Raw genomic sequence first — 42,113 nt, forward strand, 5'->3', positions numbered from 1 at the left:
GCTCCCTCATCCCCCACTGCCCACTCCCCACTCCTTCAATTTTCTAGCGTTAATAGTTGCGATCGCACCCTTCCTTTCGCTACGATCTGTAAGCTTTAGGGTATAGGTAAAGAAGCTTGGAATACAGCATTGACATTGTGAGCTATCCTACCCAAACCCAAATTAATCAGATTTTACAGGAAAAACGAAAAACGATGGCGAAACGTGTGCAGTTAGTTTTAAATCAAGATATCAGCAAGCTAGGAAAATCTGGTGACTTAGTGGAAGTAGCTCCTGGCTACGCTCGTAATTATCTGATTCCCCAGAAATTGGCAACCAATGCCACTCCTGGTATTCTCAAGCAAGTAGAACGCCGTCGTGAGCAAGAGCGTCAACGGCAATTAGAACTCAGACAACAAGCTCTTGAGCAAAAAGAATCTTTAGAAAAAGTTGGCAGCTTGACAATTGCCAAGCAAGTTGGGGAAAACGAAGCAATTTTCGGTACTATCACCACCCAAGATGTTGCAGATGCCATTAAGGCAGCCACTGGTCAAGAAGTTGATCGGCGGGGAATTACCATCCCTGATATTAACCACCTTGGTACTTATCAAGCTGAAATCAAGCTGTATTTGGAAGTAGCAGCACAACTCGATATTCAAGTCGTCGCTAGCTAAAAGACAGCAAAAGGAGCAGAGGGAGGACAAGCAGGGGTAGCAGGGTTAAATAACAACTCCTAACTCTTATACAGACGCGATTAATCGCGTCTCTCTACTCCTAACTAGCTTTCATCTCAAAACTAAAATCGTTTATGGCTGAAGAACTGAGTTTTCAAGGTGATGGTAGCGATGCCTACGGCGGTAAACTACGCGTACCACCCCAAAATATCGAGGCAGAAGAAGCGATTTTGGGGGGTATTTTACTAGATCCAGAAGCGATTAGTCGAGTTAGCGATCGCCTCCTTCCAGAAGCTTTTTACATTAGCGCTCACAAAGATATTTATCAAGCAGCTGTGAGGCTCCACGCCCAAGGTAAACCCACAGACTTGCTCTCTGTCACCAGTTGGCTGACTGACCATGAGATCCTTGCCCGTATTGGTGGCAGAAATAAGTTAGCAACTTTGGTAGACCGCACAGTGTCAGCTGTGAACATCGACGCCTTAGCAGGGTTAGTGATGGAAAAATACCTGCGGCGACAGTTAATTAAAGCTGGCAATGAAATTGTACATCTTGGTTATGAGACAGAAACCGAGTTACCAACTGTTTTAGATCAGGCAGAACAGAAGGTCTTCGGTGTTACTCAAGAACGTCCCCAATCGGGTTTAGTTCATATTTCTGATACTCTAATTAATAATTTCCAGGATATTGAGGATCGAAATCAAGGCATCGCCTTACCTGGAATTCCCTGCGGATTTTACGATTTAGATGCCATGACCAGCGGCTTTCAGCGATCTGATTTGATTATTGTCGCGGGCCGCCCATCAATGGGAAAAACGGCCTTCTGCTTGAACCTAGCTCATAACATCGCCGCTTCTTATAAATTACCAGTTGCTGTTTTCAGCTTGGAAATGTCAAAAGAGCAACTGACACAACGGCTATTAGCTAGTGAGGCGCAAATTGAAAGTACTTATCTGCGGACTGGACGTCTCAGCCAAACACAGTGGGAACCTTTAAGCCGTGCTATTGGTATCCTCTCAGAGATGCCAATTTATATTGACGACACGCCGAATATTACAGTTACACAAATGCGTAGTCAGGCAAGAAGACTGCAAGCTGAACTTGGAACTGAATTAGGATTAATCGTAATAGATTACTTACAATTGATGGAAGGAGCAGGCGATAATCGAGTTCAAGAATTATCAAAAATTACGCGTCAACTTAAAGGTTTAGCACGCGAATTATCTGTACCAGTTATTGCTTTATCTCAGTTGAGTCGAGGGGTGGAAGCGCGTACTAATAAGCGTCCGATGTTGTCAGATTTGCGTGAAAGTGGCTCGATTGAACAGGACGCAGATTTGGTAATAATGTTGTATCGCGATGAATATTACTCTCCAGATACTCCTGATCGCGGCATTGCAGAAGTAATTATAGCTAAACATCGCAATGGACCTACAGGGACTGCGAAACTTTTGTTCAATCCACAGTTTACAAAGTTTCAAAATTTAAAAATTTAGCCAGATAAAATAATTATTTAAATCAATACGTTCGCCAAAAATAGAGTTAGTCTATCTTTTACCGAAATAGCCCAACACAAGAGCGTGCAATATTTTTAGGCAAATATCCTAGTGTAGATTATTCAGAATATTTAATCGAGGGCTTGTTGATTAAACCATCAGGCTGGATAGAATGGGAAATAACTGCGGCAGAATTTTATATTTATGATTTAAAAGATTAAACCGTAAGAAAATTTTTATTTGAGCAATGAACGAGCCTGATTTACTCATTAATGATGAATTTTTGCCGAATAGTCATTCCCTATTTGATAGTCTTGTATCCATAATTAATTGGGATGAGCGTATACGGGCACGAAAAACAGCCAGCTTTGGTTCCCCATATAACTACTCAAACATTTCTTACGAATCATGTTCGATGCTGGATGAGTTACTTCCTATTATTGATAGGCTTGAAAAACACTTTGGGTTTCGACCTAACAATTGTTTAGTCAATTATTATATAAATGGTAACTCAACAATGGGATTTCACTCCGACTCAATTGATGGACTCATGGAGAATACTGGTATCTCTATTATTTCGTTAGGGGCTGAAAGAATAATTACATTTCAGAATAAACAAGACGAAAGCATTAAATATAGTTACTTACTCAAAAGTGGTTCTCTACTTTTTATGCCTCAGAAGACGCAGCAACACTGGAAACATGGAATTCTCAAGCAACCAGAAACATTCGGGCGTATCAGTCTCACGTTTAGATTGTTGGTATAGTCACGGCAGTCTGATCAAAGTTACAGATACTTTATCTCATGTTTTCTAACTGTACTTCTGCCCCATTTGTACTCTGAAATACCTAATTTATTTGATAGGGCATTGAGAACAGAGAAAATAGAAACTTCTTTTAATAATTCCCTCTTGTCCCCATTCCCCATGCCCCATACTTCTCTACGAGAGGCTGCGCCCTAAGCGTAGCTATGGCGTAGGCTTTACGACGCCGCTCAGTACAAGTGCCCCAGTCCCTATTTAACTCCCAGCAATTCCACATCAAAATGCAGGGTAGCGTTAGGCGGAATCACACCACCAGCACCACGAGAGCCATAACCTAACTCTGGGGGGATGATTAACTGACGACGACCGCCTACTTTCATAGTGCTAAGTCCTTCATCCCAACCTTTGATTACTTGTCCGACGCCAATTTTAAAGCTGAAGGGTTGACCGCGATCGCGTGAACTATCAAACTTAGTACCATCTTCTAAAGTGCCGACATAGTGAACTTCAACCGTTTGTCCAGGTTGAGGAGTCGCCCCAGTCCCCTCTTTTAACTCGACATACTTTAATCCAGAGGGGGTAGTTACGGCATTAGCATCAGACATAGTATTACTCGCAATTAAGATATTGTTTTCAGTTACAGTTGTGGGCGCTGGCGGCGTTTGGGTTAACTGGGCAGCAATGGCAGTATTCTGTTTACTGCCTACTTGCCCCACAATCAACAGCACAACACACACCAGCATGAACGCCACGCTGAGGAAAATTGGTTTCAAAATCAGTTCTCCTTACTTAGGTATCCTGGCAAAAACATTACCAACAGGACACATTTAGTTTAAATCAGAAAGGACATCCTAACGCCAAAGCTTATTTTCCAAATCGCGCAATTGACGCTCTAAACGGTCAATTCTACCCCGCAGTTCATCCACTTCCGACTGGCGAGCTACCCCCAAATCCTGCATCATATTTCGCATTTGCCGTTGCATTTGGACATCAAAGTTTCCCTGTTCTGACTTTAACTGCTGGGCAATATCATCTATTACCGCCTTGGCTTGCTCAGGATTGAGCTTACCGTCTTTAACTAAATCATCGCTGACTTGGCGCAGTTTTTCTGCCACTAAAGACGTTGTGCCAAGACCCACCATCATTAGCTGTTGCAACCAGTTGTTGTTGTCCATACTCCCCTTCCTCTTACTTATTTCAAACCAGCCGACCCTTGCTCCTGAGTGTAGGCAATCAAGCTATGCTAAAAGCGTAGTTATTCTAGCCTACAGCTCTATTTTGGCAAATTAGTAAACACAGGGTTGAAAGGGCGTGGTTATAAAACTCCTCAAGTTTAAGGTTGTCCAAGATTTACGGGAAGATTTTATCCAGAAGGACGCACAAATTTGGACAACAGGGCTGGCTAAATATGCTAGATTTCTCGGTAAACAGGTTTGGATCAGCCCCAATCACCACACAGAAGTTATCGTGATCATTCGTTGGGCAATGCGGTAACAGTGGAAAGCCTTTCCCCAAGCAGATTTGCAGACTATTGAAGACAAATTCATCCAAGCACTGGGAGAGTCTTATCCAATAGTGAAATCAGCAGAGTATCAAGTACGGAAATTTCCCCATTTGTAGGTGAAAAATTACTCCCAACTCGTAGGGCTGCATAGCTGTGCGTTGGTGTCTCCATTTTTCAAAGTAGGGAAAAGTTAAATTTATGCACGCCATTTCCGAAAGGCTATCTCGTAATCCTCTGTTTTAGTCTGATAAACACTCCACCAATGAAAAAATAGTCCTAACCCCCATCCTAATACTGGGAAGATAGCCCAAAAATAACTAGGACTAGTTATTAAATTCAATATAATGAGGAATAAATTCACCGCTAAGAAGGAAACAAAGTGTGCCCAAAAGCCTCTGCGTCGGAAAGTATTAAATGTGCGTAGCGAACGTTCCTCTTCTTGTTGAGCTAACCACTTTTGTTCTGTTGTTTCCAAAATATTAGAAGAAATACCTAACTCAGATGCCATTTCTACAAGCTGTTCTCGTGAAAATTCACTTTCCTGTTTACGAGTGAGTGCTATTTCAAGGATTTGTTGCACATCTTCGGAATCGTAAGTCATTTTAATTACCTTATAAGTTTGTGTGTAAATGTGTTTTTGATTTCACGAAGTTTTCGATAGACTTCGTTCAATTCAGTTAGCGAATGCCTCCAGCACGCTACGCAAACGCTTCCACATTTTGCACCCAATATTTAGTTAAATTCACAACCTTATTATTTTCTCACAATCGATTTAGGACTACTGTATTTGTCAATACCTCTATATTGCTTTTCTGACATTAAGCCAAACATTATCTGAAACTTGAATGCTAGTAGTGTCAGAAAATATTGACAATTGTAGAGGTAAAATTCTCGCTTTTGAAAGGTTTTTTGATGTTAACTAAAAACCACGGTATTTGCATCGGATTTGGATGCAATAGACACATCAATTTTAGATAAATAGTTCCAAAAGCTTGTCTCGTCTAGATTTTAGTTTGTGTAATCTGACTCTCTCGATTTACAGAATTGGACACTCAAGTGCAATTCCCACTTATTCATGTGTGTATGTGGTTTTTTGAGCCAATTCATGCATCTCACAGCTTCAAACATGCGTAACATTTCAGTTTATTCGCCGTAAATTAATGAGTGGAAAGCAGCAAGTGCAACTCACACGTCCTATGAACAACAATATTTTTAACCTAACCGTCTCTCCAGTTGCGATCGCCATCATTGGTGGTGGCTTTAGCGGTTCTCTGGTTGCAGCCAATCTTTACTGCGCCACGCCCTTACCCAAGGACACCCCAGTTCCTACACCCGGGGGAACCCCGGCAACGGACTGGCTGAAGATTGGCGGGCAGTAATCGATGCCATCCGCCCAATTATTTCAGAACTTTGGCAAGCACTGCCATTGCCGGAACAGAAGCGATTTCTGCGCCATGTCAAAGCTTACTGGGAAGTTCACCGTCATCGGATTGCTGAAGAAATTGCTGAAGTACTGGATGCTGCAATGGAGTCTGGTCAACTGATCCATTACGCAGGTCGGATTCAAAGTTGTCAGGAGTTTGAGAATGGAGTGAATGTGAAAATCTGTGAACGGGGGACGCACAAAGATATCGTTTTACAAGTCAAGCGGATTGTCAACTGCACCGACGCAAATTGTGATTACCTCAAATTGCAGCACCCATTGGTCGCTAGCCTCCAAGAACAACGCCTGCTCCGTCCTAACACCTTATCAATGGGAATCGACACTGCCCCAAATGGTGCGCTGATTGATGCAGATGGAAATGTATCTCAAATGCTGTACACCTTGGGGACACCGCGCAAGGGCAATCTTTGGGAAACCACCGCTGTTCCTGAAATTCGGGTTCAGGCAGCAAATTTGGCACAGGAGTTACTGAAATCTCTCAATCCAAAACCCGATGCTACTACTTTCGTGTTGAAGAAACCTGCTATGTTATTTCGTCAACTATTCGATAAAGAATCTTGTACTTATACTTACCTAATTGCCGACCCAGAAACCAAAACAGCTATCTTAGTTGATCCTGTATTAGAGCAGGTTGAACGTGATCTTCAGATATTGGGACAATTGGGGCTGACCTTGGGCTACTGTCTGGAAACCCACATCCATGCTGACCACATCACTGGGACAGACAGATTAAGGTCACTAACGGGTTGTTTAGGGATTGTGCCTGAGAATGCTGCGGCTACTTGTGCAGACCAGTGCATTGCCGATGGAAATATGTTGGAATTGGGGAATGTGCAGATTCGGGCGATCGCTACCCCTGGTCACACTGACAGCCACATGACATACTTAGTCAACGATACTCATCTATTAACTGGAGATGCCCTGTTCATCCGGGGTTGTGGTCGTACCGACTTCCAAAGCGGCGACGCTGGATCACTGTATGATGCCGTTACTCAGAAGCTATTCACATTACCGGATGACACCTTGGTATATCCTGGTCACGACTACCAGGGACAGACAGTATCCACCATTGGCGAAGAAAAGTGCTGGAATCCTCGGTTTGCAGGACGCAGCCGCAACCAGTTCATCGAATTAATGAAAAACCTCAACTTACCCAAACCTAAAAAGATGCTGGAAGCTGTACCTGCAAATCAGCATTGTGGCAAAGTCCTAGTTGCATTGGACTATCAAATTTGAAAATTTAGCTATGGAATGGGTAAGCCGATGTCTACAACAGGCTGTGACGCTCCTGCGGACGCTCGTTCCGACGCTCCTACGTCGCTAACGCTTTGCTATCGCTACCGCTTCGCTAACGCTACGCTATCGGTGATGCACTTTTTCTATTGAGATTGTATGGCGATGTCTAACGACAAGCCGCTGCGCGTCTACGCTCTGTTGTTTTCCCAAAGTGACAAAAAAGGGCTATTATTTCTAGCTAATTGCCTTCTTTTTCTTCAGCCATACTCCCAACAATCCAGCAATTGCTATTCCTCCAATAGTTGATGGCTCAGGCACAGGTTTTACACTCACATTATCCAAGTATAAGAATCCATATTTATCCCAATTCCCAAATTTTAACTCTGTGGATGATGCGTCTGCCGTGAAATTGAACTTATATGGCGTGTATGGTTGAAAAGAAATGTCTTTTTGGTCAAAAATCTTATTTCCACCTACAAATGTCTGAAATTGATTATCAAGGTCAGGGGCCTCATCTATAGATGCTAAATGGTAACTAAGTTCGTATTGCTGACCAGGTTGTGTAGAAAGCGTCTGTGATATGTAGCTGAGGTCTATAAATCCACTAAGTGATAAGCCCTGATTACCACTATCATGCTGAGGAAAATTGCTTATTCTTATCCCTGATATATCCATCGGATCACCAGACTTAGTCCAGTCTGTAATATTAGGATTTGTAACATTGGGATTATTAGGATCTACGAGCGGATCGAGTTCAAAGCTTCCATTTTTAACAAGTTCTGCCGCTTGTGTGGCTGTATTAGAAGTATTGGTAATTACAGCAGTGCTAATTAAGGTAGTAGTAACACTAAAAGCAATAATTGAGAGTTTTTTAGTTAACTTCATAAAACTTGACTCCAAATAATTCCAAATTCCGACAATTAAAACAAGTTAATAGTTAGAGCCATGCTGGCTCTAAGTAGTGTCAATCAAACTGAGCATTTTATTCTGGTTTCTGAGAGTTAGCTATTGATATGGATAATGATTCATCCACTTAAGGCATCTCTCTATAAACCCATAATGGAGTTTTTTAACCAGATTAATTTCAGTGGTATTCTCGACACTATGGAGCCAGACATTGCTTAGGCTTCTAAGACAATAAGGTTAGCTTGTCATCTGTGGTTTATTTATCCCCATTGTTTTCTCCTTGATTGTTAAGGTGTAGCTTTGACACTCACATCATCCAAATATAAAAACGCATACTTTGCTAGGGAACCAAACTTTATCTCTGTAGATCTTCTTTTTGCTCTAAAATCTAAGGTGTACTGCTTATAAGGTTGGAAAGGAGTATCCTTTTTAACAGAAACCTTCTTTCCACCTATAAAAACCTGAAATTTATTCTCAAGGTCAGGTGGCTCCTCTATGGATGCAAAATAGTAAGTAAGTTGGTAGTGTCGACCAACAACTGTAGGGATAGTCTGTGATATGTAGTTAATGCCTGAAAATGCACCAAGCGATAAACCTTGGTTACCAGTGTGAGGAAAGTTGCTAATTGTAGTACCTGGAGCGCCAGATTTAAGCCATCCAGTAACATTAGGATTTACACCGTTAGGATTATTAGGATCTGCCAGAGGGTCGATTTCAAATCCCCCGTTATAAATCAGCTCTTTTCCTTCTGCTTGTGCTGCTGATTTATAAGTATTGGTAATCACAGCAGTATGAAGCAACGCAGTGCTCAGACTACAAACAATAATTGAGAGTTTTTTAGTCAACTTCACGAGACATTACTCCAAATAGTTCAAAATTCACGACAACGAGTACTTAATTGATTTAGTTTGCAGTCATTAAGGCAGGACAAAGCCATAATTATTTTTGAAGATATTCTTGGCAGTACTACCACTTAAGTAGTTAGAAAAACTTTGTGCCGTGGATAAAACTTTAGTTCTGGTGAGTATACCCAGTGGATAGACAATCGTATCACTCTCTGCTACTTTCGCACTGTCTACGACTCTTACCTTCTTAGAAATGGCAGCATCGGTTTTGTAAACGGCACCTGCGTTGATAGTTTTAGTTACACCTCCAACTACAAGAGTTTTATTTTCAACAGCAGTTAAAACGTTACGCACATTGCTGGCAAGGTATAATTTAGGACTTAGAGTAGTGAAAATACCTCGCTTAGTCAGAACTTGTTTGGCATAATTTCCGGCTGGCACAACTGGGGGAGTACCTGTGTAATCACCTATAGCAATGCCAGTAATGTTGGCGTTGGTCAACCCATTGAAGCTAGTGAGACCTGCACTACCAGCACTAATCGGAAATGTCGTAGGAACTATCAAAACTAGACTGTTTTTGACGACGTTTTTACGACTACCTGCCACCAATTTACTTGGAGTTGAATTCTGCAAAACATTTATTTGGTCGTTGGCAGCAGAAATGAAAATATCTGCTGGTGCTCCTGCTTGTATTTGCTTGAGCAAGGTACCAGAAGCACCAAATGTATAAACAACGTTGACACCTGGGTTAGCATTTTGGTACTGAGTCTTAATAGCATTCAGCGCGTTTGTTAAGCTGACAGCCGCATACACGTTAAGTGTGGTTGCGGAGCTTGCTGGTGAAAAATTGACAAACTGTAAGCCTATTACCAGCATCATGCTGGTAACTGCCGTAGCAATCCAAGTAATAAGTCTTCTTCTGTTCATGAAAGTCATAGTTTAGGGAAAATATTACCTAAGGATCTTATTGCTCACATACATCATTTACGTACAGGCAACGAAAAAACCAACCATACACAAGGAAGGCAGAGGATACGGATAAATGAGAGTTTGAGAGGGTTTTTGCCTAAGTCCTACGTATAATCACTTCTGGAAATAAACGACCAATCACAATTGCTAAAAGCATTAATGTGATGGAAATTTATTATTGTCCAGGTAGGATTACAGAAACGGTGAGTGAAATGTATTTAGTGATGAAATATTATCAGTTAAATACGCTTATTACCAATATTTTTGGTTAGCAAACCCTGACAACAGGGCAAACGCATCTATGCTAAATATTATAAAAAAAGCTACTTTGCTTGTATAGCAAGGCTTTTGTCATTAATTTATCAGCTAAATCCTAAATAATTAAAATTCTTGTAATACCAATATTTTAAAAATAAGCCGCGTCTACCAATCTATATACTGATTTCTTTGGTAATTAAATTGCTGCGTTGACACTACTCAACAGGCATCGCCCCTACATCTGTGTTGAAAAAGGAGCGCTCACATCCAAAAGTGCTTATAACTCATCCGCCTGGATCAATTACATATAATTCTCTGTTTAGATAAAAATATTTACAATCTTTCATCATATCAATAAACAATTTTACTTGAGATACCTCTAACGATAGATAGATTTTATGAAATAAATAGTTTAGATTTGTAACAGATTACACAGAACTAGGTAAAGCACATGGCCAACATAATTGACACTGCCACTAATAATGGTTCTTTCACGACACTAGTTGCAGCAATCCAAGCTGCTGGTTTGGTAGATACACTGAAAGGTCCTGGTCCATTCACTGTCTTCGCACCCACTGATGAAGCGTTTAAGAAGCTTCCAGCAGGTACAGTAGACGCATTACTTCAAGACATTCCAAAGCTCAAGAAAATCTTGACCTATCATGTAGTCTCAGGCAAGGTACTAGCTGCTGATGTAGTTAAACTGAAGACAGCTACAACAGTTGAAGGTTCAGATGTAAAAATTGACGCTTCTAATGGCGTTAAGATAAATGATGCAAAAGTTGCAACACCAGATGTTGCTGCTGATAACGGTGTCATCCACGTTATTGATACAGTTTTGATTCCTGCATAAGCAAACCTCAGAATAGCGAATGCTATTTGTGGGGCGGCGACTACCTATAGTCGTTTGTTGATTACAGTCTGGTTGAATGTTTTTTAATAAACACCAACTACCAATAAGTCCATCTAGATATTGTCTAGATGGATTTATTGTTTCATGCGTTTAGAGACGTTGGATTGCAACGTCTCTAGTGTTTGATTAGATGTAATCAAATTTTTAGTTTTGCCAAACCCAAATAACGGATACCTTCGGGGGAAATGTCAAAACGGCAAGGTAAGACTTCTAAACCAAGTGCGATCGCATCCCGTAATAATTTACCATATACAGGATCTGTGCGATCGCCAGGGGAAAACTCAGTACAATCACTACGATTGATAAAGTAAAGCATCACCGCACGAGTTAGAGGTAGTAGCGCCATTAGTTCTCGCAAGTGCTTTTGTCCTCTTGTAGTCTCCGTATCAGGAAATAGGGCTAATCTTCCCTCAGACAAAGTTGTATTTTTCACTTCTAAATAAATCGGGCGTTCCTGATCACTCCCAGTCAAGAAAAAATCCACTCGACTTTTTTTATCTAGCCCGTAAACCACTTCGCCCTTGATTTGACTATAGTCGCCCAATTCTGGGAAAAGGTGTTTCGCCAAAGCTAGCTTTACCACCCGATTGGGCAAAAAAGTATTTATACCTACCCAAGTCGGCTCGTTATCATCTACCTGAATTAGTTCTAAAGTGTAAGCCAATTTGCGGTTAAGATTATCGCTTTTGGAAAGCTGTACTGCACTTTGGGGAGTCGATACTCCAGTCATTGGCCCTGTATTTGGACAGTGTGCTGTCACTATTTCGCCAGAAGTAAGTTGAACGTCAGCAAAAAACCGCTTGTAGCGTTTTAGCAGAATACCCGGATACAAAGGTGGGTAACGGTAAAGCCAATCAATCATTATGGAACCTTGTTGCTGCTAGTAAATATACGTCGATTTCTTCCCCACCGAACCCCCATCAGCAAATCTTTTCAGCAGCTACTTATAAACCCATGAGTATTACTCCACTCTGTGACAGAATTTGAGTAACTTTCAATATCATAAAGGGTCAATTTTTGTAATTAAATTGACAACATCTTAATAAAAAGTAGCATATAATAGGTATTATAAGCCTTCCATGAAGAAAAATCTGGGAGAATTTCAACGTGCAAGGAGGTAAATCCTATGCAAAAAGTGGGGACAGCAACGGAATTAGAATATGCTTTTCTGTTTACTCTCAGAAAGGTAAATTCGATCAATCCAGAAGGCTTCAAGCCATTTTTTAGTAATATGCCTATTGACCCTTATATCAAAGGCAATTATCGTTCGAGAAGATTATCTCGGTTCACAGTCTCTGGAAATGAGTTAATCAAATTACCTCATGGCTACTTTTTTCAAAGTAAAGAGCATAATCGATTAGTGGGTGATGTAAAAAGAGAGTTTGCAGAATTAGATGATGCACTCATAGAACTTGATATTTTCAGAAATCTTGTCTTAGCATTTAGTGATTCTTGTAAACTTCATCCTGAAGCTGAAATCGGAGTTCATCAAATTAGAATTATTTGTTCACCAGATAATTCAGGTAATCCAGCGCCTGAAGGTATCCATCAAGATGGTACTGATTTTATTGGCATCTTCTCAGTAGATAGAAATAATATTGAAGGTGGAGAAACACATTTGTATACTGCCAAAAAAGAAAAGCCTGTGTTTAGCAAAGTTCTAAATCCAGGGGAACTCTTATTGGTTAATGACCATGATTTTTTCCACTTCGCTAATCCCATAAAACCACAAACTAATGCTCAAGGAAGTTGGGATGTTTTTGTACTAACTTCTCCTAGCTTGCTTTCAGAATAATTCTAGTTAACTGTAAATATTTTACAATCTACGAGATATGGGGAATTGAATGTAGTCATTTCCCCAGCTTTTTTATTTAGAATTGGAACTAATCGGGCTGATAGTACCTTATCTAACTTGATAGCTAAAGTTGCCATATCAATTAATAAAGCTACAATTGCTTTGACTTTCTTGGGAAATACGTTTAATAGCTTTGGCAGATTCCCTGATATTCTCAAAGTTTATGCCAGTTTCCCTGTCGCCAATTTTGCTTGAGCAATAAATAATCGATGTATTTTTGTTGATATCTGGAATTACCTCTATGGTTTCAGGTTTGCTGGCATAACCAATATTGAAAAAGCTGATATTTAAAGTTTGGCAAAGTTGTTGGAGAGTTTTAATTTAATTAATAACTTTAATTTTCGACAAGCCTTGCAGATATTCTTCCCAGATATTAGTGGCTATTCTAGTTGTTTGTACTTCATATCCTTGTTTTTCAAACACAATCTAAGCTTGCTGATTAAACTCAGCAGCTTGCTTAATTTTTTCCCTCTCTTGTAAAGATTGCATTGATATACCTGTTGTGATTGTTATAATTTTCATTCGGATAACTTATTATTGATTAGGAGTAATTAAAGTTTTAGTCTGGATTTGCACTAAATCTAACTCCAAAATCTGGACGTGTACAAGATTCCATTGGGTGAATTATATTTATAACAACTTAGGGCAGTGTGTTCGTTTGAATTCACTGAAAATATGAAATGATGCAAAGCCACGTTGAATACTTAGAATATTAAAGGTAAGTGGATAGGTTAGGCTACGAAACAAGCCTGCTGGAATTCAACTAACTGAATCAACTAAACAAATGCCATGAATGACGAATTCTACAATAGAGGATTGGAAAAGGCTAGGCGAAAAGACTACGCTGGAGCAATTGAGGAATTTAACCATGCTTTAGAATTAACAGCTTACTTTCCCGAAGCATACTTGCAACGGGGTTTGGCACATTATGATTCAGGAGCAATCTTGAATGCTGTTTCAGATTATACCGAAGCCTTGAGGCTTAATCCTGAGAGTGTAGAGGCATATTATTGTCGTGGATTAGCAAGGGTGGCGCTGAAAAATCTGCCAGGGGCGCTGGAGGATGTTGAACGCGCTATTCGTCTCAATCTCAATTATGCTGCTGCTTATAATCTGCGGGGAATAGTGCGGCGCAAACAGGGTTATATTCAAGATGCGATCGCTAACTTTAAAAAAGCTGCACAATTATATTTAGAACAACAGGATAAAGAGAATTGTCGTCTGTGTCTGGAACAAATTAAACAGCTACAACCCAAAGAATTACCTGTTGTACAGCAATCGCGTTCTACCAATGCGCCAATTTTATCCACGAATGATTATTTTACGCAATTATTAGAAAAGGCTGAAAAGGGAGATACACAAGAGGCACTCGCCGATTTAAATTGGGTATTAAAAGCTGATCCGCAAGATGCCCAAGCTTACTGCTGTCGTGGGGTTGTGCGTTATAAAATGGGGAATTATCGAGAAGCGATCGCAGATTTTAATCAAGCATTGCGACTAAATTTTCAAGATGCGATTGTCTATCGCAACCGAGGTAAAGCCCGTTCTGTGTTGGGAGATCATCAAGGTGCGATCGCGGATCTTAACCAAGCACTCCAGCTGCAACCCGAAGATCCCTTAGTCTATATTGCCAGAGGTAATGCCTATCGGACAACGGGCAATTATCTCGGTGCAATTCAAGATTACACCCAAGCGCTGCAAATTAATCCCGATGATGCTCAAGCTTACTACAATCGCGGCATTGCCTATACTTGCTTAGAAGAAATGCAAAATGCTCTGGAAGATTATCAACGGGCGGCGAGTATTTTTTGTGAACAAGAAGACTGGGGAAATTATCAACAAGTTTTAAGTAGCCTTGAAAAAATCCAAAAATTTAGTCCAGAGTCAAAAAAGCAAAAATATAACCTGCAACGTCAGCGACTTTTGCGAATGGTTGGGGGATATTGGGAAATTGCCGAACGATTAATTCAGCAGAAGCAGGATTACCATCCTGGGATGTCAGACGAGTGGTATTTGCAAAAAGTGATTGATGATTTAGAACGCGATCGCGGTAGATAGAATATAAATGCCACTACACACGTAAATTCACCCGTACACTTATCCGGGTGAAAATGCGATTAATCACTTGTTACTTTCTAATGAAACTAGATACACCTTATATTAACAAGGTTTCAAAGTTTAGTTAAAATTGCGAGTTTGAGGGCGACAGTGCGGGATTGGAAAAGCAAAATAGCTAATATAAGTAAACATAAAGAAACATAAGTATAATTTTGAATAATAATTAGAAAAAAGAGGATAGCATATTAGTTTTAAGAAACAGTATGCAAGAGCAAGACTTTTATCGCGGTGATCCTGTAGCCCGTTGGTTAATTGACAAATGCCAATTGACACCTGTCAGTTTAGGAATGCTCTCAATCGTTATTACATCTGGACTTTATTTAATTGCTGCTACGGCAACTAAGACGTTAATATTGCATGAAAAACACTTAGGATTGCTACAGGATTGGTTTGCCTGGGTGTGGATCTGCTTGCTCAATCCAGTCATCTTTGGCTACTACCTGTGGTCATTTAAGGCAATTTATCGACTAATTCAGTACCTTGAACAATCAGATATTGTTGACACTGCCGAAGCTGAAATTAACTTGGTATTATTGCCCTACCAAAAGTCATGGCGTCAATTTTTGGGGTTAGGAACAGCGATCGCTTTTGGAATCTGGTATTTCTCCGTACAGCAAAATGTTTATAACTGGACAGGATCTGATGGAGGAATTCCTGCCCTGACGGGTGCGATTAACGCTGTTGCAATATTTTACGCAGGAAGTATAGTGGTATTAAACCTAACAACTAATGTTTGGTTACTGCATGAACTTTTGGGTAAGGATAATAAGCAACTTAAAATTAATCCACTTCATCCTGATCACTGTGGCGGTTTGAGTCCGTTGAGCCGATATTCATTGAATACAGCTTACCTAGCTGCTATATTTGGTACAATGATAACACTGAGTAAGTATCAATTTATTAGTCAAGGAATAGCGCAGGAGTACTGGTATTTTAATTTAACAATTCTGCTCTATATTCCCATATCATTAGTATGCTTTTTTGGCCCTCTCCTTGCCGCCCGCAGAGGCATGAAAAAAGCTAAAGAAGAATTACTAGGCGATATTGCCAAGCAGTTTCAAGCAGATTATAAGCGTATTCACACAAGCTTGAGTAGCGATGGAGAAATTTTGAAGAAAGAAGCTGTTAAACTTCAAGAGTTGCGTTCTCTCTACACATTGACTAATGAATTTCCCGTGTGGCCTTTTGATGTTACAACCTTCCGTCAATACTTGCTTTCTGTAGTTACACCACTTCTTCCCGTGCTACTCAAGTTAGGAGAGTACTATTTTAAGCGCATGGTTGTAAAGTAAGTTAAACTCACAGATGGCATTCATATACTTTTAATAGAGAACGGGTAATAAGTAATTTATTATTACCCATTACCACCCTTAGAGGATGTTGTAAAAGTATTATTGCTTACACCAAAAGCTCGCAAACCCTACCCCATAGCCCTTCTTCCCTACGTTTGCGTAGCGGCACGAAGTGTGAGAATGGGGTTTTGTTGGGTTTCATTACGTACCCCTACGGGGAAGCAAGCTACAACCCAACCTACAATTATCCTTAACCCAAGCGTATTGGTTTATAGTATACTTTGCGACTTTTCAAATATCCTCTTAACTGACTACCGCTTTAGCTTTTTCCTCTACTTTTTCCTTAACTAGTACATATGGCTTTTCTGCACCTTGTGCTAGATATTCTGCTAGCTGACTTTCAATTTGATCGCGCACAATTTGGCGATACTCAAGAAAATGTTCGTTGTGGGCGCAAGCCGCAATGTAATGTTCAACCACTCCTGGGTTACGCTTGAGAATGCTAAACAAATGATGCCAGAACTTCCAGCGAGTTTCCCGTTTGATGCCTTGTCGCCAAATTACAATTAGCAACGCTTTCACAACCACCCACTCTGGCATTTTCCCTGGGGCTTTCCAACTCGGCAAACCCATCATCAAGAAACAGCGGTAGGTGCGATCCAAGTATTGCACTGGGTCGTATAAAGTACAAAATGCCTCAATATATTCTCTGGCAAGTTCTTCCAGGGGACGGGTGGGGAGGAAGTTCATCAATGTTGTCTGGTTGATGTTGCCATCTTGATTTTCCCGTAGTCGTCCTTCTTTTTTCAGGCGATGCCAAAGCGCGGTGTTAGGTAACGCTTGCAACATGGCAAAGGTTGTAGAAGGAATTGCTGCTTGTTCTGCAAAGCGGACAATGCGATCGCCTGCGCCTGCTTTTTCGCCATCAAACCCGATAATAAACCCAGCCATAGGGCGCAATCCGGCTTTGGTGATGGTTTGCACTGCCTCAGTTAAGGAACTGCGAGTATTTTGAAACTTCTTGGTCATTTGCAAACTATCCTCATCCGGCGTTTCGATTCCCAAAAACACCGCCGAGAAACCACACTCAACCATCAACTCCAACATTTCTGAATCTTGTGCTAAGTCAACTGAAGCTTCAGTGTCAAATCGGAAGGGATACTTGTGTTCTGCCATCCAGACTTTTAACTCTTTCAGCAACAATTTCACATTTCGCTTGTTGCCAATAAAGTTATCATCCACCATGAACACACCCCGTCGCCAACCCAATTTGTAGAGGTAATCTAACTCTGCTAACAGTTGTGCTGGGGCTTTGGTGCGCGGTTTGCGCCCGTAAAGAACAATAATGTCGCAAAATTCGCACTGGAAAGGACACCCGCGCGAAAATTGCACCGACATCATGTCATAGGCATCCAATTCTAATAAATCGAAGCGGGGTATTGGTGTGCTTGTGACATCAGGTTTTTCTGTGGCGCGGAAAGTGCCAGATGTGTCACCCCGTTGAATTGCCTCAATAAACATGGGCAGCGTGATTTCCCCTTCATCCAGAATCAGAAAATCTGCGCCAACATTTTCAACTTCGTGAGGTACAGAGGTGGGGTAAGGGCCGCCGACTGCGACTAGCTTGCCACGTTTTTTTGCTTCCTGAATTTGGTCAAGCAAATCTTGTTTCTGAACAATCATTGCAGAGAGGATTACTACATCTGCCCATGCCCATTCTGCTTCTGTTGCTGGGCGGATGTTGCGATCGACCAGCTTGAATTCCCATTCTTGGGGCAGAATCGCGGCTACTGTTACTAAACCCAGAGGTGGTAATAAAACTTTGCGATCGACTAACTCTAAGATTTTTTCATATGACCAAAAGGTTTTGGGAAATATCGGATACACTAACAAAATTCGCATGTAGTATCAATCCTCACACTTTGATTGTTATTCCACTTTAACGAAAATTAAGAGTTATTGACTTTTTATTAAAGTTGTTCTGGTTTAGCACTAATATTTTTCTCTGAAATTGGAACAAATTAAGAGAATACAGCCGTCAAAAGTAAGTGTTTCGCTATGATAACTACACTCAGTAATCACAAGGCTTATCTCAATAATTAGTGTAATTTATTGCATAAACTACTTAGCAGCTTTAACACCGCTAATTTTTAAAACATCACTCATGGTTGCACAATAATTTGGCAAGCCAAAACTATGGGGATTAATTGCTTTTTCATAAGTGAAGTGCCGATAGTTCATGCAAAACCTATCCCAAGCGGCCATCTGAATGTGGAACAGAACAATAATCAAATTAGCCAATGCTAAAGATACGGGAATGCGAAAGTAAATCTTTTTGCCTAAATAAGCACAAACTTCTTCCACTGCTTGAGTAGCAGTTAACTGTGCCTGACCTAAAACCAACCGACGTGGTTGATCATTTTCGACAGGATGAGCAATTAAATATCGCACGACAGTGGCAATGTCTCGTCCGTGGATAAAGTGAAAACTGCCATCTGCTTCCAAAAAGCGAATCAAATTAATATATTTCGTAACTTCTGGAATGCCAGATGTGAGGTGAGAATAGGGTTTCTTGGCATCACCGCCCAACACTAAAGTGGGAAAGACTGTGGTAATTTTGGGTGCGATCGCTAATTTCGATATCTTATGTAAGCAGTCATATTTGGAACGAATGTAATCTGTCCCAATTTCCCCGGCTTCTTTTAATGGTTGATTGTAGCGATCCAAAACGCTAGCTGTCGAAAAATAAATCACCTGCTGGCAACGTTCTGGGTCTAGCAGTTCGAGCAACTCTATAGTTTTGACGACATTAATATCAAATGTCTGATCACCACCCCAAGCTGTGGCTGTGAGTACAGCCGTATCAATTGTGGATAGTAAATCGGCAAACTGGCGAATATTTTGCATATCACCTTGCAAAACGTTGATGCCTGAACGTGCCTTGGTATCAACTTGCAGTTTACTTGGGTTCCTAACTAACAGATATAGTTCGTGATCTGTTTCCTTAATTAAGGCTTCTGTTAAATAATGACCTATACAACCACTTGCACCAGTCACTAAAATCCGTTTCTGGCTCATAGAGAATTTATCAAAAGTAAGGAGTTAAAAGTGAAGAGTTAACAATGGAGTTAAAAGTTCCGAATCATAAGTTAAAAATAAAGTTAGGAGTTAGAAGTGAGGAGTTCAAATAACTCTGCACCCCATAACTGATAACTTCATAGCTTATAACTCATAACTCTTAACTCTTAACTCGTAACTCATAACTCCTAACTCATAACTCCTGCAAGATTAAGTTCCTTTGCGGTTTCAAAGAAGAAAGCGACATTTTCTTCTGGAGTTTCTGGTAATACACCATGACCGAGATTGAGAATGTGACCCCAATTGCCAGCTTTGCGAACGGTATCGAGGATGCGATCGCGGATAAACTGTTTAGAGCCAAATAGCACGCCTGGGTCAAGATTTCCTTGAACTTTGACTTGCTTGCCCAATCTTGCCCGTGCATCTGCCATATCCACTGCCCAGTCTACACTGACAATATCAGCGCCAGATTGTCCCATTCTTTCCAACACACCCGCACTACCGCTAACTAGCAGAATCAAAGGTGTATCGGGGTGGGTTTGCTTGACTTGCTGGAAAACTCTCTGTTGATAAGGGAGAGCAAAGGTGTCATAATCTTGAGGACTCAATTGACCCGCCCAAGAATCGAACATTTGCACAACTTGAGCACCAGAGTCAATTTGGTAGCGGGCATAGATGGCGATCGCATCTGCTAATTTAGCTAACAATTGATGCAGTATTATCGGCTCGGAAAATGCCATGTTTTTGATGATGGAATAGGTTTTAGAACCTTTTCCTTCTACTGCATAAGCTGCTAACGTCCACGGCGCACCCACAAAGCCCAACACCGTTGATTTATCGCCTACTTCAGAGCGCAGCGTCTGCAAAATTGTTTTGATAAATGGTAGAGCTGCTTCTGGATCTATTGGACGCAGACGATCAATTTGTTCTTGAGTCCGCAGGGGCGAGTGAATAATTGGCCCTTTACCTTCGGCAATATCCATGTCAATACCCAAACCAGGTAATGGGGTGACAATATCAGAAAATAAAATTACTCCATCTGGTTGGAAGGCTCTCCACGGTTGCAAGGAAACCTCAATTGCTACATCTGGAATTTCCGAGCGATCGCGAAACGAAGGATACTGCTCTCTTAAGTCTCGATATGCTTTCATATATCGTCCCGCTTGTCGCATCATCCATACAGGGGGACGATCTACTACTTCACCACGAGCAGCCCGTAAGAGATGAGGAGTCGTTGAAGAAACACCCATTTATTACTTCATCCTAAAGAGTCACTTTTTTCTGCCACTGTTTAGCTTATCATTATGGATTACACTTTATTAGCTTATTATCAACTTGTGAGGAAAAGGTGAGTAGCAGGGCAAACGCATCTAAAATTACTCTTGATCGCAACCAAGGTTAAGAACCAACGAAAAAATTAGCATTTTTTCTTTGGTTTAGTCTCCAAGACTCAAAGCGATGTCTACGACAAGCTACGCCTACGCCTAAAAAGGCCATTTATGGGCAAATCTAAGGGGCTATTGAGATGAAAGCTTGATTTTACTAGACAAAATTTTGATTCGCTCCCGATTAATTTTGAGTAAGTTAGTAAATTAATAAGGCATTATTTGTAATCTTTCTTTACAACGTATCCCAAATTGTAGGTATCTCAGCAGACACCCATAAACACTAATTACCGCCAGAATTAAAGCGGAAATATTAAAGAGTTCATAAAAAAAGCTGTGATTAACCAAATTTTTTGGTGCGAAACATTAGATAACTAGTACAATCAGGCAAAAGTAAAAATAAAAAATACTTATACCGTAAGCTTTTTACCCATTCGAGATGGTGGGTTAATTTCTACCATGACGTATTAGTAGCATTTTAAATATTTTGGATATCAGCGCTCGGTTGGCTTGACTACAGCATTAATGCCAGCAAGCGCTATAAGTTATTCTTTTTTTGACCAGAAAGAAAAAGGTACAAGCCCACTTCGGCTACGCTCAGTGCATTGCCTAAATTTATTTATGGAAAATAAAAAAATGTATTTCGAGACACGTAGTACAAGAAATACTACGTCAGTTGACTTAGAGCAACTAAATTCATTTATCGGGTTCAAAATGTTTGAATGAGTGACTTTTGACTTTTGATTTCCCCGAACGCAAGAGTGTCCCGTAGGGAAGGGGCTGACTTATCCCATGAAATCATCGTTTTAAGTACCACGTAGAAATGCACCTCTCACTTATGCATGAAGGGAACGCATGAGGAAAAGTGTATGACAAGTAATAAATGTGTCTCTACGCCAGGTATAGAGACACATTCTTAAGGATTTTCAACGCGTATCCTGATAAATTTATGCTTTCACTGTCACTTTATGTTGTGAGCGTTTGAAGAGTGAAGTCATACCACAAGCACCTATTGCTAACACACCTAACATCGCATTAGGTTCGGGAACGCTCTGGCTGGCTAGTCTATAGGCGTGGTTATCTGTTTCAAAGGCAATACCATCTGAGCGCATCACAACTCGGTCAAATGTTTCTCCTGTTCCAGCTACAAGATTGATAAACATATTAGCTTGAGTGCTAGTCCAACTACCATCAGCTATAGCAGTTGGCACATCTGCACCACTAAAAGTCTTTAACAATTGATTACCTTTGTAAATGTCAATATAGTTGTAACTATCCAATGAGCCTGCATAAAAACCGAAGTAATTAACAGCTTCTTTGAATTTAATATTGACAAAACCACTGTCGCCTGCAACATTACTACCTGATGGAGCAATTGTTAAAAATTTGGTATTATCCCCATAAGGTGAGGCGTATTGACCAGATACACTACCTTGAACAATATTAGTAGTAATATTAGAGTAGGTAACAAATCCATTGGGATCATTTGCTGTGCCATCGTCAAAGGTGACAGTTTTGGTATTAGAGTAGCTAGAAAACGGGCCAGTATTGACTTGCAGAGTTACGGCACTGGCAGGATTTGCACTGATGACCACAACAGTTGTTGCTACTAAAGCCAAAGATAATTTTTGCAGCATTCGAGTAATAAACCTTGAGAAACACAAAGATAATTAAGACTGAATCTTTCTTGAAACCTAGCTATGAAAAACTGGTTTTATTACTCCAACAACATAGAATAAAATCACAAAGATTATTATGTCCTTAGAGATGACTGTTGTTGGGTACAACAAGCTCGAAGATGTAAGTTCATCTTGATGCTTTGTAATCCTATTTTGATTTTTTTTACTCGCAAAAGATACGGTATATATACTAAAATATCTTTAAAGATTAAGTGAAGGTCCTTGTGCAATTCTAGTGGGTAGGACAAACGCATCTAAATTACTCTTGATCACAACCAAGGTTAAGAACGAACAAAAAATCACCATTTCTCGTTTGGTTTAGTTTTCAAGACTCAAAGCGATGTCTACGACGGGCTACCCCAATACTTCTCGGTTAAACGGCAATAAAGTTTAGGAGTAGGTTGGGTTGAAGAACGAAACCCAACATTATCAACCGTTCGCTGGGTTTCGCCACCGCTCAACCCAACCTACCATTCTTATCCGATAAGTATTGCGGCCTACCCCCAAGCCTTTAGCAATAAGCATAGGTTAATGAGATTATTTTGGAATTTATTGAGAATAAACTGCAATTATTGACATAAGATGCCCGCCTTAAGGGAGTGGTGAGTGGCGAGTGGCGAGTGGCGAATAGAAAATAGGGACTGGCGAGTGAGAAATAGGGTAAAACAAGAATCAATATTTAATTAAGGATTGGGCATTGGGCACTTGTACTGAGCGACTTGTACCCACTTGTACTGAGCGGCGTTAAAGTAGCAAAGTCGAGGTAAGCCTAAGTATTGGTTATTCTCCCCTTGCTCCCCTATCTCCCTGATTTCTCTATTCTCTCACTCCCCTAACTTCCTATGCAAACTGACTCTAACAGTCCTGATCGTGTTGCATCTGCTAATAACGAGCCTAATCCAGGAAAGCTTTTAATTCCGCGATCGCAGCGACAGAGGTTTTTTATTCAGTTTACCTTAATGACCCTGATCGGATGGGTTGTGGGTGGCGTTGCCAGTATCGCCTTAGAAAAAATTATTCTGGAAAGCTTTTCACCTAGTGTTGCTCTCCAACCACAAACATGGAGTATTTTGGTCAGAAGTCTCAGCAACGTTGTATTTGCCGTGATTTTCGCCGCTGACCAAGCCCTTGTCATCTACCGATATTTACCGGGTTTGCAGTGGATATTTACTACTAGTGTCGGTTGGCTGATTGCCAACGGCGTTTCTACAGCCTGGATTAACTACATTTCATCCATAGCCTCATCGTTAAATGAAACTTTATCTCCTGAACAAACTTTTATTTTTGGATTTCTGTCTGCGATCGCATATATAATTTCTGGTATTTGGCTGGGACTTTGCCAATGGCTGGTACTGAGGCGATATACAGTAGGCATTTGGTGGTGGAATTTTTTACCTTCAATCTCTTTTTTATTAATTAGTATTTTGGTTTGGTTGCTTTTTCTTGTGCAAAATTTGATTCCAGAACCCAACCGGACTCTCATATTGTATTGGAGTGGACAAGGATTTACAGCAATAATTCTGGGGATTGTACCAGCAATTGGCTTGTGTAGCTTGAAAAGAAATTCACATCGCCAAAGTGGAATTTCTGGTTGATCATAATTAAGCATCGGGTTTGAGACCTAGTTCTTGCAAGGTCAGTAAAAAGGAAGCCTTAGTTAGGATTTCATATCTCATCTAGATTGTAGGGAATCCCAAATTGAATCGAGGTTTGCTTGAGCTTGTTTGAGTGCTGTTTCTGGAGATGCACCTAGCATCGTGGCTTCGATGGCTCGACCTAAACTGTCAGACAAGCGACTATAGCCAGGAATGATTGGTCGAGAACCTGATACAGACATTTGGTCAATAAAGACTTTCAAGACAGGTTTTTGCTGGAGAAATTCTTGATAAGCCTGACTTTGGGCAGATTTAATGTTAACTGGTAAAAAACCCGTCCCTATACTCCATTCTGTTTGGAATTTTTCACTTAAAACATACTCTAAAAATTTGAGTGCAGCTTGCTCTCTTGCTGGTGTGGTCTTCATCAAATACATATTTCCAGTGCCTGTCACCGTAGCAGGTTTCACACTTGCAGGTATGGGGAATACTTTAAAGTCAACATTGGACTTCATTATATAAGTCCAAGGGCCTGTGATCTGCATAGCAACACGACCTGCAATAAAAGCGTCTTCTTCATAACCTCGCTCTGGAGAGGAAAGTGTTGCTGAACCATCTTTTAATATGTCTTGCCAAAATTGTAAGGCTGCGATCGCTCCTGCATTCGTCAAATTTGGGTGGTTATTTGTTACAATCTCTCCACCAGCGCTCAATAAAAAGGGGAACCAACTAAAGACAGTCCATTCTCCCTTTCCTAAAGGCAATAACATTCCGTATTGTTCAGGTCGATTATCACCATTCCGGTCTATGGTTAATTTTTTGGCAACTTCCCTCAATTCTTCCCAAGTCTTAGGAATTTGCGTAATTCCCGCACCTTGGAAAAGTTTAGGTCGGTAAAAAATGCCTATATTGCTCGTGTAAAGTGGGATTGACCAAAGATGACCGTCTAATTTTAATTCCTCCCATAGGTTGGGGCTAATTTCTGACTTCAATGGCAATTTGTTCAGCCATTCTTCTAAAGGTCGAATTGCCCCTAGTTCCATAAACTGACCTGTCAATTGAGGATTGAATGATAGAATATCTGGAGACGTATTGCCCACAACTGCTGTTAATATTTTTGGCAATTGGGGTTGACCTACGAAGATAGATTCCACCTGGACATCAGTATGAGTCTGATTAAATTTTTTTACTAGTTTTTCAAATATATCCCGATTAGGAGGAGGATTGATTGATTGCCATAGGCTTAGATGAATTACTCCGTCATTCTTTGCCGCTGTTCCCTGACAACCGGATAAAAATATGAGACATGTACTAAGAACAATTATCAGAAGTGAAAGCCGCCAAGCAGAATTAATCAAGTGGTGAGAACAATTCTGAATTTGAGGTTGGAAAAGAGTAAAATTCATGCCAAGTAGTTAACCAATTGCATCATCTGAAGGATAAAATATAAAATATCAAGTATGAAGGATAAAGCAGAAAGGAGGAATTTAAGACCCCAGATTCAATCTGGAGACTGGTAATTATGAGCGCAAAAAATAAAAAAATGAGCCTATTTTGTGCTTTGATGTTTTAGAACATCTATTTGATCCTAGCCAGCAGTTATTAGAATTTCCTCAATCTTTGAACTCTGAAAATAAAATAATAGTTAATTGGGATTTTTTTAAAGGTTTTAATCAAGAATTCTCTTTTCATTTAGATGAGACTAAAGTAGTAAAAACATTTTTTCATCCACTTCAGAGTCAATTTTTAGAGGTTTTTCACTTTTACCTGATTACAACTCGCTGTTACTGTAAGCAGAGTTGAATTTCATTTTATGTATTTTGGGTGGAGCCATAGCGAAACCCAATAAATACGTTGTTTAGGTGAAAAAATGATATTTATGAAAATACATTAACGACGAAAATGTACCATAGATTATTATTTATGTCTACTCCAATGGGTCCGCTAGGTTCAGGATTGGGAGGTGGAGTAGAGTTGACCCTATCTAATATGGCTACAGAGATGCTGCGGCGAGGACATAAATTAGAAATTGTTGCACCGCAAGGGTCTATCAGCAATTCATTACCTATTAGACAAATTCCCGGAGAACTAATACAGATACCAGCGCAAAATCAGAGTCGTAGTGATCCAATTTTCCTGTATAAAAATTCTGTTTTAGCGAATATGTGGGATTATGCTCGCCAAGTCCAGGCAGATTATGATTTGATTGTTAATTTTGCTTATGATTGGTTGCCACTGTATTTAACACCATTTTTTAACTGTGCGATCGCCCATTTTATTAGTATGGGTTCTTTAACAGATGCAATGGATCAGATTATTGAAAGTGTGGCAATTGAGTTTCCGAATACTATTGGTGTTTACACTCAATCACAGGCGACCACTTTTTCATGTGTAGAACAATGTTACTGTCTGCTTAATGGGTTAGATTTATCTATTTATCGGTTTTGCCAGAAACCAACTCAGAGCTTGGCGTGGGTAGGTAGGATAGCTCCTGAAAAAGGGCTAGAAGATGCAGTAGCAGCAGCAGAAATCATGGGAATTACACTGAAAATATTTGGGTTAAAACAGGATATATCTTACTGGGAGAAGATTTGTCAAGAATACCCTGATGCTCCCATAGAATATGTCGGATTTTTACCAACGGTTGAGCTACAAAAGGAGTTAGGTCAATGTCGAGCACTTTTAGTAACTCCTCGTTGGATAGAAGCATTTGGAAATGTAGCAATAGAGGCCCTTGCTTGTGGAGTGCCTTTAATTGCTTATCGTCGGGGTGGTTTAACAGAAATTGTCCAAGAAGGCAAAACTGGTTTTTTGGTAGAACCTGATAGTGTCCAAGGTTTAGTAGAAGCGATTAAGCATTTGGATGAAATTGACCGCCAAACTTGTCGCCAGCAAGCAGAAACTCTGTATTCTTTAGAAGCTATGGGCGATCGCACAGAAGAGTGGTTTAAAAAAATTCTGAGAAACTGATATAGTACTGTTCTGGTTCAATCGGATCGGGATTATTTAGTCGTAATACAGAAGTAAATTAATCTTTGAAACTAGTCTGGATGATGGAAACATTTGTGGGAAACTATGGCGCGATCGCTAATATCCCTGCATCCCCATCTAAAGTTGCTTTTACACCCACTGGCAAAGCTGCATTGGGACTATCATGACCAAAAGGTAGATTAGAGACAATCGGAATATTTAAATCGCCCAAGCGATCGCGCAATACTTCTTCTAGACTAAAGCTAGGCACAGTTGGCGGCGCTTCACAGCGAGTAAACCCTCCCAAAGCAATACCGCAGACTTGAGACAAAGCACCGCTCAAACGCCACTGTGTCAGCATCCTGTCAATCCGATAAGGTGCTTCCGTAACATCCTCCAAGGCCAGAATTACACCATCCAGATGCGGCAGGATTGGTGTACCTAAAAGGTGAGTAGCCACCGTGAGATTACCTGGTAATAAAGTGCCATTAACTGCACCACCACCCCAACCGCAACCTTTGAGAGGGGCGAGAGGGTAACCTTCTACCAAATTGAATAATCGCTCAATTGACCAATCTGGCTCATCTACCAAAGTCGTCAGCACGGGAGCATGAACACCAGAAATTCCTGCTGTATAAAGGCTCCATAATAAAGCTGTGATATCAGAAAAGCCAATTAACCACTTAGGAAGGGCTGAGTTCTGTTGCCAATTCCAATCTTCTAAGATACGGGTGCTGCCAAAACCGCCTTTGGCACAGAGAATACCGCGACAATCAGGATCTTGCCATGCTGCTGCGAGCTGGTGACGACGGTTTTCATCTGTCCCTGCCAAATAACCACATTGGTCATCCATCTGGGGAGTGATTTCTACTCGATAACCACGCGATCGCCAAATTTCTACACTTTGCCCAAATGCCTTAAATTCTCGCAAAGCACCACTAGGGGCAATTACTCGTAGTAAGTCACCAGGTATCAGGGGCAGTGGTAAGATTTTGGATGCCATGAAAAAAGTTAGGGGTTTGGAGAGACGCGAAAAATCTTTGTCTGTACAGGAGTTAAGAATAAAGACTATACCTCATAACTCCGATCAAATTTTGTTGAATCATTTTCAAAGCGATCGCCACAGTGGTTTGATTTTAGGTTTGCTTTGTATCTAACTGTGTATTTTCCTTAGTTAGATTTTGCGGTATTAGGTAAATTGCCCCAGATATTAAAGTTAGGGCGACAGAAATCCAAAAGGCAATCAGAGAGGGAATTTGCCACACTTCAGGTAGGGGTGCAATCAAAAGTGCGATCGCGACTATTTGACTAACCGTTTTGAGTTTACCCCAAATATTTGCCCCGGTAATCGTTGTTTGATTCACCCGCCAACCGGCGATCGCTAATTCTCGCGCTAAAATCAGGAATACTCCCCAAGCCGGCACTTTTCCTAGTTGAATAAAAACCAGCAACGGCGCAAGTACCAGAAGTTTATCCACTAAGGGATCAAGAAATTTACCCAATTCACTAATTTGGTTGAGTTTCCGCGCCAAATAGCCGTCTAGCCAATCAGTCAATGCAGCAATAAGAAAAATCGCCAAACATATCCACTTAGCTTGAGGTGTGGGATTATATAAACCGTAAAGCAGAAATGGTATCCCCAATAGGCGAGAGAAGGTAATCCAGTTGGGTATGGTCATAGGGAATTCAAAACTCAAAATTAACAAGTGTAAAGCAACAAGCAGCCAAGCAAATATGCAAAATCTATGCAGATTAGTGTATCTGAGTGTGCCTGCGTGGGAAAATCTGTTTTCTGTAGCTCTCCTAAAACAATACTATGACTGAACACACAGACTCCCAATTCCGCATCGAACGCGATTCGATGGGCGATCGCCAAATCACTAGTAGCGTTTATTACGGCATCCAAACGCTGCGGGCAATCGAAAACTTTCCAATTAGTGGCATCAAGCCTTTATTCACTTACGTAGATGCTGGACTAATTATTAAAAAAGCTACAGCAATTGTGAATGGTGAACTGAATTGCATTCCTCAAGATATTAGTCAGGCGATTGTCCAAGCAACTGATGAAATCCTGGCTGGGAAGTTCCGCGATCAATTTGTCGTGGATGTTTATCAGGCGGGTGCTGGAACATCCCACCACATGAATCTCAACGAAGTTCTGGCAAATCGCGCCTTAGAAATTCTTGGTGAAGAAAAGGGCAATTATAAACGTGTTAGTCCCAATGACCACGTTAATTATGGGCAGTCTACCAATGATGTGATTCCTACCGCAATTCGCATTGGTGGTTTATTGGCATTATCCAAGACATTACACCCAGCAATAGATGGGGCGATCGCAGCCTTAGAAAAAAAAGCTGTAGAATTTCAAGATATCGTCAAATCTGGTAGAACCCACTTGCAGGACGCAGTACCCGTGCGTTTGGGTGAAAATTTTCGGGCTTGGGCACAAATCTTTACAGAACATCAAAACCGGATTTACACCGCCTCTGGTGATTTGATGGTGTTAGGTTTGGGAGGTAGTGCAGCCGGAACGGGGTTAAATACTCATCCTCTGTATCGCGCCCGTGTAGTGGAAGTTCTCTCAGAATTGATTGATACTCCTTTAGAACCTGCGCCCCATCTTATGGCAGCCATGCAGAGTATGGCACCATTTGTAAATGTTTCTGGTGCTTTACGCAACTTAGCGCAGGATTTAGTCAAAATCTCTCACGATTTGCGGCTAATGGATTCGGGGCCAAAAACAGGCTTGAAAGAAATTCAACTCCCTCCAGTGCAACCCGGTTCCTCGATTATGCCAGGGAAATATAATCCAGTGATGGCAGAGATGACATCAATGGTGTGTTTTCAAGTGATGGGTTACGACAGTGCGATCGCTTTAGCCGCACAAGCCGGACAATTAGAATTAAATGTGATGATGCCGTTGATTGCCTATAACCTAATTCACAGTATCGAAATTCTCGGTAATACCATCGCTGCACTCACCGAACGCTGCATCCAGGGAATTACAGCTAACCGGGAACGTTGTTTAGCATCCGCTGAAGGCAGTTTAGCTTTAGTAACCGCACTAAATACCCACATCGGTTATTTAAATGCCGCAGCTGTCGCTAAAGAATCTTTAGAAACTGGTAAATCCCTACGCCAAATTGTTTTAGACCGAGGATTGATGAGTGAAACAGACTTAGCCACAGTGTTAAATCTAGAACAAATGAGTGGTATCTTACCGCTGAGAACAGAATAATAGGTTATGGGGTATCGGGCAATTCAATTTTGGATTTTGGATTGATGATTTTAGATTAAATTTCAATCTAAAATCCAAAATCTAAAATCTAAAATTCTCACTCCCCACTCCCTCTATCCCCTATTTATTATCCATGCAGACTCAAAAACCATCTGTTAGTCTCATTCGGGCTACATCCTACGAACGAGAGGCTTTACGAGAATCTTTAGTCATTCTCCTGGAACCTTTTGGAGGAATAGCAGCATTTGTGAAAAAAGGCGATCGCGTTTTACTCAAACCGAATCTACTTACAGGGACGCGTCCTGGTAAAGAGTGTATCACCCGTGCCGAACTAGTTTACGAAGTTGCCCAGATGGTAATTGAGGTTGGCGGTAAACCATTTTTGGGTGATAGTCCTGCTTTTGGCAGTGCCAAGGGCGTAGCAGTAGCAAACGGCTATCTGCCTATTTTAGAAGAACTCAATCTTCCGATCATCGATTTTCACGGTCAGCGTTACCAAACCGTTAGCGACAATTTTAACCATCTGCGGCTGTCTAAAGAAGCAATGGAAGCAGACGTAGTGATTAACCTACCGAAAGTGAAATCACATATGCAGTTGACGTTAACACTGGGCGTAAAAAACTTGTTTGGTTGCGTCCCCGGCAAAATGAAAGCTTGGTGGCACATGGAAGCTGGAAAAGATGCGAATAAATTTGGTGAAATGTTAGTAGAAACTGCCAGAGCAATTAACCCTAACTTAACCATATTAGATGGGATCATCGGTCATGAAGGAAATGGCCCTAGTAATGGTGAACCTCGCCAACTGGGCATTTTAGCAGCTGCATCAAATATATTTGCTCTAGATCGGGCAATGGTAGAAATCCTCAATGTCCCTCCTGAACAAGTGCCCACAGTTGCAGCTTCCCAAAGGCTAGGAGTTTGTCCAGAACTTGCTGCCATAGAGTTTCCGCATTTAAATCCTGACTTATTAAAAATAGAAGATTGGCGCCTACCAGACAAGTTAATGCCCATCGATTTTGGTATGCCCCGCGTCATTAAGTCTACGTTTAAGCATCTTTACACCCGATTTATCAAGGAACCAATGAGTGTTTACGGAAGAAACTAAGGAGTGGGGGAGATAAGGAAGACAAGGAGAATAACCATACTTCGGCAACTCTTGGAGACGCTACGCGTAGCTTGTTTCCCCGTAGGGGTACGCTCAGTACAAGTGCCCCATATCCAATGCCCAATCCCTAATTTACAAGTGCAAACTTAGTTACAGCAATTTCATTTATTAGCAGAGTAATCTGTAATTACCCTTCGATTGCTTAACCAGACCGCCCTATCATAGTTAGTGGCGGTTTTTTTGGCTGATTAATTTGTTATATAATTTCTCGTCTTAGATTTTTATTTATCCAAAAACTTATATGGATTTAGGATTTGGAAATTGGGATTAGGTATTTTGTTCAGATATGAGCAAAGTTTGGCGATAACCCGCTACACGTCTACGCCACCTTCTAAAACGCTTTTTATTCTACCTATATATAGATTGGCAAAATTACTGTAATATTACGTAGATTTTAAAATTTAAATTCTGAAATATTTGTTTAGTGGTATCACTGAATCCATGCTGCACAACACAGTTGATGTATCTGTATTTATTCGGTAGTTATAATTGGTTACAAAAATCATTCCTACCATTTTTTCTTTGGTGTCAAATATTTTGTGTATAACTACTGTATAACAATCAAAAGGACTGACAGATATTCAGTGCTTTTGCGGTTTTGTATCCTGTATCACAAATTAGCAATTCCAGTAAAATGACCTTATCAAAGGCGTTGTGGGATGTTATAATCATGAAGTATCGGACAAATACATTTTGCTAATTAATCTTTAAACAGCGAAAAAATCTAATTTATGATGCTGTTAAAGTTAGCTTTAAGTATGCGAACGTTTACACCATACAGGGAAACATCTGAAAATATTAATTACAAAATAAAACATAATTTGTTTATTTGTAACTTTGTATTAAGAAGTCCATGTATAAAAACGCTATTATGACAGTTGGAAAACTGATTTAGATTGGAGAATGCTAGACATTTTACAGTTTAAAAATAGCTAAAATAGCATTAAAACTCTCGAGAAGAGAGTAGACCTACACAGTGTTACGAAGAACTTCAATTTTGTATGAATTCAAATAGCCAGTCTGCCAATACCGATACATATTCCCAACGTTTGGCAGACATTGTGGGAACTGCGATCGCTCTATTGACTCTCACCCTACCCGTGTTTGTCATTGCCCACTATTCTTCAACTAATGTTCAAAATAACCAGCAACCCCTGATCCAAAACCTCAAAGGAAGTCAAGATTGATAAAGCTTTCCAGTAGCATTTCACCAGCAGGAGAGCTACAAAAAAAAGAAACCTGATTTTGAGAAAATCTCTGTAGATTTGAATGTAGTTCATCAGGAATAAGCTGAAATCTGGATTGTGTGACTCCAGATTTCAGTTGTATTCACACAATAGGGGCAGAAATCCCTTTAACAGCAATCAAGGGCGGAAAAGAATAATACCCTTTTGGAAAAAGCGTTGCGAGGAAACTTGGCAACGCTTTTTCCATTTTTTGGCTAATTCAAGGGAACTGGGGATAAGGGGGATGATTGCCCTGGAATAAATACCTTGGGAAGAGATCCATATTGCCCTAAAATTCTACACGGGGAGCGAAGCTGACTGAGTGCCCCCATGATTCACTGTTATCAGAGGAGTTTTTTGTGGATTTATCTCGTATTCCTGCCCAACCAAAACCGGGTCTAATCAACGTTCTGATTGAAATTATTGGCGGAAGTAAAAATAAATACGAATACGACAAGGAACTAGAAGCTTTTGCTCTAGACCGAGTACTTTATTCCTCGGTACAATATCCATACGACTACGGCTTTGTACCCAATACTTTGGCTGAAGATGGCGATCCCCTAGATGGTATGGTCATAATTGACGAGCCAACCTTTCCAGGCTGTATTATTGCTGCACGACCGATTGGCTTCTTAGAGATGATTGACGGTGGCGATCGCGATGAGAAAATCCTTTGTGTTCCTGACAAAGATCCGCGCTACACTCAGGTGAAATCACTGAACGACTTAGCGCCACACCGCTTAGATGAAATTGCCGAATTTTTCCGTAGTTATAAAAATTTGGAAAAAAAGGTGACTGAAATTCTCGGTTGGCAAGATGTGGACAAGGTTGCAGCTTTAGTAGAAAAATCCGTCAAAGCTTATAGAGGATAATAGAAGGGTTAGGAGTTATGAGTTAAGAGTTATGAATTTTTATTCCTAACTCCCGTACAGACGCGATTAATCGCGTCTCTACTCATGACTTCCGCTTGTTACGGATCGCAAAAACTGCCACCAATCCCAAACCTAAATGCAGCGCACTCTCCTTTTGGCAAAAATTCATAACTGCACCCTCACAGGGGCAAATATCAACTACGTGGGTAGTATCAGCATCGATGAAATCCTTTTGGAAAAAGCTGGTATCTTACCCTATGAGCAGGTGCAAGTAGTTAATAATGCCAACGGTCAGCGCTTTATTACCTATGCGATCCCGGCTCCAGCCCATTCAGGAGTAATTGAGCTAAATGGGGCTGCGGCACGTCTAGGCATTATTGGCGATCGCTTGATTATAATGACTTACGGGCAGTTCACTCCAGAAGAGTTAAAAAGTTACTCTCCTACGGTAGTCATTGTGGACGAAAAAAACAGGCTGTTGGAAGTGCGGCGCTACGATGACCTGCTCAGTAAGGTCTAATTTCAAGGAAAATGTCAAATCTTGAGTTGTCGGGTTCCCAAAGCTATATAAGAGAAAAGTCATCTACCCTGCCAAGTAGTCCAGCAGGTGAATTTCTCGTGCAATTTTGGGGTGTAAGAGGTTTAATTCCCACTCCAAGTAGCAATGCCAGTCGTTATGGTGGTAATACCGCTTGTGTAGAAATGCATGTAGCTGGGAAACGCTTGATTTTTGATGGCGGTACTGGCTTACGTATACTGGGTAAAATTTGGCAAGAACTACAACAGCCACTAGAAGCCCATTTATTTTTTACCAACTGCCAAGCAAATCGTATTCAAGGGTTTCCCTTTTTTGCTCCAGCATTTATTGTGGAAAATTGTTTTCACATTTACGGCACAGCTGCCTCAAATGGAGCCTCAATCAAACAATGTCTGTATGACCAGATGCTTCAGCCACACTTTCCTTACCCTTTACAGGTAATGCAGTCAGAATTGCAGTTTTACAATCTGACTTCAGAAAGTGATGTGAAGCTAGATGATGTGACGATTACAACTGCATTAATTAATCAAACTCAGCGGTCAGTTGGCTACCGAGTTACTTGGCAAGAGTATAGTGTTGCCTACGTCACGGATTTGCACCAGAATGCTGATCAACTAGAGCAAGAGCGGATTTTACAGTTTATTAAAGGCGTTGACTTGCTGATTGCCAATGCCACTTACACTCCCCCTACCTCTCACAACCATGACTCTGCTGATTTACTCTGGCAAGCTGCGGTGAATGCAGCTCTGAATGCTGGTGTGCAACGGTTAGCCATTTCTCATCATCACCCAGATGACCATGATGATTTTCTTGATCAGGTTCAAGTCGATGTTAAATCTGCCTTTCCTCAAGCAATAGTAGCCTATGAGGGTCTAGTTTTAACTGTTGGTAAGTAATTTATACTCGTTGGCAGAGCATCACTAACGGGGAGATGAGGGAGGAGGAGGGTAGGATGCCAACAGTTCAGTTTAAGATTTGATTTCCTCCCTTTGCTCCTTTTTAAAAAAGGAACTAGTCTCGAAGCCAGAGCAAGCGACTGGCTCCCAAATCTAAACTTTCAACTTACAATAAACCTCGTTTACCATTAGGGCGCACAGTCATCCAATTTGTTTTTGCTAGTGCTAGCTGCTCATCAGAAATTTTGGCACTGGTGAGATTAGCACCACATAGATTAGCTCCTCGGAGGTTAGCATTGCTGAGATAAGCATTGCTGAGGTCTGCGCCTCGGAGGTCTGCCCCTTCTAAATCAGCATGGTTAAAGTATGCTTTGCTCAAATTAGCGTCCTTGAGATTTGCTTGAGTCAGGCTAGCTCTGCCAAAGTCACTATTGTGGAGATTAGCTCCCTGGAGATTGGTTTTTTGCAATTGAGCAGAATGGAAATTTGTTTGGGATAAGTCAGCACCTTGTAGACTCAGGAAACTTAAATTGTGTAGGGCAAAATCCCGTCTTCCCTTCAAATAGGCTGTTAATAAACCTTGGGTATCTAACTTCCGCTTAACTTTGGAATTTTGAATTTGCGAACTATTGCTGTTGCTGTTAGCTAAAGTTGTTGATTTGGCCATCCCAGAACTCTGGTGTAATCCAGCCGCTTCCGCTGCCTTAGCTCGTCTAGCGCGAATTGCTGCCGCTACCTGTGCCACTCCTACACTGGTAACAGCAGCAGAGGAGTTGTTACATAAAACAGCAGAATTTTCCAGGTAGTTGTGTGTTCGCTCTTTATATCCACTATCTGATTTAATCAGTAAACCCTTTGCTAAACTTTCTAAGTATGGTTCTATTTCCAATGCTCTGAGAACTTCTGCCGCTGATTGATAGCGACTACGTACAGACACGTCTAACATTTTTCGCAATACATTGCTCAAGTGGTCACTCACTTGCACAAGCCGCTCCCACATCATCTCACCAGTGTTGGGATTATAATCTAAATCTTTAGGAGTTTTGCCAGTCAGTAAATAAATGCATGTCACCCCCAGTGCATAGATATCACTGGCGTAGACTGGACGCATAGCCATTTGCTCTGGAGGTGCAAAACCAGGGGTGCCAATGGCATATGCAGTTAATACTGTTTGTCCTGATTGACTCGTCGCACCTTGAGTGACTTGGTCTTTGACGGCGCCAAAGTCAATGAGTACCATTCTGGCATCTTGAGTGCGGCGAATTAAGTTGGCTGGCTTGATATCACGGTGAATCACCTTTTGCTCATGGATGTATTGCAGTAGTGGCAGAATCTCGCTTAAGAATTGCTTGACTCCAGTTTCGCTCAAGATGCCGTTAAGTTTGACCTCCTCCTGCAAGGTATCACCATTGATATATTCTTGAACTAAATAGAATTGTTCATGATCTTCAAAATAGTCTAACAACCTTGGTACTTGGGGATGATTGCCAATCTTACCTAGAGTTTTGGCTTCTCGCTCAAAGAGTTCTCTGGCCATCTGTAAAACGTGTGGGGCGCTTCCTGATGGGCGTAATTGCTTAATTACACAACTCGGTTCTCCTGGTAAGCCTAGATCATCAGCTAAGAAGGTTGCTCCAAAGCCACCCTGCCCTAATGGTTTGATCACCTGATAGCGCGAGCGCAACAGTAGTTGCGAGCCACAAGACTGACACCTTTGGCTATTTACCAAATTTTCTGGATTGGGACAGGTAGGATTTAAGCAGTAGCTCATGCGCTGTCAACTCGCTGCACGAATAATCACGGTGAGTGTTATACTCCCTTTCAATTATTTAGATATTAATCAACTCTTGCCAGGTAATTTTTGCTGGAAATCCTTTGAAGAGTTCCTAAAGTTTAGCTAGTATTACGTAAAGCGATCGCCTAAGTAAGCTAATTTATTATATTTATACCAAAAACTAGTGTTTGAGCTCCTTTTTTATCGGTAGTATTGTTTGACATTGCTGAAACAGCCTTAAGCCAGAGACTTTGAATCCAAAATCCAGCTTGCGCTGTCAGCGCACCTTTGGTGCGACCCAAAATCCAAAATTGGTATTGGAGGTATTGGAGGGCAGTGCCCATCCTACAAAAAATTGCTGTAGGATTTTGGATGCCCAAATTTGGAGGCAATTTAGAATCGTCTCCATTAGTCCTTAAGTGAGTATTAACTGGCTTTCATGTCCACACTAATCAGCTGTTCGATAAGTGCAAAAACATCACTGCGGCTGAGTTTCTCTTTACCATTAGCAAGGGCATCAAGGGTGCCATTAGCCAATGTTAAGGGAATTTGGCAAAAATCTAAGGCTGGGCCTGTAGGAAGATTTTTGGTGTAAGCTTCTGCTAGAGCTAGATTGCGCCGAGCATACTCTTGCATATTTGCCGTACTCCAACCCTCTGGAAAAAAGTCTACCCCACGCCCTAAATCTTGAGTATGGTTACGCAGGATATTAACTGCTTGTAAACCCCGACCAAACCCAATCGCCTGGGTACGGTTAGTTTGCGTTCCATCGTACCAAGTCCATAAGTCCGAAAGTAATAATCCCACTGCACCTGCAACCCCAAAAGTATAACGATCCAAATCAGATTCTGTGTAAATTTTCCAGTTTCTTTCTGCCCAGTAAGCCATCCGGTCTGCCATTGCAGCAGTAGCATCCCAAATTCGAGGTGCAATGGTCTCTGGTGCTAGCAGTGACCATTCTCTAATCCTCACAGTGACTTCTTCTAAGGTATTCTCATACCCACTAAATCCTCCAAAGAAAGCATCTACCGCGAAGCCATCAACCCCTGCCTGTAATGTCAGACTAATCGTTCTTAACAGCTTTGCTTTAGTAGCGTTATCTAATTCTGGATGATCTTCAATTTCATCAATGGCACGCATACACAAATATGCTGATGCTACTGCTTCTTGTAATCCTGGCGGTAAAAGACTAATTGGAATATAAAAAGTTCGGCTAGTTTCTTTGAGGATTTGCAATGCATCTCTACGTAAATTCATGTTTTCACTCCCCGATTGATTTTTACACCACATGAAGTTTGCAGTTTTTTGATGATACTGGATATAGTTTTGACTAAACCTTAAAAACTATAGACCATAAGATACGCTAGTATTTAATCTAAAAATTAATAGTTTTTGGTGTTGCAATTAACAAAACTCTCAAATTTATCAAAGTCCTATCTAGTATATAGGGTTTTGGTTGCAAAAATGTGTAAGGCGTCGTTTTAGATAGCTTTCAGAAACTTTTAGTGTATATATAAAGAATTATGCTAATATTTGGTTAATTACCGCGAAATTTTTCCATCAGCAAACATCCATTTTAGAGATTTGAAAGTGTTTTAAGTCTGCGTTAATCTGACTAACAAAGTATAATTATTGTATATATAAAGGCAATTTAGGAAAAGCTGGTAACGGATAACAGTAACTGTACGCACTTAAAGGTGCGAACGGCGGCTTGCCCAAAAGTTAAGGTCAAATTGGACATAGAGGGCTGCAATCCTTGGGTTGAGCTACGCCTACGCTTGATCGGTTACAGTGGGAGCGTCCTTGCTGTTCAAAGTGACATAAAGTGACCATAACCTAGAGCAAGAAGTTCCCGTATATTTACGAGATCGACAAAACAGCCCACTCAACAAAACATTTGTGAATATTTGACCTCTCATCAGTCTCAAGATATAGAGATTCAACAAGTTGTTTAGAGTCAGGCTAAAGCTATGGTCTCCACTTTTTACTTGTTTTCCACTGATGTCACCTCATTGGGTGAGTTGGTTGCTACTACCACAGCATCAGCTCTCACAACTTTACCACTGCTCGTCTCAACACGGGCAGGCAAACCACCTGGAATTTTTTCTACGTGTGCCTCCGTATAGATTCTACCACCACGGTGTTGTATAGCTTCTGCAAGTCCAGTTAGATATTTCAGTGGATCAAATTGCCCTTGTTGGGGAAAGCGTAGACACACTCCTAGATAAAAATCGCTTAACGGGGCTTTCTTCACCATTTCTACGTTAGTGAGTCCGACCCGGTGTACTGCTTCTAACTCCTGCTGAATCTCATCTATTGATTTCAGGTCTGGGGGAAAAAGATAGCCGTCAAGTCTCTCCAAGTCGCAGTTAATGTTTTCTTGGGTGGCGATCGCCTCTATAGTATTAATTGCTGTTGTATGACTTTGAGCAACAAGTTTTACGCCCAAAATATACTTATGTTGGCTATGAAGGGTCTAAGAATGCCGAAGCCTGGGAAATTGGCATCTGTAATTAATTGTTTATTAATAGTGACATTGTTAGCTTCTTGCAGTGGTAAAACGTCCGCAGAAGATATGGACAAAGAAACAGAAAGTGTATCTTCTTGGGTAGCAACAGCAAATATGGTTGGTGATGCTTGGATACGCGGTGCTGTGCCAAATAAATATGCTGAACAAACATTGAAAAGAGCCACAGAAGAACTGCGAAAAGAAAAAGAGAAAATAGACGAAATAAAGTTATCTAAAGATGTGAACAAACATGATAAATCAGTGCTAATAGCTGAAGTTTTTCAGTTAGCAAATAAAACGCAGGAAATGTCCAAGGCTGTGGCACAAAAAAATCGTTCAGTGGTACGGCAAAAACTTGGAGAATTAGCAGCAGAAAAGCGATCGCTAAACAAGCTAAGAAAAGTTGCAGGGCAAACCAATGAATAAAATTTTTGAAATCGCTCTTGGTATTGTTACCAGTATTGGCGGCTTTTTGGATGTAGGTGCGATCGCCACTGCTGCGGAAGCTGGATCTACCTATAGCTTCCAACTAATCTGGGCGTTTGTCTTAGGAACAATTTGTGTAATCTTTCTGGTGGAAATGTCTGGACGTTTAGCAGCCGTTAGCAAACATACATTAGCTGCGGCGGTGCGAGAACGATTTGGGTTCAACTTTTATATTATTCCACTAGTTGCAGAAATTGTCGTCGATTTTCTGGTTTTAGCAGCCGAAATTGGCGGTGTTTGTATTGCCCTGCAATTAGTAACAGGCATTAGTTTCCAGTGGTTTGCTTTACCCGTGGCCTTTGCAATTTGGTTGCTACTTTGGAAAGGGACATTTGGATTAATTGAAAACGGTATTTCTTTATTCGGATTAATTACACTAGCATTTGTCGTTGCTACTTTTAAGCTGCATCCATCATTAACACAACTTGGTTCTGGTTTGTTGCCAACTCTGCCGCAACAAGACACCGCACATTATTTATACCTTGCCGTTGGCATACTAGGGGCATTGATTAGCCCGTACTTGTTTTATTTCTACTCATCTGGTGCAGTAGAAGATAAGTGGGATGAAGGGTATATCGGTGTAAATTGCGCTGTTGCTGGTTTGGGGATGGGCTTTGGTAGTATCGTATCGCTGGGAGTGTTGATTGTGGCAGCACTGGTACTTGGTCCCAAAGGTATCCAGGTTGATAGCTATGAACAGGCGGCGCTGATGTTGACAGAAACCTTTGGTTACTGGGGCTTTGTGCTATTTGCAGCATCGCTAGGGATTGCTTGTTTTGGTGCAGCACTGGAGGTAAGCCTCGACACGGCATATATTGTAGCTCAAGCTTTTGGTTGGAATTGGGGCGAAAACCTTAAACCAAAAGATGCCGCACGCTTTAGTTTAGTCTACACCGTGTTTGTCTTTCTCGCCTCATTACTGATGGTATTTGGTATTGATCCATTGCAATTGACTTTGTTTTCAATGGCAATTACAGCAGTAATTTTGCCGCCTGTAATTATACCATTTCTAGTTTTGATGAACGATGAATTATATGTGGGCAAGTATCGTAACGGCTGGATTAGTAACAGCGTTGTGATTTTTACAATTGCGCTGACATTTGTGCTAGCGATCGTTGCTATTCCATTGGAAATTATTGGAGGATAAATCGATTTTAGATTTTAGATTTTGGATTTTGGATTAGGATTTATAACATTTTATTCCTTTGCAATCTTTGCGCCTCTGTGGCTTGGTAAATCTATCAATAATTAACGGGAAGTGATAGGAAATGGATATTATTAGAGATGTTCTTGATAACCAATTAGTTGACCGCAATCAACGCAAAATGGGTAAAGTTGATGGCATTGTGATCGAGTTGCAAGACGGCGAACCACCACGACTTGCTTATATTGAAGTAGGAGTGACAACCCTTACCAAACGGCTAAATCCTCGTTTGGCACGTTTGGTAGCAGCAATTGCAAGTAAATGGGGTGCTAAACAAAGTGAATCGTTTCGGATTCCGTGGTCAAAAGTGCGGGATATTGGTATTGATGTTGAAGTCGATGTTGAAGCTGAAGCAACACCAGCCTTAAGTTATGAAAAATGGTTGCGCGATCGCATCATCGCCCGAATTCCAGGAGGGGGATAATGACAACTCGTGAAATTCATCTAGAATTACTGCTGAGTAAACCAGTATTAGACTCAACTGGTAAAGCCGTCGGACGCATTGAGGAAGTACGTGCCGAACAACAAGGTGAAGAATGGATTGTTAAAGAATATCTTATCGGCTATGCTGCGGTGTTAGAACGGTTATCCGCTTGGACGATTGGGTTAAAAATTTTGCATCTACTGGGGGCGCACAAAATCTATGGTAATTATACAGTACCTTGGGACAAGCTAGATTTGACTGACCCTGACAAGCCTCGTTTACGTTGCAGTCTAGATGCATTAAAGTCATTAAATGAGCAGCCGCAGGATATAGAGTAACTTGGGTTGAAGGAAGCAGAAGTATGATCTCAAAATAATTCGTAATTGATAATGATGCTCTCTGGGAGACGCTGTGCGTAGCTTGCTTAAGAGTAGAGGTATGCGGACTCGCTTTGCGTGGCGCTTACGTAATTCGTAATTATTACCTCCTCTTAAGCAAGCTAGATTTTTATGATGTGGCTTTCTGCTTACGGCTAACTACCTTGCCTGCTCCTAGCACAGCACCAACTGCCAGTACAGCTAGCCCCATTCTAGGTTCAGGAACAATAGTGCTGTCTTCAGTGAAAGCCAAAAAGCCAGCCCCATTTAATCCACCTCTACCGACAGGGACAAAGGTATCAATAAAAGCTCCTGTCTTGCCGTCGTAACGCAACACATTGTTATTATTTAAACCACTAACGTAAAGGTTGCCGTCGGTACCAAAGATTGGCTTTACAGGACCGTTAAGTCCGCCACTGCCAGATGGGACAAAAGTGTCGATAAA

The 42,113-nt window shown here is 41.0% G+C and carries 40 protein-coding genes and 2 pseudogenes; 22 read left to right on the top strand and 20 right to left on the bottom strand.

Annotation, left to right across the window (positions count from 1 at the left end; genetic code table 11):
* Nucleotides 1–194: 194 nt before the first annotated feature.
* The 3 genes from rplI to Q0541_RS06635 all read left to right on the top strand — a co-directional run bounded on the left by rplI (nt 195) and on the right by Q0541_RS06635 (nt 2,915).
* On the top strand, nt 195–653 hold the full coding sequence (gene rplI / locus Q0541_RS06625; protein ID WP_298907546.1) for a 50S ribosomal protein L9: 459 nt from the start codon (nt 195–197) through the stop codon (nt 651–653).
* A 134-nt stretch (nt 654–787) separates the two neighbouring features.
* Nucleotides 788–2,149, top strand: coding sequence for a replicative DNA helicase (dnaB, locus tag Q0541_RS06630; protein ID WP_298907301.1), 1,362 nt, complete (start codon nt 788–790; stop codon nt 2,147–2,149).
* Between the two features lie 247 nt (nt 2,150–2,396).
* Nucleotides 2,397–2,915: an alpha-ketoglutarate-dependent dioxygenase AlkB gene (locus Q0541_RS06635; RefSeq protein WP_298907303.1), complete on the top strand. Its 519-nt coding sequence runs from the start codon at nt 2,397–2,399 to the stop codon at nt 2,913–2,915.
* Between the two features lie 248 nt (nt 2,916–3,163).
* Here Q0541_RS06635 and Q0541_RS06640 read toward each other — a convergent pair whose 3' ends face one another.
* Entirely contained in the window at nt 3,164–3,685 is a 522-nt protein-coding gene (locus tag Q0541_RS06640; protein ID WP_298907306.1) for an FKBP-type peptidyl-prolyl cis-trans isomerase, read from the bottom strand.
* 78 nt (nt 3,686–3,763) lie between these two features.
* Nucleotides 3,764–4,087 carry a phasin family protein gene (locus Q0541_RS06645; protein WP_273769398.1) on the bottom strand — a complete coding sequence of 108 codons (324 nt, stop codon included), beginning with the start codon at nt 4,085–4,087 and terminating at the stop codon, nt 3,764–3,766.
* 136 nt (nt 4,088–4,223) lie between these two features.
* Between Q0541_RS06645 and Q0541_RS06650 the strand changes: the two are divergent.
* A pseudogene (locus tag Q0541_RS06650) lies at nt 4,224–4,532 on the top strand (TIGR03792 family protein).
* Nucleotides 4,533–4,612: 80 nt separating this feature from the next.
* Here the strand turns inward: Q0541_RS06650 and Q0541_RS06655 are convergent.
* Nucleotides 4,613–5,017 (bottom strand): 2TM domain-containing protein, encoded by a 405-nt coding sequence (locus Q0541_RS06655; protein ID WP_298907310.1) that lies wholly within the window; start codon nt 5,015–5,017, stop codon nt 4,613–4,615.
* A 577-nt stretch (nt 5,018–5,594) separates the two neighbouring features.
* On the opposite strand from Q0541_RS06655, the gene Q0541_RS06660 reads away from it, so the two are divergent.
* On the top strand, nt 5,595–5,795 hold the full coding sequence (locus tag Q0541_RS06660; RefSeq protein WP_298907313.1) for a hypothetical protein: 201 nt from the start codon (nt 5,595–5,597) through the stop codon (nt 5,793–5,795).
* A 47-nt stretch (nt 5,796–5,842) separates the two neighbouring features.
* Complete coding sequence (locus Q0541_RS06665) at nt 5,843–7,096, top strand: MBL fold metallo-hydrolase (protein ID WP_298907315.1); 1,254 nt, start codon at nt 5,843–5,845, stop codon at nt 7,094–7,096.
* A 234-nt stretch (nt 7,097–7,330) separates the two neighbouring features.
* On the opposite strand, the gene Q0541_RS06670 is transcribed toward Q0541_RS06665, so the two are convergent.
* The 3 genes from Q0541_RS06670 to modA form a co-directional block, all read right to left on the bottom strand.
* Nucleotides 7,331–7,981 (bottom strand): PEP-CTERM sorting domain-containing protein, encoded by a 651-nt coding sequence (locus Q0541_RS06670; protein ID WP_298907317.1) that lies wholly within the window; start codon nt 7,979–7,981, stop codon nt 7,331–7,333.
* A gap of 308 nt (nt 7,982–8,289) precedes the next feature.
* Nucleotides 8,290–8,853, bottom strand: coding sequence for a hypothetical protein (locus Q0541_RS06675; RefSeq protein ID WP_298907320.1), 564 nt, complete (start codon nt 8,851–8,853; stop codon nt 8,290–8,292).
* A 66-nt stretch (nt 8,854–8,919) separates the two neighbouring features.
* Nucleotides 8,920–9,774 carry a molybdate ABC transporter substrate-binding protein gene (gene modA, locus Q0541_RS06680; protein ID WP_298907323.1) on the bottom strand — a complete coding sequence of 285 codons (855 nt, stop codon included), beginning with the start codon at nt 9,772–9,774 and terminating at the stop codon, nt 8,920–8,922.
* 751 nt (nt 9,775–10,525) lie between these two features.
* Here modA and Q0541_RS06685 point away from each other — a divergent pair.
* On the top strand, nt 10,526–10,927 hold the full coding sequence (locus Q0541_RS06685) for a fasciclin domain-containing protein (protein ID WP_298907326.1): 402 nt from the start codon (nt 10,526–10,528) through the stop codon (nt 10,925–10,927).
* A gap of 196 nt (nt 10,928–11,123) precedes the next feature.
* Here the strand turns inward: Q0541_RS06685 and sfsA are convergent, their stop codons facing one another.
* Entirely contained in the window at nt 11,124–11,849 is a 726-nt protein-coding gene (gene sfsA / locus Q0541_RS06690; protein ID WP_298907329.1) for a DNA/RNA nuclease SfsA, read from the bottom strand.
* 264 nt (nt 11,850–12,113) lie between these two features.
* Between sfsA and Q0541_RS06695 the strand changes: the two genes are divergently transcribed.
* The gene (locus Q0541_RS06695) at nt 12,114–12,782 is read left to right on the top strand and encodes a 2OG-Fe dioxygenase family protein (protein ID WP_298907331.1); all 669 of its coding nucleotides are present in this window, start codon (nt 12,114–12,116) and stop codon (nt 12,780–12,782) included.
* A gap of 2 nt (nt 12,783–12,784) precedes the next feature.
* Here the strand turns inward: Q0541_RS06695 and Q0541_RS06700 are convergent, their stop codons facing one another.
* Nucleotides 12,785–13,000 (bottom strand): DUF711 family protein, encoded by a 216-nt coding sequence (locus Q0541_RS06700; RefSeq protein ID WP_298907333.1) that lies wholly within the window; start codon nt 12,998–13,000, stop codon nt 12,785–12,787.
* Entirely contained in the window at nt 12,921–13,163 is a 243-nt protein-coding gene (locus Q0541_RS06705; protein ID WP_366941826.1) for a DUF711 family protein, read from the bottom strand. The genes Q0541_RS06700 and Q0541_RS06705 overlap by 80 nt, the downstream gene beginning before the upstream one ends.
* Nucleotides 13,164–13,631: 468 nt before the next feature.
* Here Q0541_RS06705 and Q0541_RS06710 point away from each other — a divergent pair, with 468 nt between their 5' ends.
* Nucleotides 13,632–14,900, top strand: a complete 1,269-nt coding sequence (locus Q0541_RS06710; protein WP_298907334.1) for a tetratricopeptide repeat protein — start codon at nt 13,632–13,634, stop codon at nt 14,898–14,900.
* A 263-nt stretch (nt 14,901–15,163) separates the two neighbouring features.
* Nucleotides 15,164–16,252 (top strand): hypothetical protein, encoded by a 1,089-nt coding sequence (locus tag Q0541_RS06715; RefSeq protein ID WP_298907338.1) that lies wholly within the window; start codon nt 15,164–15,166, stop codon nt 16,250–16,252.
* 303 nt (nt 16,253–16,555) lie between these two features.
* Here the strand turns inward: Q0541_RS06715 and Q0541_RS06720 are convergent, their stop codons facing one another.
* The 4 genes from Q0541_RS06720 to Q0541_RS06735 all read right to left on the bottom strand — a co-directional run bounded on the left by Q0541_RS06720 (nt 16,556) and on the right by Q0541_RS06735 (nt 22,352).
* Nucleotides 16,556–18,154: a B12-binding domain-containing radical SAM protein gene (locus Q0541_RS06720; protein WP_298907341.1), complete on the bottom strand. Its 1,599-nt coding sequence runs from the start codon at nt 18,152–18,154 to the stop codon at nt 16,556–16,558.
* Between the two features lie 219 nt (nt 18,155–18,373).
* Entirely contained in the window at nt 18,374–19,330 is a 957-nt protein-coding gene (locus Q0541_RS06725) for an NAD(P)-dependent oxidoreductase (RefSeq protein WP_298907342.1), read from the bottom strand.
* Nucleotides 19,331–19,518: 188 nt separating this feature from the next.
* Nucleotides 19,519–20,580 carry a uroporphyrinogen decarboxylase gene (hemE, locus tag Q0541_RS06730; protein ID WP_298907343.1) on the bottom strand — a complete coding sequence of 354 codons (1,062 nt, stop codon included), beginning with the start codon at nt 20,578–20,580 and terminating at the stop codon, nt 19,519–19,521.
* 1,082 nt (nt 20,581–21,662) lie between these two features.
* Nucleotides 21,663–22,352 (bottom strand): PEP-CTERM sorting domain-containing protein, encoded by a 690-nt coding sequence (locus Q0541_RS06735; RefSeq protein ID WP_298907344.1) that lies wholly within the window; start codon nt 22,350–22,352, stop codon nt 21,663–21,665.
* An 884-nt stretch (nt 22,353–23,236) separates the two neighbouring features.
* Here Q0541_RS06735 and Q0541_RS06740 point away from each other — a divergent pair.
* On the top strand, nt 23,237–23,989 hold the full coding sequence (locus tag Q0541_RS06740) for a hypothetical protein (protein WP_298907345.1): 753 nt from the start codon (nt 23,237–23,239) through the stop codon (nt 23,987–23,989).
* Nucleotides 23,990–24,066: 77 nt separating this feature from the next.
* Here the strand turns inward: Q0541_RS06740 and Q0541_RS06745 are convergent, their stop codons facing one another.
* Nucleotides 24,067–25,395, bottom strand: a complete 1,329-nt coding sequence (locus Q0541_RS06745; protein WP_298907348.1) for an ABC transporter substrate-binding protein — start codon at nt 25,393–25,395, stop codon at nt 24,067–24,069.
* A 517-nt stretch (nt 25,396–25,912) separates the two neighbouring features.
* Here Q0541_RS06745 and Q0541_RS06755 point away from each other — a divergent pair.
* Complete coding sequence (locus Q0541_RS06755; RefSeq protein ID WP_298907350.1) at nt 25,913–26,959, top strand: glycosyltransferase family 4 protein; 1,047 nt, start codon at nt 25,913–25,915, stop codon at nt 26,957–26,959.
* Between the two features lie 103 nt (nt 26,960–27,062).
* On the opposite strand, the gene Q0541_RS06760 is transcribed toward Q0541_RS06755, so the two are convergent.
* On the bottom strand, nt 27,063–27,962 hold the full coding sequence (locus Q0541_RS06760; RefSeq protein ID WP_298907352.1) for an LD-carboxypeptidase: 900 nt from the start codon (nt 27,960–27,962) through the stop codon (nt 27,063–27,065).
* Between the two features lie 133 nt (nt 27,963–28,095).
* Nucleotides 28,096–28,638: a CDP-diacylglycerol--glycerol-3-phosphate 3-phosphatidyltransferase gene (pgsA, locus tag Q0541_RS06765; protein WP_298907355.1), complete on the bottom strand. Its 543-nt coding sequence runs from the start codon at nt 28,636–28,638 to the stop codon at nt 28,096–28,098.
* 137 nt (nt 28,639–28,775) lie between these two features.
* Here pgsA and Q0541_RS06770 point away from each other — a divergent pair, with 137 nt between their 5' ends.
* From Q0541_RS06770 to Q0541_RS06795, 6 genes are all read left to right on the top strand, one after another.
* Nucleotides 28,776–30,197: an aspartate ammonia-lyase gene (locus tag Q0541_RS06770; protein ID WP_298907361.1), complete on the top strand. Its 1,422-nt coding sequence runs from the start codon at nt 28,776–28,778 to the stop codon at nt 30,195–30,197.
* A gap of 133 nt (nt 30,198–30,330) precedes the next feature.
* Nucleotides 30,331–31,302 carry a DUF362 domain-containing protein gene (locus Q0541_RS06775; RefSeq protein WP_298907364.1) on the top strand — a complete coding sequence of 324 codons (972 nt, stop codon included), beginning with the start codon at nt 30,331–30,333 and terminating at the stop codon, nt 31,300–31,302.
* A gap of 1,061 nt (nt 31,303–32,363) precedes the next feature.
* Nucleotides 32,364–32,549 (top strand): hypothetical protein, encoded by a 186-nt coding sequence (locus tag Q0541_RS06780; RefSeq protein WP_273769420.1) that lies wholly within the window; start codon nt 32,364–32,366, stop codon nt 32,547–32,549.
* Nucleotides 32,550–32,947: 398 nt separating this feature from the next.
* Complete coding sequence (locus Q0541_RS06785) at nt 32,948–33,460, top strand: inorganic diphosphatase (protein ID WP_298907371.1); 513 nt, start codon at nt 32,948–32,950, stop codon at nt 33,458–33,460.
* A 136-nt stretch (nt 33,461–33,596) separates the two neighbouring features.
* Nucleotides 33,597–33,980 carry an aspartate 1-decarboxylase gene (panD, locus tag Q0541_RS06790; RefSeq protein ID WP_273769423.1) on the top strand — a complete coding sequence of 128 codons (384 nt, stop codon included), beginning with the start codon at nt 33,597–33,599 and terminating at the stop codon, nt 33,978–33,980.
* Between the two features lie 11 nt (nt 33,981–33,991).
* Nucleotides 33,992–34,894 (top strand): MBL fold metallo-hydrolase, encoded by a 903-nt coding sequence (locus tag Q0541_RS06795; RefSeq protein ID WP_298907375.1) that lies wholly within the window; start codon nt 33,992–33,994, stop codon nt 34,892–34,894.
* 166 nt (nt 34,895–35,060) lie between these two features.
* Here the strand turns inward: Q0541_RS06795 and Q0541_RS06800 are convergent, their stop codons facing one another.
* The 3 genes from Q0541_RS06800 to Q0541_RS06810 form a co-directional block, all read right to left on the bottom strand.
* Nucleotides 35,061–36,665: a serine/threonine-protein kinase gene (locus Q0541_RS06800; RefSeq protein WP_298907378.1), complete on the bottom strand. Its 1,605-nt coding sequence runs from the start codon at nt 36,663–36,665 to the stop codon at nt 35,061–35,063.
* 429 nt (nt 36,666–37,094) lie between these two features.
* Complete coding sequence (locus Q0541_RS06805; RefSeq protein ID WP_298907381.1) at nt 37,095–37,925, bottom strand: phytoene/squalene synthase family protein; 831 nt, start codon at nt 37,923–37,925, stop codon at nt 37,095–37,097.
* A 727-nt stretch (nt 37,926–38,652) separates the two neighbouring features.
* Complete coding sequence (locus Q0541_RS06810) at nt 38,653–39,117, bottom strand: FAD-dependent oxidoreductase (RefSeq protein WP_366941825.1); 465 nt, start codon at nt 39,115–39,117, stop codon at nt 38,653–38,655.
* Between the two features lie 33 nt (nt 39,118–39,150).
* On the opposite strand from Q0541_RS06810, the gene Q0541_RS06815 reads away from it, so the two are divergent.
* The 4 genes from Q0541_RS06815 (at nt 39,151) to Q0541_RS06830 (ending at nt 41,629) form a co-directional block, all read left to right on the top strand.
* A complete protein-coding gene (locus tag Q0541_RS06815; protein ID WP_298907384.1) occupies nt 39,151–39,603 on the top strand; it encodes a hypothetical protein in 453 nt (150 codons plus the stop codon).
* Nucleotides 39,596–40,810 carry an NRAMP family divalent metal transporter gene (locus tag Q0541_RS06820; protein WP_298907387.1) on the top strand — a complete coding sequence of 405 codons (1,215 nt, stop codon included), beginning with the start codon at nt 39,596–39,598 and terminating at the stop codon, nt 40,808–40,810. Before Q0541_RS06815 ends, Q0541_RS06820 begins: the two co-directional genes overlap by 8 nt.
* A 121-nt stretch (nt 40,811–40,931) precedes the next feature.
* Nucleotides 40,932–41,291 carry a hypothetical protein gene (locus Q0541_RS06825; RefSeq protein ID WP_298907389.1) on the top strand — a complete coding sequence of 120 codons (360 nt, stop codon included), beginning with the start codon at nt 40,932–40,934 and terminating at the stop codon, nt 41,289–41,291.
* Nucleotides 41,291–41,629 carry a hypothetical protein gene (locus tag Q0541_RS06830; protein WP_298907392.1) on the top strand — a complete coding sequence of 113 codons (339 nt, stop codon included), beginning with the start codon at nt 41,291–41,293 and terminating at the stop codon, nt 41,627–41,629. The genes Q0541_RS06825 and Q0541_RS06830 overlap by 1 nt, the downstream gene beginning before the upstream one ends.
* 169 nt (nt 41,630–41,798) lie before the next feature.
* Here Q0541_RS06830 and Q0541_RS06835 read toward each other — a convergent pair.
* A pseudogene (locus tag Q0541_RS06835) lies at nt 41,799–42,113 on the bottom strand (hypothetical protein); the annotation flags it as partial.

Source organism: uncultured Nostoc sp., from assembly GCF_937863485.1.
Lineage (GTDB): Bacteria > Cyanobacteriota > Cyanobacteriia > Cyanobacteriales > Nostocaceae > Nostoc.

Coding starts and splice junctions, on each gene's coding strand:
- rplI (WP_298907546.1), top strand. CDS start 195: ATGGCGAAACGTGTGCAGTTAGTTTTAAATCAAGATATCAGCAAGCTA.
- dnaB (WP_298907301.1), top strand. CDS start 788: ATGGCTGAAGAACTGAGTTTTCAAGGTGATGGTAGCGATGCCTACGGC.
- Q0541_RS06635 (WP_298907303.1), top strand. CDS start 2,397: ATGAACGAGCCTGATTTACTCATTAATGATGAATTTTTGCCGAATAGT.
- Q0541_RS06645 (WP_273769398.1), bottom strand. CDS start 4,087: ATGGACAACAACAACTGGTTGCAACAGCTAATGATGGTGGGTCTTGGC.
- Q0541_RS06655 (WP_298907310.1), bottom strand. CDS start 5,017: ATGACTTACGATTCCGAAGATGTGCAACAAATCCTTGAAATAGCACTC.
- Q0541_RS06670 (WP_298907317.1), bottom strand. CDS start 7,981: ATGAAGTTAACTAAAAAACTCTCAATTATTGCTTTTAGTGTTACTACT.
- modA (WP_298907323.1), bottom strand. CDS start 9,774: ATGAACAGAAGAAGACTTATTACTTGGATTGCTACGGCAGTTACCAGC.
- Q0541_RS06685 (WP_298907326.1), top strand. CDS start 10,526: ATGGCCAACATAATTGACACTGCCACTAATAATGGTTCTTTCACGACA.
- sfsA (WP_298907329.1), bottom strand. CDS start 11,849: ATGATTGATTGGCTTTACCGTTACCCACCTTTGTATCCGGGTATTCTG.
- Q0541_RS06695 (WP_298907331.1), top strand. CDS start 12,114: ATGCAAAAAGTGGGGACAGCAACGGAATTAGAATATGCTTTTCTGTTT.
- Q0541_RS06710 (WP_298907334.1), top strand. CDS start 13,632: ATGAATGACGAATTCTACAATAGAGGATTGGAAAAGGCTAGGCGAAAA.
- Q0541_RS06715 (WP_298907338.1), top strand. CDS start 15,164: ATGCAAGAGCAAGACTTTTATCGCGGTGATCCTGTAGCCCGTTGGTTA.
- Q0541_RS06720 (WP_298907341.1), bottom strand. CDS start 18,154: ATGCGAATTTTGTTAGTGTATCCGATATTTCCCAAAACCTTTTGGTCA.
- Q0541_RS06725 (WP_298907342.1), bottom strand. CDS start 19,330: ATGAGCCAGAAACGGATTTTAGTGACTGGTGCAAGTGGTTGTATAGGT.
- hemE (WP_298907343.1), bottom strand. CDS start 20,580: ATGGGTGTTTCTTCAACGACTCCTCATCTCTTACGGGCTGCTCGTGGT.
- Q0541_RS06735 (WP_298907344.1), bottom strand. CDS start 22,352: ATGCTGCAAAAATTATCTTTGGCTTTAGTAGCAACAACTGTTGTGGTC.
- Q0541_RS06740 (WP_298907345.1), top strand. CDS start 23,237: ATGCAAACTGACTCTAACAGTCCTGATCGTGTTGCATCTGCTAATAAC.
- Q0541_RS06745 (WP_298907348.1), bottom strand. CDS start 25,395: ATGAATTTTACTCTTTTCCAACCTCAAATTCAGAATTGTTCTCACCAC.
- Q0541_RS06755 (WP_298907350.1), top strand. CDS start 25,913: ATGTCTACTCCAATGGGTCCGCTAGGTTCAGGATTGGGAGGTGGAGTA.
- Q0541_RS06760 (WP_298907352.1), bottom strand. CDS start 27,962: ATGGCATCCAAAATCTTACCACTGCCCCTGATACCTGGTGACTTACTA.
- pgsA (WP_298907355.1), bottom strand. CDS start 28,638: ATGACCATACCCAACTGGATTACCTTCTCTCGCCTATTGGGGATACCA.
- Q0541_RS06770 (WP_298907361.1), top strand. CDS start 28,776: ATGACTGAACACACAGACTCCCAATTCCGCATCGAACGCGATTCGATG.
- Q0541_RS06775 (WP_298907364.1), top strand. CDS start 30,331: ATGCAGACTCAAAAACCATCTGTTAGTCTCATTCGGGCTACATCCTAC.
- Q0541_RS06780 (WP_273769420.1), top strand. CDS start 32,364: ATGAATTCAAATAGCCAGTCTGCCAATACCGATACATATTCCCAACGT.
- panD (WP_273769423.1), top strand. CDS start 33,597: ATGCAGCGCACTCTCCTTTTGGCAAAAATTCATAACTGCACCCTCACA.
- Q0541_RS06795 (WP_298907375.1), top strand. CDS start 33,992: ATGTCAAATCTTGAGTTGTCGGGTTCCCAAAGCTATATAAGAGAAAAG.
- Q0541_RS06800 (WP_298907378.1), bottom strand. CDS start 36,665: ATGAGCTACTGCTTAAATCCTACCTGTCCCAATCCAGAAAATTTGGTA.
- Q0541_RS06805 (WP_298907381.1), bottom strand. CDS start 37,925: ATGAATTTACGTAGAGATGCATTGCAAATCCTCAAAGAAACTAGCCGA.
- Q0541_RS06815 (WP_298907384.1), top strand. CDS start 39,151: ATGCCGAAGCCTGGGAAATTGGCATCTGTAATTAATTGTTTATTAATA.
- Q0541_RS06820 (WP_298907387.1), top strand. CDS start 39,596: ATGAATAAAATTTTTGAAATCGCTCTTGGTATTGTTACCAGTATTGGC.
- Q0541_RS06825 (WP_298907389.1), top strand. CDS start 40,932: ATGGATATTATTAGAGATGTTCTTGATAACCAATTAGTTGACCGCAAT.
- Q0541_RS06830 (WP_298907392.1), top strand. CDS start 41,291: ATGACAACTCGTGAAATTCATCTAGAATTACTGCTGAGTAAACCAGTA.